General features: G+C 68.1%; 54 protein-coding genes (2 of these 54 cut by a window edge). 26 read left to right on the top strand and 28 right to left on the bottom strand.

Going from position 1 to position 56,191, the window contains the following annotated elements; all coding sequences use genetic code 11:
* A protein-coding gene (locus FB464_RS08310) for a DEAD/DEAH box helicase (RefSeq protein ID WP_116414282.1) crosses the window boundary here: on the bottom strand, positions 1-328 show its start. The gene continues 2,372 nt to the left of window position 1, outside the view; 328 of the gene's 2,700 nt are visible here — the first part of the coding sequence; the start codon lies at positions 326-328; the stop codon falls past the left edge of the window.
* 127 nt (positions 329-455) lie between these two features.
* Here FB464_RS08310 and FB464_RS08315 point away from each other — a divergent pair, with 127 nt between their 5' ends.
* A complete protein-coding gene (locus FB464_RS08315) occupies positions 456-1,637 on the top strand; it encodes an LLM class flavin-dependent oxidoreductase (RefSeq protein ID WP_116414281.1) in 1,182 nt (393 codons plus the stop codon).
* A gap of 131 nt (positions 1,638-1,768) precedes the next feature.
* Here the strand turns inward: FB464_RS08315 and FB464_RS08320 are convergent, their stop codons facing one another.
* The gene (locus FB464_RS08320; RefSeq protein WP_281279748.1) at positions 1,769-3,211 is read right to left on the bottom strand and encodes an MFS transporter; all 1,443 of its coding nucleotides are present in this window, start codon (positions 3,209-3,211) and stop codon (positions 1,769-1,771) included.
* A gap of 110 nt (positions 3,212-3,321) precedes the next feature.
* On the opposite strand from FB464_RS08320, the gene FB464_RS08325 reads away from it, so the two are divergent.
* A complete protein-coding gene (locus FB464_RS08325) occupies positions 3,322-4,326 on the top strand; it encodes a LysR family transcriptional regulator (RefSeq protein WP_116414280.1) in 1,005 nt (334 codons plus the stop codon).
* On the opposite strand, the gene FB464_RS08330 is transcribed toward FB464_RS08325, so the two are convergent.
* The gene (locus tag FB464_RS08330; RefSeq protein WP_116414279.1) at positions 4,323-5,123 is read right to left on the bottom strand and encodes a 3-hydroxybutyrate dehydrogenase; all 801 of its coding nucleotides are present in this window, start codon (positions 5,121-5,123) and stop codon (positions 4,323-4,325) included. The two genes, FB464_RS08325 and FB464_RS08330, sit on opposite strands and share 4 nt — an antisense overlap.
* A gap of 153 nt (positions 5,124-5,276) precedes the next feature.
* Between FB464_RS08330 and FB464_RS08335 the strand changes: the two genes are divergently transcribed.
* A complete protein-coding gene (locus FB464_RS08335) occupies positions 5,277-6,929 on the top strand; it encodes an SDR family NAD(P)-dependent oxidoreductase (RefSeq protein ID WP_116414278.1) in 1,653 nt (550 codons plus the stop codon).
* A 474-nt stretch (positions 6,930-7,403) separates the two neighbouring features.
* On the opposite strand, the gene budA is transcribed toward FB464_RS08335, so the two are convergent.
* From budA to FB464_RS08350, 3 genes are all read right to left on the bottom strand, one after another.
* Positions 7,404-8,123 (bottom strand): acetolactate decarboxylase, encoded by a 720-nt coding sequence (gene budA, locus FB464_RS08340; protein WP_116414277.1) that lies wholly within the window; start codon positions 8,121-8,123, stop codon positions 7,404-7,406.
* On the bottom strand, positions 8,120-8,614 hold the full coding sequence (locus tag FB464_RS08345; protein ID WP_116414276.1) for a DUF3054 domain-containing protein: 495 nt from the start codon (positions 8,612-8,614) through the stop codon (positions 8,120-8,122). Before FB464_RS08345 ends, budA begins: the two co-directional genes overlap by 4 nt.
* A gap of 98 nt (positions 8,615-8,712) precedes the next feature.
* Positions 8,713-10,161: a phytoene desaturase family protein gene (locus FB464_RS08350; RefSeq protein ID WP_116414275.1), complete on the bottom strand. Its 1,449-nt coding sequence runs from the start codon at positions 10,159-10,161 to the stop codon at positions 8,713-8,715.
* A gap of 134 nt (positions 10,162-10,295) precedes the next feature.
* On the opposite strand from FB464_RS08350, the gene FB464_RS08355 reads away from it, so the two are divergent.
* Positions 10,296-10,559 carry a hypothetical protein gene (locus FB464_RS08355; RefSeq protein ID WP_116414274.1) on the top strand — a complete coding sequence of 88 codons (264 nt, stop codon included), beginning with the start codon at positions 10,296-10,298 and terminating at the stop codon, positions 10,557-10,559.
* Positions 10,556-11,245, top strand: coding sequence for an HAD family hydrolase (locus FB464_RS08360; RefSeq protein WP_116414273.1), 690 nt, complete (start codon positions 10,556-10,558; stop codon positions 11,243-11,245). Before FB464_RS08355 ends, FB464_RS08360 begins: the two co-directional genes overlap by 4 nt.
* A 26-nt stretch (positions 11,246-11,271) precedes the next feature.
* Here FB464_RS08360 and FB464_RS08365 read toward each other — a convergent pair whose 3' ends face one another.
* Complete coding sequence (locus FB464_RS08365) at positions 11,272-12,069, bottom strand: 4'-phosphopantetheinyl transferase family protein (RefSeq protein ID WP_116414272.1); 798 nt, start codon at positions 12,067-12,069, stop codon at positions 11,272-11,274.
* A 51-nt stretch (positions 12,070-12,120) separates the two neighbouring features.
* Between FB464_RS08365 and FB464_RS08370 the strand changes: the two genes are divergently transcribed.
* From FB464_RS08370 to FB464_RS08380, 3 genes are read left to right on the top strand one after another with little or no spacing between them, the layout of a single operon-like run.
* Positions 12,121-13,083, top strand: a complete 963-nt coding sequence (locus FB464_RS08370; RefSeq protein WP_116414271.1) for a Dyp-type peroxidase — start codon at positions 12,121-12,123, stop codon at positions 13,081-13,083.
* A 51-nt stretch (positions 13,084-13,134) separates the two neighbouring features.
* Complete coding sequence (locus FB464_RS08375; RefSeq protein ID WP_116414270.1) at positions 13,135-14,490, top strand: ATP-binding protein; 1,356 nt, start codon at positions 13,135-13,137, stop codon at positions 14,488-14,490.
* Positions 14,487-15,557 carry a tetratricopeptide repeat protein gene (locus FB464_RS08380; RefSeq protein WP_116414269.1) on the top strand — a complete coding sequence of 357 codons (1,071 nt, stop codon included), beginning with the start codon at positions 14,487-14,489 and terminating at the stop codon, positions 15,555-15,557. Before FB464_RS08375 ends, FB464_RS08380 begins: the two co-directional genes overlap by 4 nt.
* A gap of 64 nt (positions 15,558-15,621) precedes the next feature.
* Here FB464_RS08380 and FB464_RS08385 read toward each other — a convergent pair whose 3' ends face one another.
* Positions 15,622-15,840 (bottom strand): hypothetical protein, encoded by a 219-nt coding sequence (locus FB464_RS08385; RefSeq protein WP_116414268.1) that lies wholly within the window; start codon positions 15,838-15,840, stop codon positions 15,622-15,624.
* 187 nt (positions 15,841-16,027) lie between these two features.
* On the opposite strand from FB464_RS08385, the gene FB464_RS08390 reads away from it, so the two are divergent.
* Positions 16,028-16,942 (top strand): DsbA family protein, encoded by a 915-nt coding sequence (locus tag FB464_RS08390; RefSeq protein WP_116414267.1) that lies wholly within the window; start codon positions 16,028-16,030, stop codon positions 16,940-16,942.
* Between the two features lie 55 nt (positions 16,943-16,997).
* Here FB464_RS08390 and FB464_RS08395 read toward each other — a convergent pair whose 3' ends face one another.
* Complete coding sequence (locus FB464_RS08395; protein WP_211327341.1) at positions 16,998-18,305, bottom strand: serine hydrolase domain-containing protein; 1,308 nt, start codon at positions 18,303-18,305, stop codon at positions 16,998-17,000.
* A 209-nt stretch (positions 18,306-18,514) separates the two neighbouring features.
* Between FB464_RS08395 and FB464_RS08400 the strand changes: the two genes are divergently transcribed.
* Entirely contained in the window at positions 18,515-20,299 is a 1,785-nt protein-coding gene (locus FB464_RS08400; protein WP_170151884.1) for a sensor histidine kinase, read from the top strand.
* Entirely contained in the window at positions 20,287-20,958 is a 672-nt protein-coding gene (locus FB464_RS08405) for a response regulator transcription factor (protein WP_116414264.1), read from the top strand. Before FB464_RS08400 ends, FB464_RS08405 begins: the two co-directional genes overlap by 13 nt.
* Here FB464_RS08405 and dacB read toward each other — a convergent pair.
* The 3 genes from dacB to FB464_RS08420 are packed head-to-tail and all read right to left on the bottom strand — an operon-like array spanning position 20,939 to position 25,072.
* Positions 20,939-22,546 (bottom strand): D-alanyl-D-alanine carboxypeptidase/D-alanyl-D-alanine endopeptidase, encoded by a 1,608-nt coding sequence (gene dacB / locus FB464_RS08410; RefSeq protein ID WP_211327340.1) that lies wholly within the window; start codon positions 22,544-22,546, stop codon positions 20,939-20,941. The genes FB464_RS08405 and dacB overlap by 20 nt on opposite strands.
* 2 nt (positions 22,547-22,548) lie before the next feature.
* Complete coding sequence (locus tag FB464_RS08415) at positions 22,549-23,772, bottom strand: serine hydrolase domain-containing protein (RefSeq protein WP_116414262.1); 1,224 nt, start codon at positions 23,770-23,772, stop codon at positions 22,549-22,551.
* 49 nt (positions 23,773-23,821) lie between these two features.
* Positions 23,822-25,072: a serine hydrolase domain-containing protein gene (locus FB464_RS08420; RefSeq protein ID WP_246092980.1), complete on the bottom strand. Its 1,251-nt coding sequence runs from the start codon at positions 25,070-25,072 to the stop codon at positions 23,822-23,824.
* A 218-nt stretch (positions 25,073-25,290) separates the two neighbouring features.
* On the opposite strand from FB464_RS08420, the gene FB464_RS08425 reads away from it, so the two are divergent.
* Positions 25,291-26,187: an alpha/beta fold hydrolase gene (locus FB464_RS08425; RefSeq protein WP_116414261.1), complete on the top strand. Its 897-nt coding sequence runs from the start codon at positions 25,291-25,293 to the stop codon at positions 26,185-26,187.
* Positions 26,188-26,190: 3 nt separating this feature from the next.
* On the top strand, positions 26,191-27,285 hold the full coding sequence (locus tag FB464_RS08430) for an amidohydrolase family protein (RefSeq protein WP_116414260.1): 1,095 nt from the start codon (positions 26,191-26,193) through the stop codon (positions 27,283-27,285).
* Here the strand turns inward: FB464_RS08430 and FB464_RS08435 are convergent.
* The 7 genes from FB464_RS08435 to FB464_RS08465 all read right to left on the bottom strand — a co-directional run bounded on the left by FB464_RS08435 (position 27,239) and on the right by FB464_RS08465 (position 35,296).
* A complete protein-coding gene (locus tag FB464_RS08435) occupies positions 27,239-28,009 on the bottom strand; it encodes an SDR family oxidoreductase (protein ID WP_116414259.1) in 771 nt (256 codons plus the stop codon). The two genes, FB464_RS08430 and FB464_RS08435, sit on opposite strands and share 47 nt — an antisense overlap.
* A gap of 6 nt (positions 28,010-28,015) precedes the next feature.
* Positions 28,016-28,996, bottom strand: a complete 981-nt coding sequence (locus FB464_RS08440; RefSeq protein ID WP_116414258.1) for an alpha/beta fold hydrolase — start codon at positions 28,994-28,996, stop codon at positions 28,016-28,018.
* Positions 28,997-29,030: 34 nt separating this feature from the next.
* On the bottom strand, positions 29,031-29,789 hold the full coding sequence (locus tag FB464_RS08445; RefSeq protein WP_116414257.1) for an SDR family NAD(P)-dependent oxidoreductase: 759 nt from the start codon (positions 29,787-29,789) through the stop codon (positions 29,031-29,033).
* On the bottom strand, positions 29,790-31,127 hold the full coding sequence (locus FB464_RS08450) for an MFS transporter (RefSeq protein WP_116414256.1): 1,338 nt from the start codon (positions 31,125-31,127) through the stop codon (positions 29,790-29,792).
* Positions 31,128-31,245: 118 nt separating this feature from the next.
* Positions 31,246-32,742 (bottom strand): aldehyde dehydrogenase family protein, encoded by a 1,497-nt coding sequence (locus FB464_RS08455; RefSeq protein ID WP_116414255.1) that lies wholly within the window; start codon positions 32,740-32,742, stop codon positions 31,246-31,248.
* An 8-nt stretch (positions 32,743-32,750) separates the two neighbouring features.
* The gene (locus FB464_RS08460; RefSeq protein ID WP_116414254.1) at positions 32,751-33,704 is read right to left on the bottom strand and encodes an amidohydrolase family protein; all 954 of its coding nucleotides are present in this window, start codon (positions 33,702-33,704) and stop codon (positions 32,751-32,753) included.
* Positions 33,701-35,296, bottom strand: a complete 1,596-nt coding sequence (locus tag FB464_RS08465) for an FAD-dependent monooxygenase (protein WP_116414253.1) — start codon at positions 35,294-35,296, stop codon at positions 33,701-33,703. The genes FB464_RS08460 and FB464_RS08465 overlap by 4 nt, the downstream gene beginning before the upstream one ends.
* Positions 35,297-35,399: 103 nt before the next feature.
* Here FB464_RS08465 and FB464_RS08470 point away from each other — a divergent pair, with 103 nt between their 5' ends.
* The 4 genes from FB464_RS08470 to FB464_RS08485 all read left to right on the top strand — a co-directional run bounded on the left by FB464_RS08470 (position 35,400) and on the right by FB464_RS08485 (position 38,984).
* Entirely contained in the window at positions 35,400-36,179 is a 780-nt protein-coding gene (locus FB464_RS08470) for an IclR family transcriptional regulator (protein ID WP_116414252.1), read from the top strand.
* Positions 36,180-36,289: 110 nt separating this feature from the next.
* Positions 36,290-36,898, top strand: coding sequence for a VOC family protein (locus FB464_RS08475; protein ID WP_116414251.1), 609 nt, complete (start codon positions 36,290-36,292; stop codon positions 36,896-36,898).
* Between the two features lie 61 nt (positions 36,899-36,959).
* Entirely contained in the window at positions 36,960-37,826 is an 867-nt protein-coding gene (locus FB464_RS08480) for a fumarylacetoacetate hydrolase family protein (RefSeq protein WP_116414250.1), read from the top strand.
* A 162-nt stretch (positions 37,827-37,988) separates the two neighbouring features.
* Positions 37,989-38,984, top strand: coding sequence for an amidohydrolase family protein (locus tag FB464_RS08485; protein ID WP_116414249.1), 996 nt, complete (start codon positions 37,989-37,991; stop codon positions 38,982-38,984).
* Between the two features lie 30 nt (positions 38,985-39,014).
* Here FB464_RS08485 and FB464_RS08490 read toward each other — a convergent pair whose 3' ends face one another.
* Positions 39,015-40,091: an amidohydrolase family protein gene (locus FB464_RS08490; RefSeq protein ID WP_116414248.1), complete on the bottom strand. Its 1,077-nt coding sequence runs from the start codon at positions 40,089-40,091 to the stop codon at positions 39,015-39,017.
* Complete coding sequence (locus FB464_RS08495; RefSeq protein WP_211327338.1) at positions 40,088-40,777, bottom strand: nuclear transport factor 2 family protein; 690 nt, start codon at positions 40,775-40,777, stop codon at positions 40,088-40,090. The genes FB464_RS08490 and FB464_RS08495 overlap by 4 nt, the downstream gene beginning before the upstream one ends.
* Here FB464_RS08495 and FB464_RS08500 point away from each other — a divergent pair.
* The gene (locus tag FB464_RS08500; RefSeq protein ID WP_170151883.1) at positions 40,763-41,629 is read left to right on the top strand and encodes a LysR substrate-binding domain-containing protein; all 867 of its coding nucleotides are present in this window, start codon (positions 40,763-40,765) and stop codon (positions 41,627-41,629) included. The genes FB464_RS08495 and FB464_RS08500 overlap by 15 nt on opposite strands.
* Positions 41,630-41,649: 20 nt before the next feature.
* Here FB464_RS08500 and FB464_RS08505 read toward each other — a convergent pair whose 3' ends face one another.
* Positions 41,650-44,085, bottom strand: a complete 2,436-nt coding sequence (locus tag FB464_RS08505) for a transketolase-like TK C-terminal-containing protein (RefSeq protein WP_116414245.1) — start codon at positions 44,083-44,085, stop codon at positions 41,650-41,652.
* Between the two features lie 140 nt (positions 44,086-44,225).
* On the opposite strand from FB464_RS08505, the gene FB464_RS08510 reads away from it, so the two are divergent.
* Positions 44,226-44,714 (top strand): Lrp/AsnC family transcriptional regulator, encoded by a 489-nt coding sequence (locus FB464_RS08510; protein ID WP_116414244.1) that lies wholly within the window; start codon positions 44,226-44,228, stop codon positions 44,712-44,714.
* Between the two features lie 39 nt (positions 44,715-44,753).
* Here the strand turns inward: FB464_RS08510 and FB464_RS08515 are convergent, their stop codons facing one another.
* The 3 genes from FB464_RS08515 to FB464_RS08525 form a co-directional block, all read right to left on the bottom strand.
* Positions 44,754-45,236: an HIT family protein gene (locus tag FB464_RS08515; protein WP_211327336.1), complete on the bottom strand. Its 483-nt coding sequence runs from the start codon at positions 45,234-45,236 to the stop codon at positions 44,754-44,756.
* A complete protein-coding gene (locus FB464_RS08520; RefSeq protein WP_116414243.1) occupies positions 45,233-46,081 on the bottom strand; it encodes a fumarylacetoacetate hydrolase family protein in 849 nt (282 codons plus the stop codon). The genes FB464_RS08515 and FB464_RS08520 overlap by 4 nt, the downstream gene beginning before the upstream one ends.
* A gap of 92 nt (positions 46,082-46,173) precedes the next feature.
* Positions 46,174-46,881, bottom strand: a complete 708-nt coding sequence (locus tag FB464_RS08525) for a GntR family transcriptional regulator (RefSeq protein ID WP_116414242.1) — start codon at positions 46,879-46,881, stop codon at positions 46,174-46,176.
* Positions 46,882-46,969: 88 nt separating this feature from the next.
* Here FB464_RS08525 and FB464_RS08530 point away from each other — a divergent pair, with 88 nt between their 5' ends.
* Positions 46,970-48,286 (top strand): PucR family transcriptional regulator, encoded by a 1,317-nt coding sequence (locus tag FB464_RS08530; protein ID WP_116414241.1) that lies wholly within the window; start codon positions 46,970-46,972, stop codon positions 48,284-48,286.
* A gap of 49 nt (positions 48,287-48,335) precedes the next feature.
* On the opposite strand, the gene FB464_RS08535 is transcribed toward FB464_RS08530, so the two are convergent.
* On the bottom strand, positions 48,336-49,556 hold the full coding sequence (locus FB464_RS08535) for an acyl-CoA dehydrogenase family protein (RefSeq protein ID WP_116414240.1): 1,221 nt from the start codon (positions 49,554-49,556) through the stop codon (positions 48,336-48,338).
* A 211-nt stretch (positions 49,557-49,767) separates the two neighbouring features.
* On the opposite strand from FB464_RS08535, the gene FB464_RS08540 reads away from it, so the two are divergent.
* The 4 genes from FB464_RS08540 to FB464_RS08555 all read left to right on the top strand — a co-directional run bounded on the left by FB464_RS08540 (position 49,768) and on the right by FB464_RS08555 (position 51,969).
* Positions 49,768-50,277: a flavin reductase family protein gene (locus tag FB464_RS08540; RefSeq protein WP_116414239.1), complete on the top strand. Its 510-nt coding sequence runs from the start codon at positions 49,768-49,770 to the stop codon at positions 50,275-50,277.
* A gap of 72 nt (positions 50,278-50,349) precedes the next feature.
* Positions 50,350-50,961, top strand: coding sequence for a VOC family protein (locus FB464_RS08545; protein WP_116416506.1), 612 nt, complete (start codon positions 50,350-50,352; stop codon positions 50,959-50,961).
* A gap of 2 nt (positions 50,962-50,963) precedes the next feature.
* Positions 50,964-51,377, top strand: a complete 414-nt coding sequence (locus FB464_RS08550; protein WP_211327334.1) for a DoxX family protein — start codon at positions 50,964-50,966, stop codon at positions 51,375-51,377.
* 124 nt (positions 51,378-51,501) lie between these two features.
* Positions 51,502-51,969: a VanZ family protein gene (locus tag FB464_RS08555; RefSeq protein ID WP_116414238.1), complete on the top strand. Its 468-nt coding sequence runs from the start codon at positions 51,502-51,504 to the stop codon at positions 51,967-51,969.
* A 55-nt stretch (positions 51,970-52,024) separates the two neighbouring features.
* On the opposite strand, the gene FB464_RS08560 is transcribed toward FB464_RS08555, so the two are convergent.
* Both FB464_RS08560 and FB464_RS08565 read right to left on the bottom strand, forming a co-directional pair.
* On the bottom strand, positions 52,025-53,332 hold the full coding sequence (locus tag FB464_RS08560; protein ID WP_116414237.1) for an SGNH/GDSL hydrolase family protein: 1,308 nt from the start codon (positions 53,330-53,332) through the stop codon (positions 52,025-52,027).
* 177 nt (positions 53,333-53,509) lie between these two features.
* Positions 53,510-54,904 carry an NtaA/DmoA family FMN-dependent monooxygenase gene (locus tag FB464_RS08565; protein WP_116414236.1) on the bottom strand — a complete coding sequence of 465 codons (1,395 nt, stop codon included), beginning with the start codon at positions 54,902-54,904 and terminating at the stop codon, positions 53,510-53,512.
* Between the two features lie 21 nt (positions 54,905-54,925).
* Between FB464_RS08565 and FB464_RS08570 the strand changes: the two genes are divergently transcribed.
* The gene (locus tag FB464_RS08570; RefSeq protein WP_116414235.1) at positions 54,926-55,588 is read left to right on the top strand and encodes a helix-turn-helix domain-containing protein; all 663 of its coding nucleotides are present in this window, start codon (positions 54,926-54,928) and stop codon (positions 55,586-55,588) included.
* Positions 55,589-55,675: 87 nt separating this feature from the next.
* Positions 55,676-56,191: the 5' portion of an ABC transporter ATP-binding protein gene (locus tag FB464_RS08575; protein WP_211327332.1), read on the top strand. Its footprint extends 3,441 nt past the window's final position; only the first 516 of its 3,957 coding nucleotides appear in the window; its start codon is at positions 55,676-55,678; its stop codon lies off the right edge, out of view.

The following is a 56,191-nucleotide window of genomic DNA, read 5'->3' on the forward strand; positions in this document are numbered from 1 at the left end:
AGAACTTCTCGCTGACGAGCGCCTTGATGGGTGCGGTGTAGAAGGTGCGGCGGCCGTCGGCGAGCGCCGCGAAGTGCGCGGCGACCGCGACCAGGGACTTTCCGGTGCCGGTCGGCGTGCTGAGGATGAGGTTGTTGCCGGAGACGATCTCGATGATCGCCTCCTCCTGGGCCGGATACAGGGTGAGGCCTCGGGATGCCGTGTACTCCGTGAAGCGCTCGAACAGCTCGTCGGGGTCGGCCGTCTCGCCCGTCGCGGGGAGGTCGGGCAGGTAGTTGACCAGCGAGAGGGTGTCGGATGCGCGGGGGGTGGTGGGGGCATCCGTCATGCTTCGATCATGCCCTACTCCTCGCGGGGCCTGCCGTCCACCCTCGCCGCGCACGTCTCGGCTTCGACCCGGATCGCCATAAGATGTAGCTACAACTATTTCTGCGACAACTTTCGGGGCCACTCTCATGCAGCTCAGCTTTCTCTCGTTCATTCCGAACCATGCCGGCCCGGCCGGTGCCGCAGCGGCGCTCGAGAACGGGCTGCAGCTTTTCCGGTTCGCTGAAGAACTCGGCTACGACACGGGGTGGGTGCGCGTGCGGCACTTCGAGCCGTACCTCTCGAGCCCGATGACCTTCCTGGCGGCGGTGTCGCAGCGCACCTCGCGCATGCACTTCGGCACGGGCGTGCTGCCGATGCGTTACGAAGACCCGATCCGGGTCGCTGAGGACGCGTCGACGCTCGACCTGTTGAGTGGCGGTCGGCTGGAGCTCGGGCTCTCGAGCGGGATCCCCACCCCGGGCATCCTCGACCCCGTGTTTGGATCGTCGCCGCTCGGCTTCTCGGCCGAAGCCCAGAAGCGGGTGCTGCGGCTTCGCGCGGCCCTGGAGGGTGCGGCGCTGGTGAACAGCGGCAGCGGCTTCATGAGCATCCCCGCCGACACCGACCTGCGCGTGTCGCCCTCGGCGCCCGGGCTGCCCGAGCGGCTCTGGTACGGGGCCGGCACGGTGTCGAGTGCGGCGCGCACGGGCGCGCAGGGCTTCGACCTGCAGGTGTCGACGTTGAACAGCGAGGAGACCGGGGTGTCGTTCGAAGAGGGGCAGCTGGCGCAGATCCGGGCCTACCGCGAGGCGTACGCCGCGCGGGGCGGGCGGCCGGCTCCGAATGTCGCGGCCGGGGTCGCCCGGAACGGTGCCGCCGGGCATCCGGTCGCCGCGGCCGTCAGGCATCTGACCGCCGGGGCCGTCACCCGCGACCCGCGCATCACCGCCGGACGCATCATCGTGCCGCTCGAGACCGACGCGGACCGGGCCGAGCACCGTGCCTTCATCGAGGGCTATCGCTCGGGGATGTACGCCGACGGGCGTCACCACGACCCGAACGTTCCGCTGCGTTTCAGCCGCATCTTCGACGGTTCGCCCGAGCGGATCACGGATGACCTGCTGGCCGACCGCGCGCTGGCCGAGTCGACGCAGCTGATGGTGACGCTGCCGGCGGAGGGGTCGCTCGCGGCGCACAAGCGCATCCTCCGCACGGTCGCGGAGCGGATCGCGCCGCACCTCGGCTGGGCCGGCGATGCCCGGCCCGCGGCGACCGCCGCAGCGGCGACGGCGGCGGCGGCGGCACCGGGCTACGGCACCGCGGCCTGAGCTCGGCGCATCTGAGCGCACCCTCCGAACCCCGTCCGGGAGGAGCCCAGCCGATCCGGCGCCAAGAGCGACCCGGCTCGGCCCAGCTCCTCCCGAACGGAGGTGACGCGGCGCGTCAGCGGCGGGGCGCGTCAGCGGCGGGCGGTCGCGGTAGTGGTGCCGGCGGCGGAACCCACGCCGGCCGCGGCCGGCACCGTGCCGGGCACGGCCAGCCCGAACCGCTCCGCGTCGTCGGCGTCGATCCGGCGGAGCGACGCGCCCTTCGTCTCCTTCAGCGTCAGCACCGTGATCGCGGTGATGATGCAGGCCGCCAGAATGTAGAGCGCCACGGGGATCCACGATCCGTAGGCCTGCAGCAGCGCCACGGCGATGATCGGCGCGAGCGACCCGGCGAGGATGGACGTCACCTGGTAGCCGAGCGAGACACCCGAGTAGCGCATCCGGGTCGGGAACATCTCGGCCATGATCGCGGGCTGTCCGGCGTACATGAAGGCGTGGAAGCAGAGCCCGATCGTCACCGCGAACACGATCACGGCCGGGTTCAGCGTGTCGAAGAGCGGGAAGGCGAAGAACGCCCAGCTCGCCCCGAGAACGGCGCCGATGAAGTACACGGGCTTCCGGCCGATGCGGTCGGCGAGTCGGCCGACCTGCGGGATGACCGCGAAGTGCACGGCGTGCGCGATGAGCAGCGCCAGCAACAACTGCTTCGTGTCGTACTTGTGCACCGTCGACAGGTAGACGATCGTGAAGCTGACGATGATGTAGTAGAGGATGTTCTCCGCGAACCGGAGGCCCATCGCCTGCAGTACGCCCTTGGGGTAGCGGCGGATGACCTCGCGCACTCCGTAGCTCTTCGCCTTCTCGGCTTCGACGGCCGCTCGCGCTTCGAGGAAGATCGGCGCCTCGGTGACGTGGGTGCGGATGTAGTAGCCGACCACCACGATCACAGCCGACAGCCAGAACGCGATGCGCCAGCCCCAGCTCAGGAACTGGTCGTTCGGCAGCACGGCCGCCGTCACCAGCAGCACCAGCGTGGCGAGGAGGTTGCCGACCGGCACGGCCGCCTGGGGCCAGCTCGCCCAGAACGCCCGCGACTTGTCGGGGCTCTGCTCGGCGACCAGCAGAACGGCGCCGCCCCACTCGCCGCCGACGGCGAAGCCCTGCACGAACCGCAGCACCACGAGCAGTGCGGGAGCGAGGTAGCCGACCGTGTTGAAGCCGGGCAGGCAGCCCATCAGGAAGGTCGAAACGCCGACCAGGATGATCGTGACCTGCAGGGTGTGCTTGCGGCCGAGCTTGTCGCCGATGTGGCCGAACACGATCCCGCCGAGCGGACGGGCCACAAAGCCCACCGCGTAGGTGATGAAGGCGGCGATGATGCCGTCGAGCGCCGTGTTGGCGTTCGGGAAGAAGAACTTGCCGAAGACGAGGCTGGCCGCGGTGGCGTAGAGGAAGAACTCGTACCACTCGACGACCGTGCCGACCATCGACGCGGCGACGATCTTCTTGAGTCCGGATGATCGGGGCGGGTCGGCCTTCGAGGTGCGGCCTGTGGGGCCGGTGGATGCGCTCACGCGGGGTCTCCTTCTGTCGTCGTTGACGTGGTGGGCTGCACTGAGTATTCCTGCAGCAAAACCGGGCGGCAATAGCCGGTTGCGCAGAGGGCGTGTGCATACTTGCAGATATGGATGATGCAGCCCGACCGAGTGGGCGAGGCGGGCCGGAGCGGCTGCCCGGTGCACTGAACCCCAACCCCGACGACCTGCTGGTGCTTCTCGCCGTCTCGCGGAGCGGCCGGTTCACCACAGCGGCAGAGTCCCTCGGGCTGAACCACACCACGGTGTCACGCCGCATTGCCGCGCTCGAGGCGGCCCTGGGGGGCCGCGTGCTCGCCCGCACGCCCGGCGGGTGGCAGCTCACCGAGCGGGGCGGCGACGCCGTGCGGGCCGCCGAGGAGGTCGAGAGCGCGCTCCGGGCGCTCAGCCACGACCCCTCCGGGCCGACCCGGCTGAGCGGGGTGGTGCGACTCTCGGCCACTGACGGTTTCAGCGCCTACATCGCCGCCCCGGCGATCGCAGGCCTCCAGCAGAGACATCCACAGCTCAGCGCCGAGATCGTGACGGTCACTCGCCGCGCCCAGCAGCACCGCTCGGGGCTCGACATCGAGGTCGTGGTCGGCGAGCCGCAGGTGCACCGGGCCGAGTCGCACCTGCTCGGCGAGTACGCGCTCGGCATGTACGCCTCGCGCTCCTACCTCGATGCGCACGGCGCACCCGCGACGGCCGAGGAACTCGTCGCGCGGCCCCTCGTCTACTTCATCGATTCGATCCTGCAGGTCGATGACCTCGATGCACCCCGGCGGCTGGTGCCCGGGATGCGCGACGGGATCAGTTCGACGAACGTGTTCGTGCACGTCGAGGCGACCCGGGCGGGGGCCGGTATCGGTTTTCTGCCGTGCTACATGGCCGACCGGCATCCCGATCTGGTGCGCCTGCTGCCGGCGCAGTACGACGAACGACTCCCCTACTGGATGGTCGTGCGCTCGGAATCGCTGCGGCAACCCGCTGTGGCCGCCGTCGCCGACGCGCTGCGGGAGCGCACCAGAGCGATGGCGCCGGCGCTCGCGGGCGGCGGGGCGGACGGGGGTTCGGGCGCCGGTCCGGGCGGCGGTTCGGGCGCCGGTTCCTAGCGCGCCGACCAGCCGCCGTCCATCGTGTAGCTCGCCCCGGTCACCATCGCCGCCTCGTCGGCGGCCAGCCAGGCGACCAGCGCCGCCACCTCGCGCGGTTCGACGAGGCGCTTGATCGCGCTCTCGGTGAGCATGATCGAACTGAGCACCTCGGACTCCGGGATGCCGTGCAGTGCCGCCTGGTCGGCGAGCTGCTTCTCGACCAGCGGTGTGCGCACGTACCCCGGGTTCACGCAGTTGCTCGTGACACCCCGCTCGCCGCCCTCCAGCGCTGTGGTCTTCGACAGGCCCTCGAGCCCGTGTTTCGCCGAGACGTACGCGCTCTTGAACGGCGAGGCGCGGAGCCCGTGCACCGACGAGACGTTGATGATCCGCCCGAAGCCGCGCTCGTACATGCCGGGCAGCGCGGCCCTGATCAGGAGGAACGGCGCCTCGAGCATCAGGCGCAGGATGCCGCGGAACTCCTCCACCTCGAAGGTCTCGATCGGGCTCACCCTCTGGATGCCCGCGTTGTTCACCAGGATGTCGATGTTCCCGAGCTCCGGAGCGAGCGCGGCATCGGTCAGCGCAGAGGTCTCCTGCAGATCGACCACCCAGCTGCTGCCGCCGATGGCCGAGGCCACGCGGTCGGCCTGCCGGGCTTCCCGGTCAGCGATGACGACCTCCGCACCACGGGCAGCGAGCGCCCGCGCCGTGGCCTCGCCGATGCCGGAACCACCGCCTGTCACGAGCGCCCGTCTGCCGGCCAGTGCGGCGGTGACGGTGGCAGTGGCGGTGTCGATCGGATGCTCGGTCATCAGTGTCTCCTGGCGTTCGCCACGATCCCATCCATTGGGCTCGGTGAACTCCCCGAGTCTCGCCCGTGCGTTCCGGAGCGTCAACGGACGAATCTGCAGAGCCCGTGTGTGTTTTTGCAGACTTACCGGCCGCGGGTAGAGTTCTTCGAGCCCATGACTACTCCCGTGCCAGAACTGCCCGAATCGTCTCCCGAGGCGACATCCACCGCACAGGGCATCGACCAGCACGAGCTGGAGGTCGCCCTCCGCGTTCTGGCGAGCCTGCACGAGCTCGACGACGAGCATCCGGATTTCATCGCCGTGCGCCGCGCCACCGCCAAGATGTTCAAATCGGTCAAGAAGAACCGTCGCGACGAGAAGCGCGACGCCATCGCGAACGCCGACCGCAGCGTGATCGCCAACACCGCCACGGGCGCCCCCGACCGCATCGACGACGAGACGCGTGGAGTGCAGCTCGCCGCCATCACGACCGCGCCCACCGCCGGCACGCTCATCAAGTCGCGCCCCTGCTACATCTGCAAGCAGCACTACACCCAGGTCGACGCGTTCTACCACCAGCTCTGCCCTTCGTGCGCAGCGAAGAGCCACGCAAAGCGGGATGCCCGCACCGACCTCACCGGGAAGCGCGCGCTGCTCACCGGCGGCCGCGCCAAGATCGGCATGTACATCGCGCTCCGCCTGCTGCGGGATGGCGCGCACACCACCATCACGACCCGGTTCCCGCGCGACGCCGTACGCCGGTTCTCGAGCCTCCCCGACTCGGGCGACTGGCTGCACCGGCTGAAGATCGTCGGGATCGACCTCCGCGACCCGGCGCAGGTCATCGGGCTCGCCGAGACCGTCGCCGCGGCCGGGCCGCTCGACATCCTGATCAACAACGCCGCCCAGACGGTGAAACGCTCCCCCGGGTCGTACGCGCCGCTGGCCGAAGCGGAACTCGAGCCGCTTCCCGACGGGCCCGTGCCGGAGATGATCACGTTCGGGCACACGAACGACGCTCACCCGCAGGCGCTCGCGGCCTCGGTGGCCGCGCATCCGCTGCTGCAGCGGGCTGCCGCGGTCGCCCCGGCGGCTGCCGCGCTGGGGCTCGCCCCGCTCGGGCGCACCGGCGGCGTGTCCGACGCGGACGCTAACGCCGAACTGGTCGGATCCGAGTTGCTCGGGGCCGCCCTGGCGGGCGCCGGACTCACGCCGGGCGAACTGAGCGCCGACGAACTCTCCGGGCTGGCGCTGGCCGCCGGATCCTCTTCACTGTCGCGCCTCGCCGCGGGAACGGCCATCGATGCCGGCGGGCTCGTGCCGGACACACACCACGAGAACAGCTGGACGCAAGCCGTCCAGGACGTCGACCCGCTCGAGATGCTCGAGGTGCAGCTCTGCAACACGACGGCGCCGTTCCTGCTCGTGTCGCGGCTGCGACCGTCGCTCGCCGCCGGGGCATCGGCTGCGGCATCCGGTCGCGCGTACATCGTGAATGTGTCGGCGATGGAGGGCGTGTTCGCTCGCGGATACAAGGGCCCCGGGCATCCGCACACCAATATGGCCAAGGCCGCGCTCAACATGCTCACCCGCACGAGCGGCAAGGAGATGCTGACCGACGGCATCCTGATGACGAGCGTCGACACCGGCTGGATCACGGACGAACGCCCGCACCCGACCAAGGTGCGGCTCGCGGAGGAAGGCTTCCACGCGCCCCTCGACCTCGTCGACGGCGCCGCCCGCGTCTACGACCCCGTCGTGCGCGGCGAGGCCGGCGAGGACCTCTCCGGCGTGTTCCTCAAGGACTACGCCCCCTCTCCCTGGTGATCTTGCGGCGCGTTGCGCTTCGCGCACCGCGCACGCGCTTGTCTTGACGGGGCGGCGACCTCGGAACAATGCCGTATTGGCGCGGAGGGCGCGGACGCGCTGCGCGCGCTGCCCCCCTGATTTTTGTCGAGTGGGCGATTTGGGCCCCAAAACGCGGTTTTTGGGGCCCGAACTGCCCTCTCGATCGGCAACCGGACGAGTGGGTGGGACGAGTGCGCGCGGCGACCGGTCGAGTGGGCGATTTGGGCCCTAAAACGCGGCTCTTGGGGCCCAAACTGCCCACTCAAGTGATGGTGGGTGCGGGGGCGAGGCGAGGGCGGGCATGGGGCGAGGCGGGGCGGGACGCGGCGAGGCGAGGGCGGGGCGGGGGCGGGCGAGCTGGCCATCGAGTGGGCGATTTGGGCCCTAAGACGCGGTTTTTGGGGCCCAAACTGCCCACTCGAGGGAGGGGGGGGACGGGAGAGGGAGGGGGGGTCAGCGGGCGGAGGCGGAGGTGGACTCTACGCGGCGGATGTCGGCGTCGGCGCTCGGCGAGAGCAGGTCGGCCGCCGCGAACTCGGGAGTACCGGGCAGGTGCACCTCGATGTCCGCGACCGGCTGCACGTGCAGGGTGCCCGCCGTCACCGTGTAGTTCAGGGTGTGCCCGCCGTGGGTGCGCGAATCGTTCAGGTAGTGCAGGTGGTACCCCGCGACACTCACGCCCTGGAAGATGTGCGGCGCCCAGAATCCGACGAGCGTGCCGGTGGTCGACGGCAGCGTCATCTCGCGCTGCGTGGTCATCACCTCGGGCAGCGGACGGTACGGATGATGCTGCCGCACGGGCTCCCGCACCAGCATGTCCGAGAACTCACCGTCGAGCCGGATGGCGTAGAACTGGTTCGGGTTGCCGACCAGCCCGGTGATCAGCGCCTCGAGGCCGGTGCGGTCGACGGATCCGGCCAGCTCGTGGTGGAGGGTCGGCGCGAACGGGACGACCTCGGCGAAGGGCAGCAGCTCATCCGGATCCCCCGGGCTGACCGCACCGTCGTCGGTGCACCGGAAGACCTGCCCGTCGACGATCACGAGCTCACCGTTCAGCGCGTTGCCGCAGCCGAGCCCGAAGTCGCCGGCGGCCAGCACCTCACGGGTGGGGAACGCCCCGTCGTAGAGCCCGGCCATCAGCGCCTGAATGACCGAGAACTGGTGGATGCTCACCGGGAGTCCGGGCGCGCCTGGCCTGCCGCGCCTGCCGAGCCCGCCGCACCCCCCGAGCCCGCCTGGCGAGTGGCCAGCACCCGCCCGCGGGCCCGCCGCCGCAGGATCGCCCCGGCGATCAGCCTCCAGCCGAGCAGGAACACGCCCAGCACGATGATCGCGACGATCACGAAGCTGACGGCGACACCCTGCCCGCTCAACAGCCGGAAGAGCATCCCCACGGCCACCGTGAACAGCCAGATCGGGATGCCCGGCAGGACGGGCACGAACGGGTACCGCCACGCGCGGGTCGCCAGCCAGCCGACCGCGAGACCGAGCAGGAACGGCCACCAGGTGGTGAGGATGCCCGGAACGCTGAACGCCTCGGCGTGGTTGCCGCGCCCGATGAGCACGAAGGCCAGAACGAGCACGACGTCGAACACGAGCGCGAGCACCACGTGCCGGGTCGGAACGGGCGGGCGGACCTTCTGGGGCGGGGCGGTCTGGGTCATGACGCCAGTCTACGAAGAACGGCCGACGGTGAACGGCCGACGGTGCGCAGCGGGCGAGCCGGGCATCCGGAGCCCCCGGCCGCACCGCGCCGACGTCGCTACAGCCCGAGGTACGGCGCGCGCCGGATGCCGAACGTCACGGCGAGCGCGCGCCGCGCGGCGTGCCAGCCCGCCGACCCGTTGACCCCGGGCCCGGGCGGTGTCGACTGCGAGCACAGGTAGACGCCCTCCATCGGCGTCTGCCAGGGGTGCAGCGACAGGGTCGGCCGCCGCACCAGCTGCCCGAGCGTCGCCGCCCCCGACGAGATGTCCCCACCGATGTAGTTCGGGTTCTGCGCCTCCTCACCGACGGCCGTGCGTCCGGCGTGGGTGATGATCGTGTCCCGGAACCCCGGCGCGAACCGCTCGATCTGGTCGATGATCGTCTCGGTCTGGTCGACGTCAGAGCCGCGCGGAACATGCGTGTACGCCCAGAGCACGTGCCTGCCGGCAGGCGCCCGCGAGTCGTCGACCACGCCGGGCTGCGACACCAGCACGTAGGGCTTCGACGAGTGCTTGCCGGAGGCCACGATCGCCTCGGCCCGGGCGATCTGCGCGTGGGTTCCACCGACGTGAACGGTGCCGGCCTTTCGCAACTCGGGGTTCGTCCACGGCACGGGGTCGCTCAGGGCGAGGTCGAGTTTCGCGACCGCATTGCCGTAGCGGAACCGCGAGAGCGCACGGCCGTACCGCGCCGGAACCCGGGATCCGGCGATCGCCAGCAGCGCCCGCGGCGAGACGTCGAGCAGCACCGCCTTCGACGGCGGCAGCTCGTCGAGGCTGGCCACCTCCGTCGACGTCTCGATGCTCCCGCCGTGCCGGGCGAGGTCGTCGGCGAGCGCCTGCACGATCGACTGGCTGCCACCCACGGGTATGGGCCAGCCGACCCCGTGCGCGAGGGTGGCGAGGATCAGTCCGGCCGCGGCGGGCGCGAGCCCCGGCAGGGGCAGGATCGAATGCGCCGAGACACCGCTCATCATCGCCGGCGCGACGGTGCTCTCGAAACGCTGGTTCCAGAGCGGGCTGCCCTGCTCGAGCATCCTCAGCCCGAAGGCCGCGAGCGCGGTCGGGCTCTTCGGGACACGCAGCAGCGAGCCGCCGGTGTAGGAGGTCAGGCCCTCCCAGCGGGAGACGAGGGGGTGCAGCATCCGGTGCCAGGCGGGACCATCGACGCCGAGGCTGCGGGCGGTCTCGTCGAGGCTGCGGTAGGCGAGGCCGGCCCGGCCGTCGTCGAGTGGATGCCCGTAGGCGACCTCGGGCTGCCGGAGTTCGATGCGCGACGAGAGCTCGAACGCGCGGAAGAACTCCGAAGCGAGGGCCATCGGATGCACGGCGGAGCAGATGTCGTGCAGGAACCCGGGCAGCGTGAGTTCCGCGGTTCTCGCACCCCCGCCGATCGTGGCTTCGCGCTCGTACACCCGCACCGAGACCCCGGCACGGGCGAGGGTCACGGCTGCGGCGAGGCCGTTCGGCCCCGAGCCCACGACGATGGCGTCAACGGTGTCCATGCCCACCAGTATCCCCTGATCCCCGCCGCATCCTCTGGGTTCTCGATGCTCATTCCCAGCCGGGTGTCAATCCCTGCCGCCAAGGTGGTCCCAGTGGTTGCATGAGGGCAAGCACCTGACCAAAGGAGGTTGATGTGACCGACCAGCTCAGCGCACCGCCACTCGCCGCAGACATCCGTATCTCGATCCTCTCCGATCACGAATGGCGCATCTGCGACCGTCGCATCCCTGACACCAATGCCGAGTCTGTGCTCGGCTACATCGAGAAGACGGGATCGTTCTACGAAGTGATGAAGCTCTCGACCCCGCGGAACCTGTTCTACTTCACCGACCTCGAGCACGCTGTCGAGAGCTTCTCGTCGGCGATCGCGTCCGAGACGCTGCGCCGACAGCTGTGAGCGAGCCTGCGGCTCCCTCCGGCGACCCGGCGGCTGTGCTCTTCGACATCGACGGAACGCTCATCGACTCGAACTACCTGCACGTGTTCGCCTGGAGCCTGGCCCTCAATGACGTGGGCCACCGGGTGGACGACTGGCGGATACATGCCTCCATCGGCATGGACTCTTCGAAGCTCAAGGACGAACTTCTGGGAGCGGACGCCGAGCGTCTCGGCGAGGCGGCAACGGATGCGCACAGTGCACGGTACGCAGATTTGACGGGCGAGTTGCGGCCGTTCGCCGGGGCCCGTGACCTGCTTGCCGCGTGCGCCGCACGGGGCTTGCGGGTCGTGCTCGCCACGAGTGCGCCGGAGGACGAGTTGAAGAAGCTCCGCGAGGCGCTCGATGCCGAGGACTCGCTGCATGCGGTCACCTCCGCCGACGACGTCGAGACGGCGAAGCCCGAGCCCGACGTGGTGAGGGTCGCGCTGGAGAGAGCCGGCGTCGACGCCTCCCGCGCGGTGATGGTCGGCGACACGGTGTGGGATGTCGAGGCGGCAGCCCGGGCCGGCGTCAGCTGCATCGGGGTGCTGAGCGGCGGGATCGGCGCTGCCGCGCTCCGCGAGGCGGGAGCCGTCGCGGTCTATGACGACGTTGCGGCGCTGCTCGCCGGGTTTGACGAGAGCCCACTCGCCGCGCTGCTCTGACCCCCCGCCCGCGTGCGGCACCAAGGCTATGCCGGCAGGGAGCGGAACTCCACCACGACGGCTTCGGGCCGTGCGTCGGCGACGGCCACGGCCGCCGCGAACCCCGGCTCGGGCGACTCCACATCGAGCCAGGCGAACGGCTGGCCGTGGACGACCGTGCGTCCGGATGCTCTCCCCACGACCTCGATCTCGCGGGGATCGCGGCGGAGGCCCGAGCCGAACGCCTTGGCGACCGCCTCCTTGCGTACCCAGAGGGCGGCGCGTGCGGCCGTCGCGGACGGGTCGGCCGTTGCGGACGGATCGGCCGCCGCGGACGGGTCGGCCGCCGCAGCGGGCAGCGAGCGGCGCTCCGCCGCGCTCAGCGCGACTCCGTCGAAGCCCGCGAAGACGACGGCGTCGAAGTGCTCCAGATCGACCCCGAGCGAGGGCACACGTTCCCCCGGCTGCGCGACCAGAACCGCGATGAGCGCCGCGCCGGACGAGCGCGACAGCGAGACGGAGACCGACGGCCATACGGCGCCCCCGGCATCCGCACCGCCCGCACCACCCGAGCCGCCCGCACCGCCCGCGCCACCCACTACCCGGGGGCGGCCGTGCTGCTCGCCGCACCGCTCGCAGGTGAAGTCGAACAGGACGGAGCCCGGCGGCACACCGAGGCTTTCGCCCACCGCCAGCCTCAGGAGGGTGTGCGACACCACGAAACGGTGCCGGTCGACGGCGTGCACCAGCCGCTCAGCGCGGAGCACTTCGCCCGAAGTCAGCCAGCGGGGGTCGGCGGGGCGGGCATCCAGAACCGGCTCGGAGTAGAGCGCCACTCGCCACATGCCCCCCAGACTGCCACACCGGGACGGGCCGCCGACCGGTAGCCTCGCATCATGGATGACCAGACCTGGGCCCGCGCCCCGATCGAACCGCAGAGCGTGAACGCGCCGCTCTCGACGTCGGCGATCTTCCTCGTCGTGACCGTCACAGCAGACGATGAGGCAGCCGTCGCCACCGCGCGCGACGTGGTCAGCGACATCGGCGGGCTCGTGCGCGCCGTCGGCTTCCGCGACCTGGGCGGGCGGCTCTCCTGCAACGTCGGCATCGGATCCGACCTCTGGGCACGCTTCGACCAGCCGTCGAAACCGAGCCAGCTCGACCGGTTCCACACCATCCCGGGTTCCGGCGGGCACACGGCCGTGTCGACACCCGGCGACCTGCTGTTCCACATCCGCGGCGAGCGTCTCGACCAGTGCTTCGAGCTGGAGCGACTGATCCTGGCCAGGCTCGGCGATACCGTCGAGGTCGTCGACGAGACGCAGGGGTTCCGCTACTTCGACTCCCGCGACCTGCTCGGCTTCGTCGACGGCACCGAGAACCCGACCGGCCAGTCGATGGCGGAGGCCGCCCTGATCGGCGACGAAGACCCCGACTTCGCGGGCGGCAGCTACGTGGTCGTGCAGAAGTACCTGCACGACCTCACCGCGTGGGGCGCCCTCAGCACCGAACAGCAGGAGCAGATCATCGGCCGCACGAAGGCCGACAACGTCGAGCTGGACGACAGCGACGGCTCACGGATGTCGCACAAGAGCCTCAACACGATCGTCGACGAGAACGGGGTGGAACACGACATCCTGCGCGACAACATGCCTTTCGGCCGGCCGGGTGCGAAGGAGTTCGGCACCTACTTCATCGGCTACTCCCGCGACCTCTGGGTGATCGACCACATGCTGCGGCGCATGTTCATCGGCAACCCGGTCGGCGAGTACGACCGCATCCTCGACTTCTCGACGGCGGTCACCGGCACGACCTTCTTCGTGCCCTCGAACGACGTGCTCGAAGGCCTCGCGACCTGAGCCCGGAGAACCCCCGGCCAGCGGTCAGGATGCGCGGTCTAAACTCACTCCATGGAAGAGCCACTCATCAGCTCGTTGCGCCGCGCTATCGCCTCTTCCCCCGATGACATCCCCCTCCGGCTGCTGCTCGGCCAGCTGCTGGTGAAGGCCGGTTCCGCGGCCGAGGCGGTCTCGCTGGCCGCGGGCGTGCTGCAGGATGCGCCCGACAATGTGGATGCCCGGCAGCTGATGAGCGAGGCGCTGGCGCCCGCGCCTAGGCCCACGCCCGCGCCGTCCGCCGCCACCAGCCCCGCCGACTCCGCCGCACCTCCTGCCGCGCCCGCGCCCGCGGTGCCCCCTACGCCCCCGACCGCGTCCGCCGAAGCACCCACAGCCACCGCACCCGTGACTCCGCCCGCCGCAACGCCGCCCGCCGCCCCGCCTCCGCCGCCGCCCGCCGACTTCGACTGGACCGCCGCCGAGAACGACGTGCACGAACTCGCGCAGCCGATGTTCACCGACGCCCAGCCCTCGGTGGCGCCGGGATCCGGTTTCGACATCGAACGCTCGGTGATCACCCTCGCCGACGTGGGCGGCATGACCTCGATCAAGAAGCGCCTGAACGCCGCCTTCCTCGCACCGCTGCAGAACCCCGAACTCCGGAAGCTCTACTCGAAGAGCCTCCGCGGCGGGCTGCTGATGTACGGACCTCCCGGTTGCGGCAAGACCTTCATCGCCCGCGCGATCGCCGGGGAGCTCGGCGCCCGCTTCCTGAGCGTGGGGCTCAGCGACATCCTCGACCCGCTGCTCGGCAACAGCGAGCAGAACGTGCACGAAGCGTTCGAGCTGGCCCGCCGCGAGGCACCCTGCGTGATCTTCTTCGACGAGATCGACGCGCTCGGGCAGCGCCGCAGCCAGACCCGCAACAGTGCACTCCGCGGAACCGTCAACCAGCTGCTCACCGAACTCGACGGCGTCGCCGACCAGAACGAGGGCGTCTTCGTGCTCGCCGCGACCAACCAGCCGTGGGATGTCGACCCCGCCCTCCGCCGCCCCGGGCGCTTCGACCGCACCGTGCTCGTGCTGCCGCCCGACGATGAGGCGCGCGAGTCCATCTTCCGCTACCACCTGCAGCACCGGCCCGTCGAGGGGATCGAGCTGAAGGCGCTGGCCCGGGCATCCGCCGGCCTCTCCGGCGCCGACATCGCCTACGTGTGCGAGGTCGCGGCCGAACGGGCCCTGATCGACAGCGCTGAGACGGGCGAGCTGCGGCTGATCACCATGAACGACGTGACAGAGGCTCTGCGCGAGGTGACCCCCTCGACGACGAGCTGGCTCGACAGTGCCCGCAACGTGGTGCTCTTCGGCGACGACGACGGCACCTACACCGAGCTGAAGTCCTACCTCAAGAAGGCCAGGCGCCTGTGAACCAGGAGGATGCCGCGCTGGTTCACGCCCGCACCTACCTGTCGCTCGGCAAACCGGCAGACGCCCTGCGGGCCCTCGCTCCGCACCTCGCCGCGCATCCGGACGACGACCGCGGACTCTGCCTCGCGAGCCAGGCCCACCTCGTGGCCGGCCAGGCCGCGCGGGCGCTCGAGGCGGCGCAGCAGGCTCTCGTGCGCACGCCCGACAACGAGTGGGCCTGGCGGCTCGTGGCGCTGTCGTACTCGAAGCTCGGGAACATCTCCGAGGCCAAGGCCGCGGCGCGTACCGCCCAGAGCCTCGCCCCCGAGCTGTGGGTCACGCACGCCCAAGTGGCGCAGGTCGACATCGCGGCCAAGCGCATCACCGCCGACGCCGAGCATGCGGCCCGCGAAGCTGTGCGGCTCGCGCCCCTGGAACCGGATGCCCACCTCACCGCCGGCAACGTGGCCCTCGCCCAGCAGAACTGGCCCGTCGCCGAGGCGGCGTTCCGTTCGGCGCTGAAACTGCAGCCCGACCACCCGGCGGCCCGCAACAATCTGTCGCTCGTGATGCTGCGGCAGGGGCGGGCGGGGAGTGCGGCGGCGGGTTTCATCGACATCCTGCAGGCGGATCCCGGCTCTGCCGTCGCCGTGCGGAACCTCCGGGCCGTCGCGGCCGTCGCACTCCGGCGGATCCACTTCATCCTCTGGATCGCCTTCGCGGTCGTGACCGTCGCCTTCAGCGGCGCCAGCCAGCCCACCGACTCACCGCTCTACGGCACCGTCTGGCAGGACTTCCTCGCCACGGTCGCCGTGGGCTCCGGCATCTTCATCGTGGTCTACCTCGTGCAGCTCCGGCGCGCGGCCGGCCGCCGGTTCGCGCGGTTCGTGCAAAGCATTCCCCGCATCGACGGGCTGCTCGTGGTCTGGGCGGCGCTTCTCGTGGCGTGCTGGGCGCTGATGGCGGGCGCGACCTTCGCCGAGGTGCGCCTCGCGCAGCTGCTGTACCTGCTGGCCGGCGCGCTGCTGGTGGCGGGATCGGTCGTGGTGATCGTGCGGCGGCGGCGCTCGGTCGACCGCCCGGACTGAGCCGCGACGCGAGGCCTCAGCGGTCTGCGCGGGGAGGCCCCAGCGCCGTCTGCGCGGGGAGGCCTCAGCGGTCTGCGCGGCCGCGCCCCGACCGGCGGAGCCCCAGCACGATCAGAACGACGCCGACGGCCGCAAGGACCAACCCGATGTACAGCCACATGCGGTCACCCGTCATGGAACTGCCGGGGATGAGGTTCGCGCCCTGCCCGGCGAAGACTCCTCCCACGATGAGGGCGATCACGCCGACGATCACCAGGCCTGTTCTCGTACCGCGGTTGCTCATGACCTCAACCTACCCTTGGCTCACTGCCAGGGACAGTCGTCTCACCGGCGAACCCGCCGCGCCGCCCGGCGCTGAGAGTTCTCGAAGCTCGTACAGCGCGTCGATAGCTGGCTCATAGGCGGCTCTCCTACAGTCGGTTGCTGCACGCGCCTGTTCTGCGGCGCGCGGGAACGGATGAGGAGCACCGGTGCCGGCGAAGAGTTTCGAGACGGAACTGAAGGGTCTGCCGAAGAAGGAACGGCAGGCTCTCCAGCGTGAGATGGCCAAGCTCCAGCGCGAGGAGGACCGGAGACGCAAGGCGCGCAACCGCGTCATCCGGCGCACCAGCCTCATCACGGTCGGTGTCGCCGTGCTCGCGATCGCCGGCCTCGTGATCTTCAGCACCGTGCGCGCGGGCCTGATCGGGCCGGCGAACATGGCCACCGACGGCATCCTGTTCACGGGAGACGGTACGACGACCACACCGTCGACGACAGCCGCCATCGATGTTGGGGCGAGTCCGGCGGCGGCCAGCTTCGACCCGTCGAACGGGGTTCTGGCGGTCGACCTCTACATCGACTACGCCAGCCCGGATGCGACCACCTTCGAGACCACCAACGCCAGCACGGTGCAGGGCTGGGTGACTCAGGGCTACGCAACGCTCTCGATCCATCCGGTCGCACTTGCCAGCTTCGACGCGAACAGCCAGTCGATGCGCACCGCGAACACCATCGCCTGCGTCGCGAACAGCGAACCGTCCAGCGTTCTGGCTGTGCACAACGCCCTCATCGCCGACGCGGCCACGATCGCCGGCGCCGGGCTCAACACGAGCGACCTCGTCGCCCTCGTGACCAAGGCCGGCGTGACCTCGACCGAGGTGTCGGGCTGCATCACGTCCGGCGGGTTCGACAACTGGGTGGTGGATGCATCCAACCGGGCGAAGGCGAACGTGCCGAACTCCGACGTGGCGACCTTGACCGCCACTCCCCTCGTCGTGGTCGACGGCACCGCCTACACCGGCTCGGTCTCGGATTCGGCCGCCTTCCAGACGTTCGTCGCGACGACCTACCAGGCGGCGGTGCCGGAGAGCACCGCGACGCCGACCCCGACACCCACCCCGTAGTCGTCAGGCGGATGCGCGAGCCGGTCGAAGCGCAATACACGGATGGTGAGCCGACTCACTGGCGGGTCGGCGGCACCGCGTCGGGCGCGACGATGGCGGTGAGGTCGCGGAAGAGATCCGTGGCGCGGTTGCGCACGCTCCCGTCTGCACCGAATGCGCCGGGCTCGAAGGTGACGACGACCGCGATCGTGGCTCTCTCGGAGGGCAGGTAGGCGTCGACGGCAGCGGTGCCACTGAACATCGGGTTCTGCAGGATCCAGTCACCCATCATCACGACGCCGAGACCGTAGGTGTACACCTCCGACTGCGGGAAACACGTCGAACACCCGGGCACCTGCGTCGTCTTGCCGCGGAGGCCGGTGTCGATCTGGGCGGCGTGGGACTCCTCGCTCAGCAGCTCGCCTGTTCCGACGGCCTCTGCGGTACGGGCGAGATCGCGGATCGTGGTCGTCTGCACCGCACCGTGCGTGATCGTCCACGAGGGGTTCCAGTAGGTCGAATCCTCGACGAACTCGGTCTCGGTCGGGAGGCCGAGATAGCCTCGGCGCTCGGAGGTGTAGGCGTGCAGTGCCGGCTCGGGCACCGCCGGGGTGTCCGAATCCCGGGTTCCGGTCAGCCCGAGCGGGCCCAGAACCTTCGCCTGCAGCAGTTCGCTCATCGGAGTGCCGGTGATCTTCTCCAGCGCGAGGCCGAGAAGGATGTAGTTCGTGTGCGAATAGTTCCAGTTGGTGCCCGGTGGATAGACCAGAGGCTTCGAGGTCGCGATCGAGTACAGCTCCTCGGGGGTCCACCTTCTGAACGGGTTCGCATCGAGCGCGTGGAGGAAGTCGGAGTCAGCCACGTAGTCCGGGTAGCCGGAGGTCATCCGGGCGAGTTCGCCGAGCGTCACCTGGTCGCTGTGCGGCACCTCGGGCATCCAGGTCGAGAGCCTGTCGTCGAGCGTGACCTTTCCCTCGTCGACCAGAACGAGAAGCGCGGTCGCGACGTACGAGATCGCGACAGCACCATTGCGGAAATGCATCTCGGTGCTCGCCGGCACTCCGGGCAGGGACTCACCGAACGCCTCTGTCACGACGTCTTCGCCGCCTTTCCGGATGCTCACGATCACCGATCGCAGATCGTAGTCGTCCATCTTCTGCGCAACCAGGTCGGTGACCCGAGCGCTCACCACCGGATCGGCGGAGGCAGGCGTGGCAGCGGGTGATGTCGAAGTCACGGAACCGGAACCGGTGCATCCCGACAGTGCAACCGTGACGGCGACGATGGCGCTGCCGATCGCCCACGGCATCGCTCGGAGCCGTCGGCGCCTGCCGGGGGCACGGCCGGAGCTCCGCATCACGAGCGTCCTCTCCTCGACATCCACCCCAGCCACGCTCGCAGGCCGGTCCGGGCGAAGCAATAGACCCAGGTCCCGCTTCCGACCCCGACATCCAGGCCCACCGCCGGCCGGCTGCGCACAGTCGGGACATACACAGAGGACGCAGGTCTATGGCGTTCCGGCTCGACGCCCGCAAGACTGTTCGGGTGGGCTGGGGCGCAGGGCGACCCTCGGGAGGGCGGGAGGCTCTGACGATGACGAGCGGAGAACCTCCTGCCACCGGGGCGCCACTCCGACTCGGCGAAGGTCCCGCGGGCGGGGCGCTGCGGCTCCGCAGTGGCCGTCCGAGCTCTCTGAACCTCGCGATGCTCATCATTCTGGTCAACGCAGGCGTCATCGGTCTGTTCCAGATCGCGGTGGGGCTGGAAGACTCGGTGAACTTCGCCGGCGTCGTGCTCTTCACCGGGGTCTTCTGGATCTGGATCGTCGCCGGACTGGTGGCCTGGTGGCGTCGCCCCGGTAACGCAACGGGCTCGCTCATCGTCATCGGCGGCCTGGCGGTCTTCATCGCCGGAGCGCAGAACCTCGACATCCCGGTTCTCGTGATGGTCAGTGTCGCCTTCGCGACAAGCATCTTCGCTGTGACGATCCACCTCCTGCTCGCCTTTCCGCTCGGTCGACTGCGGGGGCGCCTTCCTGTGGCGATCGTGGTGATCAGTTACGTCAACGCGGTCGGCCTGCAGGTGGCGCTGTATGTCTTCCGCACGGCCGGCCCCCTCGACCTGTTCGATCCGACGTTGACCGTGCAGAGGATCGTCGGTCTCGCCGCTGTCGGATCCACAGCCGTGCTGCTTGCGCGACGCCTGCGGCAGGCAGATGCAGCGCACCGCCGCATCCTGCTTCCCCTCTACATCTACGGGATCGTCGCCGTGTTGGTCTTCGGTTCCGCACGTCTGGTTCTTCCTCTCTTCGGGCTCGACGGCGTGTCAGTGGGAGTGATCCAGGTGCTCTTCCTGGCCGGCGTTCCCCTGGCCTTTCTCGCGGGTGTGCTCGGTGGTCGGTTCGCTCGCACGGGCGAACTCGATGCTCTCAGCACCTGGCTCGGCGCGACCGGGGCCGACCGCCAATCGGCGGAGGCCGCCCTGGCCAGCACGCTCGGCGATCGTTCGCTGCAGGTCGTCTACTGGGCCGCCGAACGGTCGCGCTATGTCGATGCCTCCGGAGCGGACTTCGAACTACCCGGCCCCGGCGAGGGGCGAACCGCCCTCGAAGTGCGGGTCGACTCACGTCTGATCGGCGCCATCGTCTACGACAACGGTCTGATCGGCGACCCCGACGCCGTGCGGCGGGTCGGACAGGTGCTGGCGATCGTCATCGATCGTGAGCGGCTGCTGGCCGAACTCGTCGCGAGCCGCGATGCGCTGCTCGGCTCACGGCTGCGTCTCGTGCAGGCCGCAGACAGCGAACGCACCCGTATCGCGCAAGACCTGCACGACGGCCTGCAGGTGCAGCTCGTTCTGCTTGCTCTCGAGGCTCAGCAGATCGCGAATGCACCGGATGCTGCACCCGGCACTCGCACGAACTCGACCGAATTGCGGCGGCGCATCGATGATGCCGCCGCAGACCTCCGACGTCTCGTGCACAACGTGCTGCCGGCGGCTCTCGTCGAACGCGGGCTGTCTGCTGCGACCGAAGACCTCGTCGACCGACTCGAGCTGCCCGTGACGCTGGACCTCGATGTCGACGACGATTCCCTGGCGCCGGCGATTACCTACACCGCGTTTGTGGTCGTGGCCGAAGGCCTGACCAACGCGATCAAGTATTCACAGGCGACGCTGCTGTGGGTGCGCGTGTACGAGTCGTCAGACACCGTCTCGATCGAGATCGGCGACAACGGTGTCGGCGGTGCCAGCGTGGAGGCCGGCACCGGGCTGAAGAGTCTGATCGACAGGGTCGACGTTCTGGGCGGCTCCTTCCGGTTGGAATCGGCGCCCGACAGGGGAACCATCATGAAAGTGGAGCTGCCATGCGCGTTGTGATCGGTGACGACGAGGTGCTGCTGCGGGCGGGCCTCCGGCATGTGCTGGAGGATGATGGATTCGAGGTCGTCGCCGCGGTCGGTATGGCCGACGAGCTCGAGCGGGAGGTCGTACGCCTCCACCCCGACCTGGTGATCACCGACATCCGGATGCCTCCGACACACACCGACGAGGGACTGCTCGCCGCGCTCCGCATCAGGCGGTCGTTGCCCGATGTGGCCGTCGTGGTGCTCTCGCAGTACGTGCAGCGGCGCTACGCCACCGAACTCCTCGACCGGCGTACCGGACGAGTCGGGTATCTGCTCAAGCAGCGGATAGCGGATGTCTCGACCTTCACCGCCGATCTCCGCCGTGTCGCGGCAGGAGGTACCGCCCTCGACCCCGAGGTCGTTCACGTGCTGGTCACGCGTGCCAGCCTGACGAACGCCGCCGTGCACGACCTGACACCCCGCCAGCGCGAGGTGCTCAGTCTGATGGCCGAGGGCCGCAGCAACGCTCGCATCGCCGCCGCTCTGAACCTCACCGAGAAAGCCATCGTGCAGCACACGTCACGCATCTACGATGCCTTCGGTCTGCCGGTTGACGCCGACGATCACCGCAGGGTGCTGGCGGTCATCCGCTATCTCTCAGAGCCTTCCGTCAGTAGGCCTGCTGGATGAGGGCAGCGACATTACCGACGTCGTCGTTCGCCTGGAAGACACCCGCCGCATCGGTGTAGAAGCCCTGGTTGACCATGATGGTGAAGGCGAGGTGTCGGCCCTTTTCCGTGTCCATGACTCCGCCGAGGGTTTTCGTCACGAGTCGGTAGCGGTTGTTGAACGCGTCGCCGCCGAGCAGCGTTCCGGTCTTCGCGAACACCTTCCCAGCGGCAGGGCTGGTCTTCTGAACGTCGGCGAGAGATCCGTCGACCCCGAGAATCGGCAGTGTGTCGCGCCAGGCGGCCGCGTCGGGGCGCTTGGCGAAGATCGTCTGGATGTCGACCGCGTTCTTCGGGGTGATGAAGTTGCCGTCGAGGCCCGATCCGTCGATGAGCGAAGCGCCGGTGGTGTCGAGCCCGGCCTCGCTCCAGATCTTCTGCGCCTCGACCAGGCCCTCGTCGCAGTCCGTCTCCCCTGCGGCGACGGCGAGCCGGCAGAGGAGGGTCTGCGCCCCGCGGTTGTAGCTGATCTTCATCACGTAGGTGACCTCCTGCCCGAGCGGGAGCGAGGTCAGCTGCGCGACGGTCGGCAGAGCGGCGACAGCAGACGACTCCGGGAGTGAGCCTTCGGGATTCGCCGCGGTCGGGTTCGATGTGACGGTGACCCCCGCGCGCTGCAGGGCCTCGATGAACGCCGTGCGAGCGAACGTCGCCGGGTCTTCGAGAACATGGACCTTGAGGGCCGGAGCGCTGTCGGCGGCGATCTGGCCGGTGATGACGATCGTGTTCGGGTCGTCGGCCGCGACGCTCGGCGTCGGGATCGACGTCGTGGCTCCCGCGGCGACGGTCTGCACGCGGTTGTCGAGCTTCCACGGTGCGACAGCGGGTGTGAGTGCAGCGCTCGCAGGCGACCCCGCAGCGCCCGGCGTCACGAGGATGTCGAGAACATTCTGGTTGATGATGATCGGCGTGATCGGCTCCTCGACAAGCTCCCCCTCGAACAGACGGTCGTCGACGATCACGTCGCCCGCGACGGCCGAGATCCCGGACGCCTTCACCCCGGCTGCGAGCTGATCGAGGCCCGCGAGGGGGTTCTCGGTGGTGAGGGTCGCACCGGGCAGGGCGTTGGCGTCGTTGTGGTCGAAGTTCGTGAAGTCGACCGAGCCGTCGGCTTTGGTACGGCCGCCCATCGTCAGGTCGCCCTGGCCGACCAGCACCAGGTCTCCCGTGAGGGTGCCGTTCGAGGTGCTGCCCAGCTGCTTCACGGGGGTGCTGATTGTGTGGTCGGGGCCCCATTTCACCCACGCGGCGCCGGCGCTGTACGTCTTCACGAACGATCCAGGCTCGGCCATCTTGTGGGCATCGAGGTCGACCACGGTCTCTCCCGAGTCGATGTCCTCGACCGAGATCAGCCACCGGCCATCGGAGAACTGGGGCTGGTTCATGACTTCGAGTGCGGCATCCGGAAGCCCGGCGACGCTCTGCAGCGCTCCGCCTGTGCCGACCGGGCTCGAGGCGGCCTCCCCACCGAACGTGCAGCCGCTTGTGGCCGCGACCGCGGTGACCAGCGCACAGATCGTCATCAGTCGCAGGGTTCGCTTGTGCCTCATGATCATGCCCCCTCTGCAAGTACGGTGGCCAGGGCGCGGAAAGTCGCGTCTGCCGGATGCACGTCGGGCACTCCCGACTCGTTCATGAAGACTGCGATGCTGGCACCGGTGGAGTCGTTGTGGAAGACCGCGGCGGTGAAGCCGATTCCCTCGCCATTGTGTCCCCACCAGCCGCTCGTCTCGCCTATTCCCAGGGCGTAGCTGTCGTAGGGCGGGCCGGAGTCGAGCGGCGCTCCCACTTCCCGTTCCTTCTGCGTCTCGGGGCTCAGGAGCGCGCCGGACCCGAGCGTGTCGGCCCAGACGCGCGCGTCGTCGAGAGTCGTGAACATCGATCCGGCGGCCGCGAAGATCGACGGGTTCTCGGTCTGCGCCTCGGTCACACCGTCTTCGACCTGGTACCCGGTCGCGTGTGGCGCGGTCCAGTCGGCGATGTCGGTGAGGTAGTCCGTGCCAGCCTGCTGCAGCGGGTCGAGGATCCGCTGCCTGAGAACAGTGGCGAAGGGCTGGCCGGTCACCTTCTCGATCACCGCCCCCAGGAGGTTCGTGTCGGCGTTCGTGTACACCCGCTTCGCCCCCGGAGCGAACTGGGCGGGCCGTCCCAGAACGAACCCGTTGAGGTCGTCCAACGTGAAGATGCGGTCAGGGTTCGCCACAAAGGCCGACGCGAAGTCGTCGTTCGTGTAGTCGGCGTTGCCGCTGGACATGTCCGCGAGTTGCCGCAACGTGATTGTGTCGCCGTCGGTGACGCCGTCGACATACGTGGCGAGCGTGTCGTCGAGGCTCACCAGGCCCTCATCGACGAGCTGTAGCAGCAGGGTGACCGTGTAGGACTTCGTGACGCTGCGGAGAGGCCACTGCATGTCAGTGCTGACCGGCTGGTTCGTGGCGATGTCGGCGACGCCGCTGGCCGACGTCCACGACCCCTCGCCGGGGATCCAGACTCCGACCGCAGCACCCGGTACCGCGTTGTCGGCCATGATCCGGTCGACGGCGGATTGCAGCCGGCTCTGCAGCTCCGCCGGCAGTTCCCCCGCTGGCGCCGTGGGACGGGCGGCTGACGGGATGACAGATGCCGGGGCGCCGGATGCAGCCGACGTCACAGACGAAGCCGTCGGGGCCGGCGTGCCGGTCGAGGTGCAGCCGGCGAGAAGGATGCTGCCGACCACCACCCCCGTGCCGAACACGAGTGCGCACCGACGCCGTGCGCCGCGGGTGGTCTTCGTCATCGTCGTTCCTCCAGAACACTCGGGCACGGTCTCCGGCTGGAGCGCCGGGCTATTCGTCTTTCTCGAGGTCGTCGGGCGGCACCACCGACGAGCCGTAGAGCTCTGCGATGACCGACTTCGCCACGACGACGGCCGCGTTCTCGCCGGTGACCGGCGACGCCGACAGGTTGCATCCGATGATGATCGTGTCGCCCGTGGTGACGTCGTAGGCCATGAAGCTCGAGAAACCGGGCAGCTGGCCGTCATGCCCGTAGATTCCGGGGGCGAACTGCGCGATGCCGATCCCGTAACCGACGTTCGGGTTTGCGGGGTCGATCGGTTGCACGCTGTCGAATCGCGCCTTCTGCTCCGCGTCGTCGAGCAGCCCGCCACCCACCATCGCCTTCACATACACGGCAAGGTCGTTCGGCGTCGAGATCGCCCCACCCGCCGTCCAGGCCCACGACGGGTTCGCTTTCGTCTGGTCGACCGGCTTCACCGTGCCATCCAGTGCGCCGGCCTGCTCCGCCTCGGGAACGGCGTAGCTGTCGATCGTGCTCACGTTGGTGCCGAACTGGTAGCCGTGCGCGTGAGGGTCGGGAATGGATGAATCGGCGGCAGCAGGCAGCGACGTGTTCTTCAGCCCGAGGGGCGTGAAGATGCGCTCGTCGAAGGCCTCCGACGCCGACATGCCGGTCACCTTCTCGATGACGGTTCCGAGAAGCACGGTGTTCGTGTTGCTGTACTCGAACTCGGTGCCCGGGGCGGCGTTCACCGGGTGGCTGAACGCGATCGCGAGCAGTTCGTCGGGCGTCCACGCCTTCTGGGGGTCGGAGTCGAGAGTGGCGTTGAAGCCAGCGTCGGACGTGTAGCTGTAGAGGCCGCTCCGCATCTCCGCCAGTTCGGCAAGAGTGATGTTCTCCCCGCCGGGCACGTCGGGACGGAACTTCGAGATGGGGTCGCTGAGGCTCAGCTTGCCCTCCTGCTCCAGCTGGAGGATCACGGTGCCGGTCATCGTCTTCGTATTGCTTCCGACCCGCACGTGGTCATCGATCGACATCGCGACATCCGACCCGAGCTCGGCGGTACCGAATTCGGCGGTGAAGTCGCCCTTCGAGGGGGACGTGATGAGCACGACGACCCCGGGGATCGCGTTGTCCTTCATCACATCGGGCACGTCGCTGTTCAACGCTGACGCGTATGCGGGCCCGGCGGTGGCAGGCGAACTCGCCGGAGCCCCGGATCCCGCAGGGCTGCACGCACTGACGAGCGCCAGGATGCCCCCCACGGCAACGATCGTGACAGCCCGTTTCATCTTCATGTCGCCATCGTGCCCTCCCCCGGCCCCTCAGCAGAAGAGACCTAGGTCTATGGCGATCAACAGGGCCGGGACCGTTCGCAGTGATCGGCTGAACCGGCCGAGAAGACGCCGGGGAGGTCCTCTTCCACCGGTCCCGTTGCTGATATATCGTAGCGAGTAGCGGAACCTGCCTCAGGGTTCCCTGTCACGTTCTCGATGCAGAGACAGGAAGGACAACGATGTCCACCTCGTTCACCCACACCACGACAGACGGCCGCACATACACCGGCCGCAGCAACGGCGTCGAGCCGGTCGCCGGAACGCCGCTCGTCGTTGCGATCCACGGAGGAACCTACTCGTCGGAGTACTTCGACATCCCGGGATACTCGCTGCTCGACCGCGGCGAGGCGGCCGGCGTTCCGGTGATCGCGCTCGACCGCCCGAACTACGTCGGTTCGAGCCCCCTGGAGAGCGACGATTCGATCATCCTCGCCAACGCCGCGGTTCTCGACAACGCGATCGGCGAGATCTGGGACCAGCACGGCGGCGAGGCATCGGGTGTCGTGCTGGTCGGCCACTCGATCGGAGGGGCGATCGCGACCGCGATCGCCGCATCCCGCCCTGCTTGGCCCCTCGCAGGTCTCGCGACCTCGGGCTGCCTCGTGCGCGTTCCCGCTGAGTCGGCGGGGGCGTGGGCAGCTCTGCCGCCGATTCCGATGATCGATCTGCCCGTGGCCATGAAGGACCAACTGATGTTCGGCCCTGCCGACACACTCAATGACGACATGCCTGCCGCGAGCTATCCGTCGAACACCCTCGTTCCGAAGGCCGAACTGCTCGACATCACCGGTGGGTGGATCGCCAGGCGCGCCGAGATCTGCGGCCGGGTGACCGTGCCGGTGTTCCATCGTCAGGGCGAGTTCGACCATCTCTGGGTCACCAGCCCGCAGGAGGTCGACGAGTACCGTGACGGGTTCACTTCCGCAGCATCCACGGACATCGCTCTTCTGCCCGGCAGCGGGCACTGCATCGACTTCCACCGGGTCAGCGCCGAGTTCGAAGACGCGGAGCTCAGCTTCGCGAAGTCGACCGCGTCGACCGTCTCCGCCTCGAACGCCTCCACCCCGGTCGCCTGACCCGTGGCGACGATTCTGCGGGGCGCACGCGTCTTCGAGGGAACCGGATTCAGCGAGCCGAAGGATGTCGCGTTCGACGACGGCGTCCTGGTCAGCGGCGTCCCGCAGGATGCCGAGGTCATTGACGCCGCCGGGGGCTACCTGATCCCCGGCCTCATCGACTGCCACATCCACCTGTACGGCCCGCACAATCAGGAACGCCTCGCCGCAGCCGGGGTCACCACCGCTCTCGACATGAGTTCGCCCGCTCCCCTCGTGAACGCCCTGCGTGGTCGGCCAGGGGTCACCGACCTCCGCAGCGCGATGATGGCGACGACTTCGCCGACCAGCGCGCACGCCGAACGGTTGAAGAACGTTCCCGCCGCGCAGGAGGCACTCGTCGCGAGCGCAGCCGACGCGGAGGCCGCGGTCGCACTGCGGGTCCAGCAGGGGGCCGACTACATCAAGATCGTCGTCGATCTTCCCGGCTTCGATGAAGAGACGGTCACGGCACTGGTGAGGGCAGCCCACGAGCACGGGCTGCAGACCGTCGCCCACGCGTCGCGGTCGGATGCCGTCGACCTGGCCGAAGCAGCGGGCGTGGATGTCTTCACCCACGTGCCCCTCGACCGTGCCGTCGAGGCGGCCCAGGCGGCGCGCCTCGCTTCAGCCGGAAAGGTGGTCGCGCCGACCCTCGTCATGATGAAGGGCATCGTCGAACGGTTGGCCGCCGCCGGCATCCCCGGCCCGTCGTATGACGCCGCGCGCGATTCGGTTCGTGCCCTGCACGCGGCCGGCGTGCCGATTCTCGCCGGCACCGATGCCAACGAGACACCGGCCGTGCCCGCATCACCCCTGTTCGGAACGAGCCTGCACGACGAGCTCGAGCTGCTCGTCGACGCCGGCCTCACACCGGTCGAGGCCCTGCGCGCGGCGACGTCGCTGCCCGCCGAGCACTTCGGCCTCACGGACCGGGGCGCGATCTCCCCCGGCCTCCGCGCCGACCTCGTGCTGCTCGACGCCGATCCGACCCTCGACATCAGCGCAACGCGGGCGATCCGCCAGGTCTGGATCACCGGCCGGGCGGTCTCTCCCTCACCGGAGCCATCGAGTCGTTGAAATGCCTCGTGATTCCGATGTCGTCGGTGCGCTGGGCGTCTCGCCGTTCGCGGGCGCGAGCGACGTAGGCTTCCGGCTCGCCCCTCTCGAGAGCCTCCAGCGTCTCCGTCAGGAACTCGTCAAGCGGCATCGCGTTGGGGTCGGTGAGGTTCACCGGCTGCAGCGCGGTGCGCGTGAGCGGCGGCGCGATCTCGACCACCTCGACGCCGCTGCCCTGCAGCCGGTAGCGCAGCGACAGCGTGTACGAGTGCATCGCGGCCTTCGTCGCCGAGTACAGCGACGATCGCGCGAGCGGGGCGTAACCGAGCATCGAGGTGACGTTGACGATCGCCCCGCCGGGCACCGAACGAAGCTGGTCGACGAAGGCGGAGATCATCCGGATCGGGCCGAGCAGGTTGGTGCCCATCACGAGCTGCAGCTCCTCCTCGTCGACGGCGGCGGTGGGGTCATCGTCGATCATCACGCCGGCGCAGTTGACCAGGATGTTCAGGCCGGGGTGCTGCGCTGTCAGCTCGCTCGCCGCCGAGATGATGGCCGTCGCATCCGACACATCGAGCAGGCGGGTCAGGATGCCCGGGTTCGCGGCTCTGACGTCGGCCAGGAGGTCTTCGCGGTGACCGGCGACGATCACGGTGTTGCCGCGCGCGTTCAGCGCTTCGGCGAGCCCGCGGCCGATGCCGGAGCCTCCGCCCGTGATGAGAATGGTGTTACCGGTGAGCTTCATCGTGGCTCACACCTCTTCCAGCAGCGCCGCTTGAGTCGCCCACTCGACCACGGTGTCGGCGAAGAGCTGCGGGTCCGACCGGTGCATCGCGTGCCCCATCTCGGGAAACGAGAGGTACGTGACGGGCTGGCCGGCGGCGCGAACGAGCTCCTGCACCCGCTGGGCCTGGAAGTCGGTCATACCTCCGGTCAGGCGGCCGGTGTGTTCATCCACCTGCCGGAAGTGGTGGGTGACCAGCACCGGAACCTTGACGTTCGAAAGCATGTTCTGATGGTCGCAGGATGCCGTCGCCGACCCTGAGACGAACGCCCGGCCCCACTCGGGGTCGTACTCCTTCATGTTCTGCGGCGGCCCGGCCGGGCGCTCTCCGGGAGGCATGGGGAACATCCGCCCGAGGCCTTGCAGCGTGGATCGCGGCATCACCCGCGGAATGGCGCGCTGGAGGCCCGCCCAGTCGCCGATCGACCATTGGTCGCCGAGATAGGTGTTCCAGAGCCCGAAGGTGAGGCCCATCCCCTGGTTCACCGACGGCCCACAGGCGGGATTCGTCTCGGAGGCGAAGAAGGGTGAATCCTCCCAGACGCCGCCCCTGATCTGGCCCGGCTTGGCGAACGCGCAGAGCCAGGCCGCGATGGTGCCACCCGACGACAGGCCGCTCACCACGGTCGGCCGCCCGATGACGAGGTCGATGAAGTGAACGAGATCGGCGCCGAACGTGTCGAGGGTGTACCGACCCGGAGTCCAGGTGGACCGGCCCTGCCCACGGAGATCGACGGCGAAGACCTGGAAGTGCTCGGCCAGGAGCGGCATCGCCTGTTCGTAGCCCCACCACGACTCGCTCTGCGAGGGGATGAGCAGCAGCGCGGGAGCCGCCGGGTCGCCGGCCACCGCGTAGTTCATTCTGATCTCACCCAGGTCGACGGTGCGCTCTTCGAGGGTGTGTGGAACGAAGATGTCGGCGTGGTCGTGGGCTTCGAGAGAGGTCATTGTCTGGCTTCCTGTGGTAGTGGTGATGATTCGGTCACTGTGCGGTCCATCCTGCATCGAGCATGAGAGACGAGCCTGTCACCAGGCTCGAGGCGTCGGAGGCGAGAAAGAGAACCGCCCCCATGACTTCTTCTGTCGTGCCGACACGGCCGAGGGCGTTGCGTGCGGTCACCCAGTCGAGAAACTCGGGGTTGTCGAACATCGGCCTCGTCAGTTCTGTGTCGATGAAGGTCGGGCAGATGGTGTTTACCCGCACGTTCCCAGAACCGACCTCCCAGGCGAGCGACTTCGCCAACCCTTCGAGGGCGTGCTTCGTGGCGGAGTACACGGTTCGACGCGGGCTTCCGACGTGCCCCATCTGTGAGGAGACGAGGATGATCGACCCCCTGCCGAGGCCGGTCATGCTCCGCGCAGCCGCCCGCGCGACGACGAAGGCCGACCGCACGTTCACCGCGATCATGTCGTCGAGATCGCCATCGAGCAGATCGACCAGCTCGACGGGCCGGTTGATCCCGACGCTGTGCACGACGATCTCGACCGGTCCGAACTCCTCGAAGGCAGCATCGACCGCCCGCGCATCTGAGACATCGAGAACGACGGCCGTGGCCACGCGCCCCTCCGCCCGAAGCTCCGCACAGAGCGATTCGAGGTGCGTCTCCGATCGCGCAGCGACGAACACCTCCGCTCCTGCTTCGGCGAGCGCGGCGGCGGCGGCCAGACCGATGCCTCTGCTCGCGCCGACGATGAGTGCTCGTCGGCCGTCGAGACGGAAGGAGGGCGTGACGGGCAGCATCTACGCGCCGGCACTCACTGGAGCGAGTAGGCCGCTCTTGCGGGCTTCGCGGCCGGATCGACCGAGCGCCACGACAGCAAGGCCGCCGAGAACCAGCGGCAGGGCGAAGAGCAGGTAGAGCGACGGAGCGCTCCACCCGCCGTCGATCAGCACGCCGGCCAGGATGGGCGAGATGATCGCACCGATGCGACCCAGCATGACGGCGAACCCGACTCCTGTGGTGCGCACAGACGTCGGGAACAGCTCGGGCGAGATGGTGAACAGACCGGTTGCACACGCCTGGATGAGCGCTCCGACGGCGAGTGCGAGAAACAGCGTCCAGCCGAGGCTGCCGAAGGAGAGCCCCATCGACAGGAAGGCGATGGCTGCGCCCGCGAAGGCGATGATGGTCAGAGTCCTGTTCCTGAAGACGATGGCGAGCAGGGCGAAGACGATTGCGGCCAGGGCCCCTCCGACATTCAGCAGCACGCCGGCACCGATGCCCTGCTGGGCGGTCATCCCGGCCTGCTGGAGCAGCCGCGGAGTCCAGCCGTTGGCGAAGTAGAACGCCGCCATCATGACGAAAAACGCGAATCCGATCAGCGCGGTCTTGCGACCGTTCTTCCCCGAGAAGAGCTCGGTCACGACCACGTTCTTCGGCCTCGGCTCGTGGTCGGGCAGCGCATCGATCGCGGCCAGCTTCATTTTCACCAAGGTGCGGTTGACGGTCTCCAGTGCATTCCTCGGGCGCTTGAAAAGCAGGAAGTCGATCGACTCCGGCAGGGCGAAGAACACGACGACGAAAACGATGAGCGTGAACACCGCACCGACGACGAAGCTCGCCCGCCAACCGTAGGTACCCAGCACGATGGCCGCGACGAAGCCGCCGACGACTCCACCGATCGGCAGACCGGCGGTGCCGAGCGCGACCATCGTCGCGCGCCGACGTTGCGGGGAGAACTCCGAGATCACAACGGGCAGGCCGGCCACCAGGCCGCCCACACCGACGCCGGTGATCACTCGCGTGATGCCGAGCTCGGTCATGTTCGTCGTGAGCGCTGAGCCAGCCATCGACACGATCACGATGCCGAGGCAGAGCAGCGTCATCCGGCGACGGCCGATACGGTCGGCCAGGGGTGCGATCAGGGCTGAACCGAACACCAGACCGATGCCCACGGAGCTGAGCAGCACACCGATCTGGGTGGCGTTCAGCTTCCATTCCGCGGCGACGGCCGAGGCGGAGAATGCCATCAGCAGAAGGTCGTACCCCTCGATCAGAACGATGACAAGGCAAATGGTGATGACCAGGATCTGATATCGGCTCAGTGGAGCGCGATCGATGGACTCGCGAATGGACATGGAGACACCTTTCTCTGTGGCGCGACGAAGGAGCGGCTCCGATGCCGCCTCGCGCAGTATGTGTGTGCTGTGACCGAGCGTCTTCTTCGACGTCGGCGAATACCCCCGGTGGATCCTGTTAGAAGGGGTACCTCCCGGGTTCGCGGCTCACAGTGGTGAGTCGAACCTCGGTGAAGTCTTCGATGGCGTAGTAGCCCGAACGGCCCCAGCCACTGTCTTTGACGCCTCCCACGGGAAGCGACGCCTCGCTCGCCATCGTCGGCGCGTTGATGTGGATGATGCCAGTGTCGAAACGCGCGGCCAGGTCGAGACCTCGGGCACGATTGCGCGTCATGATCGACGCGCTGAGCCCGAAGGGAGTGTTCTGGGAGGCGCGGAACGCTTCCTCGGCGTCGTCGAAGGCTTCGATCACCAGCAGCGGCCCGAACGTCTCGTCGGCTCCGGTCGAGCAGATCGCATCCGCCGGCACGTGGCTGAGGATCGTGGGCGGGTAGAGTCTGCCGTCGGCCGTGCCACCGGTCACCAGCGCCGCACCCCGGTCGAGCGCATCCTGGACCCGCGCCGCGATCTGCTCAACAGCACCGTCGTTGATGAGCGGCCCGATGATGACCGCGGGGTCGCGGGGGTCGCCGATCTTCAACGTCTCGACGCGGGCTTTCAGGCCCGCCACGAACTCGTCGTGAAGGGAGCTGTGAACATAGACCTTCCGCGAGTTCATGCAGACTTGGCCCTGGTGGAGGAACGCGCCGAAGGTCACGGCCCTGATGGATTCCTCGACGTCGGCGTCATCGAGGATGAGCACGGGGTTGAAGCCGCCGAGCTCCAGCACCATGCGCTTCAGCGCCCGGCCGGCCTGTGCGCCGAGGATGCGCGCGGTCCTGTCCGACCCGGTGAAGTTGATGCAGCGCACCGCCGGGCTCTCGAAGAAGACATCGGAGATCGCCGGCGCCTCGCCGGGCGCGTGCGTGACCACGTTGAAGGTCCCGGCGGGGAAGCCGGCCTCCTCGAGGATCTCGGCGTGCACGAGGCCCGCCGACCGGGGCGCGAGCTCGGAGGGCTTGATGACCGTCGTGTTGCCGAAGGCCATCGGCAGCAGGAAGGTGCGCCAGGCGAGATAGAAGGCTCCGTTCCAGGGAGTGAACCCGGCGACCACGCCGAGCGGCTTGCGGGTGACCGTCGCGGTTCGCCCAGGCACGTCGCTCCGCAGCACGTCGCCCGCAGGCAGGTAGCCCCAGCCGGCGGCCTGGCGCAGCATCGCCGCAGACAACCGGATCTGGAACGACGAGAAGGCGCGGCTCGCTCCACCCTCGACCGCCATGAGTTCGACCAGCTCTTCGGTGCGGCGCTCCACGATGTCGGCCGCCTTCAGGAACAGCAGCTGCCGGGCCCCGGGTGCCAGGTTCGCCCACGCCGGGAACGCGGCGGCCGCTGCCTCGACGGCAGCCCGCGCCTCGGCCGAGCCGCCGGCCGCAGCCTCGCCGACGAGCTCGCCGTTCAGGGGGTTGTGGACGGGGAAGGTCGGGCCGCCGGCATCCGTCCATTCGCCATTGATGAAGTGGGAACTGACAACAGAAGACGCGTTGGTCGACGCTGCTGTTTCAAGGGAGATGGTCATGACGTTCCTTAGATGTTGAGAAGCTTCTCGACGTTGCCGTGGGCGATCTTCTCGCGGTCGGCAGTCTCGAGGGGTGCGGAGGCGAGGTAGGTCGTCGCCTTCTCGCTGGGGGCGAAGGGATGATCGACCGAGAACATGATGCGGTCGACTCCGAACGCGTTGATCGCGCAGAGCAGGGGGATGTCGGAGTTGTAGCCCGACGTGGTGAGATACAGGTTGCGGCGGAGCGTTTCGGCGACGCTCAGCGAATGGCCGGTGACAACCGGGCTCAGCATGTCCTCGATGCGGTCGATGTGGAACGGCAGCCCTTCGCCCATGTGCCCGACGATGATCTTCAGCTCGGGCAGCTCTTCGAATACTCCCTGGGCTACCATCCGGAGCACGTGCATCGCCGTCTCCGAGTGCCAGCCCCAGCCCGAGGTCGACAGGCAGGCGCCCACCTCGGGAGTCAGACCCGAGTAGTAGGTGCTGACGATGTCGGCGGGCGGCGGGGCCGGGTGCAGGTACAGGGGAACATCCAAACGCGCTGCAGCCTCGAGCACAGGGCGAACCGAGGGGTCGTCGAGGAAGACCCCGTTCGTCTGGCCGTGGATCATGGCCCCGAGGAAGCCCAGTTCTTCGACACACCTCGTCAGTTCATCGGCGGCCCCCGACGGGTCGCTCATGGGCAGTGCGGCGAAGGCCTTGAACCGGTCTGGCGTCGTCGCCACGATCTCGGCCAGACGGTCGTTGATCCTGTGGTTGACGTCGACCGCGCGGCTGGGCTCGAGACCCTGGACGAAGTAGCTGAGGGCCGACAGCACCTGCACGTCGATGCCGGCGTCATCCATGACCCGCAGTCGCGCCTCGCCCACCTCGTCGAGTTCGGCGGCGCGCTTGCCGGCGCGGAGCCCCAGGTCGACGCCGGCCGCCTCGATGATGTCGCGCGGCAGCATGTGCTCTTCGAGAGCGATGATCTTCATACGAGCGCCCCTTCGGCGTGGCTTTCGGTTGCTTCTGCGGGACTGCCGGAGAAACCACGCAGGGCAGACTGCAGTACCCCGCTCCAATCGGGAGCGTCATCGCCGACCCACGCTATGTGCTGGTCGGGTCTCACCAGCACGACACCCGGATCGTCCGACTCGAGGTGGTGCATCGGAATGGCGTGCTGCAGAGCTTCGGCCAGGAGCGGTGCGACCGCATCGGCGGTACCGATGACCGTGAACCACTCACCGAGCAGATCGTAGATCGGGCGACCGCCGATGAACCGGTGCGGCAGCCTGTTCCCCGCCTCGGTCTTCGGCACGTAGAGGGCCGGCGTGGGCGCCTGATCCTTCGAGGTGGGGCCGTAGCCGTAGCCGAGCACCAGCCCGGAACTCAGGAACTCCGGTGACTTCAGCGCTTGGATGACCGGTCCGAACTCGTCTCGCGCGCTCTCGAAGGCCGTTCCTGACGCCATCAGGAGGGGGTTGCTGAGGTCGATCGACAGCGAAGCCATGTTCGATGCCGCCAACTCGATCGTCTGGGTCTCGATGGGTCGGCGCTCCAGGCCGTAGCTGTCGAGCAGTTCGTCGGGTGCCCACCCGCCGATCACGGCGGCGAGCTTCCAGCCGAGATTCACCGCATCCCCCACACCCGTGTTGAATCCATGCCCGCCCCAGGGCGGGTTCTGATGGGCCGCGTCGCCGACGATGAAGAGCCGGCCCGTGCGGTACGTGTCTGCAAGCAGCATCCGTGCCTGCCAGGGATCGGTGGCGAGCACTTCGACATCCACCTCGGCACCGATGAGGGAACGCACGATCCGCACTGCATGCGCAGCGTCGTCGACGTGGGTCGTTCCCGTCGAGATCGCCCAATACGTGCCCGAGTGATCGAGCGGCCCCACGACCCCGGGCGAATCGGGGTTCAGAACCCAGTAGTGAATCGACGGTTCATGCGGGATGAGGCCGGCCAGCTCTCTCGAGCGGAACGTGATGTTGACGTTGGGTCGCCCCGCCACCGAACCCTCGTAGCGGGCCCGCATTGCCGCACGCACAGGACTGCGGGGCCCATCCGCACCGACGACCCAGAGAGCGGAGAGGATGCGGCGCTCACCGCTCTCGTTCTCGATGACGACCCGAGCGTGTTGCGGCCCGTCGGTCACCTCGACCGCGCGCCAGCCGAGAAGGAGCTCGGCCCCCCGCTTTTCGGTGAGATCGGCACGTAGCACCTCCTCGACGAGCGGCTGGGTCACCTGCTGGGCCGGCTCAGGCGAGAGCTCCGGGCCGGCATCGAGGCCCAGGCATCCATCGACATGGGTTATCTCGCGCCCCGTGACGGTCTGCACGAAGGTGACACGCTGCGACCACTCCCTGGTCAATGGTGCGACCTCGCGGAGGCGGTCGGCGATGCCCCATCGGCGGAAGTGCTCCATGGTCCGTACAGACGTGGTCTTGGCCCGGGGGCGAGAGTGGTCGACGACGGCACGGGGTTCGACCACGGTCGCCGCCACACCGTGGAAGCTCAGCTCTTCGGCCAGCGCCAACCCGACGGGGCCGCCGCCGATGATCAGAACGGGCGCGACATCTTCGGTCATGGTGAAACTCCTGAGCTGAGGCGGTCTTCTTCGACAGAACCGATAGTGCCCCACCGCCCAGCAGAACGTTGCCGAGACTTTCAATGGATGGCATTATCACGACATGACCACAGCTCCCCGACGCGGCGGGCGCCCCGCTTCAGGCGAACCACTCCTCGACCGCGCCTTTCGTCTGCTGGATGCCTTCACGGACGAAGAGACGACACTCACTCTCACGAAACTGAGTGAGCGAGCCGGCATCCCCCTCAGCTCCACCCTGCGACTCGCCCAACACCTCGCCCGGCTCGGAGCACTCGAACGCCAGGCCGACGGCACGTTCACCATCGGTCTGCGCCTGCTCGAGTACGCGGCCCTGGCCCCGCGCGGGCACGGCCTGCGCGCCATTGCCCTGCCCTACATGGAAGATCTTCATCGCGCGACCCGGCAGCATGTGCAGCTCGCCGTTCGTGAGAACGATGAGGCCGTCATCGTCGAGCGGCTCTCCGCTCCCGGTGCCGGCAAGGTGCTCTACCACGTCGGCGGCCGCGTGCCGCTGCACGGCACCGGTCTCGGCCACATCCTGCTCGCCCACAGTCGCCCCGAGTTCCAGGAGTCGTATCTGAGACGCGAACTCTTCCTCGAACCGGAACACACCCGCATGACCGCCGCGACGCTGCAGACACAACTCGACTCTGTTCGAACAACGGGCGTCGCCTACATGTCACGGCTGCTGCCCGAACCGGCAGCGTCTGTCGCTGCACCCATCTTCGATCGTGCGGGCGCCTGCGCTGCAGCGATCTCGGTGCTCGGCGCAGACGGCTCCCTCGACACCCGGATGCTCGAACCTGCCGTCGTCGCCATCGCTCGCGCGATCTCACGCGACCTGAAGCGCAGCGGGCGGTAGCCCGACGACTTCCAACCATTGGGATGTTTTTGCGGGCAGCCGGATGCGCTCCGGTACACATGACGCAGTCAGACGCGGCACTTCCGTCTGATTCTCAAGGAGGAGAACCCATGACTGCGAACCGCAACCGTCGACGCCCGATCATCCGGCCCGTGTTCCACCACACGACCTTCGCAACACTGAAGCTCGACGAGATGGTCGACTTCTATGAAGCCATCGCCGGACTCGAGCCGGTCTACCACGGCTCGGAGGGCGCCTGGCTCACCAACGACGAGGCCAACCACCGGATCGCCCTGCTCGCGCTTCCCGACCTCAAGGAAGCCATCGACAAGGGACACACCGTCGGCCTCCACCACACCGCCTTCGAGTACGGCGACTTCCACGTCTGGCTCGACAACTACGAGCGGCTTGCGGAACGTGACATCCGGCCCTTCGTCTGCCTCGACCACGGTATGACGATGTCGATGTACTACCAGGACCCCGAAGGCAACGGGGTGGAGATCCAGTTCGACACCTTCGGCAGCTGGAACAAATCGAAAGAGTGGATGTGGGAGTCGGAGGAGTTCAGCCTGAACCCCGTGGGAAGGTTCTTCGATCCCGACCAGATCGTGGCTGCGCGCAGAGAGGGTCTCGAGGGTGAGGAGATCCATCGCCGCGCACGAAACGACGAGTACGTTCCCGCCGTGATCCCGGAGGTTCACCTTCCCGACCTCTGGTAGCCGAAACCCTCCGGTCGCCGAACCCAGCCCAGCAGACCAACCGATCCAGAAAGCAGCAATCGTGCGCATCGCAAATCTCTCCGGCCGCCTCGTCATCGTCGAGGGCGACCACGCCCTCGACGTCGAGCGAGCAAGTTCCGGAGCATTCTCCTCCGACCCGCAGGGCGTCTACGCCCGCTGGGAGGAGTTCGTCGGCTGGGCGACGTCGCAGGATGCCTCGTCGGGCGAGCCTTTCGAGGCCTCGGCACTCGGCGCGGCCATTCCGCGGCCGGCCCAGGTGTTCGCCATCGGCCTCAACTACGCCTCCCACGCCGACGAATCGGGCTTCGAGGCACCGAAAGACCCGGTTGTCTTCACGAAGTTCGTCTCGAGCTTCGCCGGCCCCGACATCGACGTCGAGCTGCCCGGCGACACGGTCGACTGGGAGGCCGAACTCGTCGCGGTCATCGGAACGGGCGGAACCGACATCTCCGAAGACGACGCGTGGAGTCACATCGCCGGCTTGTCGGTCGGACAGGACCTGAGCGATCGCACGGTGCAGTTCTGGGGCCACCCGCCGCAGTTCAGCCTCGGAAAATCCCGAACGGGTTTCTCGCCAGTCGGGCCCAGCGTCGTCACACTCGACGAGATCGACACGCTCGCCGACCGAAGCGACCTGTCGGTTCGGTGCACCCTGACCCGCGCCGACGGCTCGACCGAGGTTCTGCAGAACGGCAGAACCCGCGACATGATCTTCTCGATTCCGACGCTGGTCGCCCGGCTCTCAGCGGTGCTCGAGCTGCTGCCGGGAGACGTGATCTTCACCGGCACCCCGGCCGGAGTCGGTCACGGGCGGACGCCGCGCCTGTACCTCCGGGCCGGCGACGTGCTGACCACGGAGATCGAGGCCGTCGGCACGATCGTCCAACGCTTCGCTGGCCGCCCCTGACCGACTGGCAGGCACCCTCGTCTTGTGCCAGGTCGCCAATCGTGCGGTCGCACCTTGGATCCAGCGCCCTAGCGCGAAACCTGCCGCACCGCGGAGAGTCGGTAACGCCGCCTCATCGAACTGTGTCGAGGCGGAGATCCTGTCATCGAAACGAGGCCGCGTGTGAAGATCATCACTCTCGAAGAACACTTTCTGAATCTCGACATCGCTCGGGCGAGTGCGGCCAACTCGGCAGAGCTGACGCCATGGTTCACCGAAGCGTTCGATTCGGCTCTCGGCGCACCACACTCGCCGAGTGCCGAGGTGCTGCTCGACGTGGATGCCGCGCGCATCGCCGACATGGATGCCAACGGCATCACGACCCAGGTGCTCTCTGTTCTCACAGCCCAGCTCCTGCCCGCCGACGTGGCCGTCGACCTGGTGAAGGGGTCGAATGACTGGCTGGCTGGCACAGTGAACCGGCATCCGGGCCGCTATGCCGGTTTCGCCGCACTGCCCACCATTGTTCCCGAAGCCGCGGCCGACGAGCTCGAGCGCGCGGTCACCGAGCTCGGGTTCGTGGGCACCATGATCAACGGTCGCACCGAGGACCTCTTTCTCGACGATCCGCGATTCGACCCGATCCTCGAGCGGGCGGCGCAACTCGGGACGCCGATCTACCTGCACCCCGCCGCGCCGCCGCTTGCGACCACGGAGTCGAACTACGCGGGTCTCGGAAACCTGGTCACGACACGGTTCCAGACCGTCGCCTGGGGTTGGCACCAGGAAACCGCCGTGCACTTCCTGCATCTTGTTCTGTCGGGAACTTTCGACCGGTGCCCGAAGCTGCAGTTCATTCTCGGGCACTGGGGGGAGATGATTCCGTTCTTCCTCGAACGTCTCGACGAAGCAATGCCGAAGAAGACCACAGGGCTCGACCGGACGATGAGCGAGTACGTGCGCGAGAACATGCACATCACGCCGAGCGGCATGTTCTCTCAGGCGCAGCTCCGATTCTGCATCGACCTCGTCGGGGTGGATCGGATCATGTATGCCGTCGACTACCCGTTCGTCTCGCAACGCGGTGCCGCCGATTTCCTCGAGCAGGCCGACCTCTCGGTCGACGACAGGGAGAAGATCGCGCACCGAAATGCCGAGACACTGCTGGGCCTGACCTGACTCCCCCTTATCAGCCGGGCAGCCCGCCGATCACGGGACGCGCTTCCCGGCGAGCCAGACACCGCTGATGTCTCCGATGTCAGCGATGTTCGTGGTGGGGTCGCCGTGCACGAGCAGGAGGTCAGCGACGCTGCCCGGGCGAATCACGCCGCGACCCTCGAAACCGAACAGTTCTGCGCTACGCGAAGTGGCTGCGCGCAGAGCTTCGGTGGGGCTGAGGCCGGCATTGACCAGAAGAGCGAGTTCGTCGCGGGCGCCTGAGCTGTGGGCGACGGCTGCCGGAGCTCCCGGCGCGCTGTTCGCGTCGCTTCCGACGACGATGGTCGCGCCTGCTTCGTGAATCGCCGTGACGAAGGCCTTCGCGTTGCCATAGGCCGGCGGAACGGCCCGTCGCTCTGCGGTGGTCCGCATCATGATGAGGGTCGGCACCACAACGATCCCGTCGCGCACGATCCGCGCAATCGTTTCACCACCCACGGCCCCGTCGAGCGGTGCGTGGGTGAGAATGTCGACGCCGATCTCGACCGCCAGGTCGATTGCACCGACAGAACTCGCGTGGGCGATCGCGCGAAGGCCGGCCGCGTGGGCGGCCTCCACCGCCGCGCGCGCAGCGTCGGGCTCCGGGCCTCCGCGTCCCTCTGCCTCGAGCACGAGTTTGATGTAGTCCACTCCCTGTGCGACACGAGCCGCAACCACTCGTCGCGCGGCCTCGGGTGAGTCGATGACGGCTTCGCCGAGACCGGGCATGTGCGAGTGTGGCCCCGCCGGCCCGATCAGGGGTGCCCCGGGCGTGGTGAACTGCAGGCCACCGCTCACGGAACGGAGTTGTTCGACGTGCTCGGGCGGCCAGCTGGCCATGTCTGCCGCACTGGTGACTCCCCCAGCGAGCAGCGCGGGAAAGTCGGCCGGCTGCAGAAAGTGCACGTGACCGTCGATCAGTCCGGGTGCCAGTGTTCGGCCCGTGGCTTCGACGACGTCGCCGAGGGGAGCGACCGAACCCGCCGCATCCACAGAAACGACGGCAGCGTCTTCGATGCGAACGTCGTAGCGTCCCGGCAACAGCTCGAGACCGTCGAACAGAGCGGCGTCGGTGATCGTGAAGCTCATGCGTGTTCCTCCGTCAGCCACGCGGTGGCGGCGACTTTCATCTCGCGCTCGGCAGCGCTGCCCTGTGTCGCAAATGTACCTGTCACGGGAAATCCGCCGTGGTGGAGGATGTATGCGAGCGCGGCGTATTCGATCGGATGCGCCGCGACCAGCTCCGCGTCGATGCGCACCGGTCCGGCGGGAAACGTGAACGATGCAAAATCGTAGATGCTCCGACGGTCGGCGATGCGCCACTGGCCGTTCTCCTTCTCGAGCCGGTCGACGAACCGCGAATGGGTCTGCGAGCCGAGCGTGAGCGACGCGCTCTCGGCGACGATGATCGCGTTGGTCTCGCTGAGCGCCCGTCGGCCGTCTTCGGAGAAGCGGATGACCGGCGAAGCGATCAGGTGTTTGGTTCTGATGTCGGATGAACCCATGCGCTCGGACGCGTCGACGAAGTCTGACGCCGATCCGCGGAACCAGGTGATCTCGATCCGGGCCGCCGGGGTGAAGAGGTCTCGAAGCTGGTTCCACTCGCCGAGATCACGGCGGATCCAGCCTGACATGAGATCAGCGATCGCTTGTCTGTCATTCGTGCTTTCGTTCATGACTCCAGCATGCTCGGCCATCGCATATCGGTCCAGTCGATTGATACGATGAATACATCGGCCAGAACGATGGGAGACCAGCACATGGAGCTGCGACACTTGCGCTACTTCATTGCAGTGGCCGAGGAGCAGAACTTCGGGCGCGCGGCTTCCCGGCTCTTCATCAGCCAGTCCACCCTGAGCGAGCAGATCCGGTCGCTCGAGAACGAGGTCGGAGGCCCGCTGCTGCTTCGCACCAGTCGGCGAGTGGAGTTGACCGAGGTCGGCGATCTGCTGCTGCCGGAGGCCCGTCGGGCGCTTGCACAGACCGATCACGCCCTGCAGACCGTGCGCGCATCGCTGGCCGGCGATCTCGGATCGATCAGAGTCGGATTCTCGGGCGTCGCCGCCCTCGGGGGGCTTCTTGGCGGCGATCTCCGCACCTTCCGGATGGCACACCCGCTGGTGGAGATCTCACTGCTCGAGGCCGCGCCCGCTGTTCTCTCCGACCACCTCGTCGCGGGTGTGATCGACGTCGCCTATTCCCCGGATCTGGGCGACGTCGAGGGTATCGTCGCCCGGAGCGCAACGAGGATCAGCCCGATCGTCGCCGTGCCCCACGATCATCCCTTCGCCGGCGCAGAGTCGGTGAGTCTCGCCGACCTCGTCGACCAACCCCTGATCGCGTTCGCCTCGGAGCATGACGCGTGGGCGGTCGACCTGCTGGCCGAGGTGTCGCCCGAGCGCCTCCGCTCAGCGTCGAGCACTCTCGGCGTGCTCGCGCTCGTCTCGGCCGGTTCCGGCGTAGCGGTGGTCCCGAGCGTGCTCGAGTGCGTGGCGATGCCGGGTGTCGCCTACGCGCCGCTCACGGGTGCGGCCCTGATCGCCCTCGTGATTGCGAGTCGAAGCGGGGAGACGGCCGGAACGGTGCGTGAACTGCTGCGAATCAGCGCAGAACGATCAGCAGGCTGAGTCGACCGGAGTGGCGCCGTTCACGCGATCACATCGAGCGTTGCGCGGATGATGCTGTCGACGTCGATGCCGTGGTACCTGTAGACGTCGGTCACGTCACCCGCCTGCCCGAAGTGGCTCACGCCGAGGTTGCGCATGGGCACCCTGTTGATGCCGCCGAGAAAAGCGAGGGTGTGCGGATGCCCGTCGAGCACCGTCACCATCGGGGCGGCCTTCTCGCGAGGGAACAGCACGTCGAGGATCCATGTCTCGGCATGCTGCTCCTGCCCCTTTCTGCCCTGCAGCGCCTCGTAGAGCAGGCCGGGGCTGGTGAGGCAGACCACCTCGGCCCGGATGCCCTGCGCGAGCAGGCGGTCAGCGGCGGCCAGGGCATCCGGAACCATCGCCCCCATCGTGACGATGGTGGCATCCGGATGCTCGGCGGAACGCAGCACATACCCGCCGGCCACGACCTGCCGACGCCGACGTTCGCGAGCCGCCGGGTCTTCGGGCACTCCAGCCAGCTGCTGGTCGACCGGCTTGGTCGAGAGTCTCAGATAGGCGGAGGTACCGTCCGGCCGGCCGAGGCGGCCGAGGCTCGCCAGCAACGTCCATTCGGCGTCGATGGCGAAAGCAGGTTCGTAGCTGATGCAGCCCGGCTGCTCGATGCCGATCGACGGGGTCTTGATCGACTGGTGTGCCCCGCCCTCCGGGGCGAGGGTCACCCCCGAGGGTGTGCCGACCAGAATCGACTGGCCACCGGCGTAGATACCGTACGACCACGGTTCGAGAGCACGCTCGACGAACGGGTCGTAGAGCACGCCGATGGGGAACAGCGGCTGGCTCCAGCGACTCCAGGTGGCGCCCAGCTCGCCGAGCAGGCTCACCAGGTTCACCTCGGCGATACCCAGCTCGATGTGCTGGCCCGTCGGCTTCTCGCGCCAGTGCATGATCGTCTCATCGTCGTCGCTGAACCAGTCCTGGCGCTCGTTCACGCTCCACACGCCGACCTTGTTCAGCCAGCCCGCGAGGTTCGTACTCGACGAGACGTCGGGGCTGACGGTGACGACGGCGGCTGCAGCGGCCGGCGCCGCGCGCGTCAGGTCGAGCAGCGCGCGCCCGAGGGCGGCCTGCGTCGTCGCAGTGCCCGACGGGGTGCGGCCGAAATCGGTCGGCACGGCCGGCGGCTCCACGATCGGGTAGGGCTCGCGCTCGAGGCGGGCAGCGGTCTGCGCGCAGAGGCGACCCGCGGCAGAGACCGGATCGAACCGGGCGAAGGGCGAATCCGGATTCTCGCCGAGTTCAGCGCCGAGCGTGTTGAACTGGTCGACTGTCAGCAGCGAGGAGTGGTTCTGCGGGTGGCCTTCGGTGGGCAGACGGTTGCCCTTGATCGTGTACGCGATGATCACGGTCGGGCGGGTGTCGTCGATCTGCCCGTAGGCCGCGCGCAGCGACTCGAGGTCGTGGCCCCCGAGGTTGCGGATGGCGCGCAGGAGGGTGTCGTCGTCGAGCGTGCCGATCAGCGCGGCGATGGTGCCCCCGTCGTCGCCCGCGCCGGGCAGTCGGTCGCGCACCTGCTCGGCCGTGCACCGCAGCAAGCGCTGGTATTCAGGGTTCGACATGTCGACGATGCGGCGGCGCAGCGCGTCTCCCCCGGGCCTGGCCATGATGCTCTCGAGCAGGTGACCGAATCGCACCGTGATCACCTGCCAGCCGGCCGCGTCGAACATCCGCTCGATCTTGCCGGCAGCGATGTTCGGCACCACCCGGTCGAGAGACTGCCGGTTGAGGTCGACGATCCACACGATCTCGCCCAGTTCGGCGGTTCCCGAATCGAGTACCGCCTCCCACACGGCGCCTTCGTCGAGCTCAGCATCGCCGACCAGCGAATACTGCCTGCCCATGCTCGGCGTGCCGCTGACCTTGCCCGCGTAGCGCCGCGACACCGCACCCCAGATCGGGGCCGTGGCACCGATGCCGACAGAGCCCGTCGAGTAGTCGACGGGGTCGGGGTCCTTCGCGCGGCTCGGATAGCTCTGCAGGCCGCCGAACTCGCGGAGCGTGGTCAGGTACTTCTCGTCGAGACTGCCGAGCAGGTAGTTGATGCCGTGCAGGATCGGAGACGCATGCGGCTTGACCGAGACGCGGTCTTCGGCTCGCAGCTGCCCGAACCACAGTGAGGTCATGATGGTGGCCATCGACGCGCTCGAGGCCTGGTGCCCGCCGACCTTGATTCCGGATGCGTTCACGCGCACCCTGTTGGCGTGATGGATGATCGCGGTCGACAACCACAGCACCCGCTGCTCCACCTCGGCCAGGATGGCAAGGCCTTCGTCGGAGTACCGCGGGGCGAAGGCCGCCGCCGGGTCCTGCCCGAACGCGTCGACCGTGCGCACCGGCCCAGTGCCGGGCTGATCGTCGGCCGAGACCGGCTGATCGCTGATGCCGTGCTGCTCGGCGAGGGGGATCTGATTCATCGGTGAACATCCTTGTTGTGGTTCGCGTGCGCAAATCGTCGTCCAAGTCGACCACCAGAGCTTTGCCTGCGCAAGAGGCGTGTGCAATGATGCGCATAATGCTCAAATCGAATGCTCTGCACAGCCGCACAGGAGGCACAATGAACAAGCGCCCCACCGCCGACCCGGTCGACGCAGCACTCCTCCTCGCCCTCACGACGGCTCCGGATGCCACAACCGTCGCCCTCTCCGAGCAGACCGGCCTCGCGCGGAACACCGTGCGTGCGCGCCAGACCCGTTACGAACAAGACCAGACGCTGCGATCGTTCGAACGGCGGATCGATCCAGCGTTCCTCGGGTACCCGCTCAGCGCCTTCGTCGTCACGACCGTGAAACAGCGCAGGCTCGCCGAAGTCGGTGAAGCTCTCCGCGCGATTCCCGAAGTCCTCGAAGTCCAGGGGCTGTCGGGCGTCGCCGACCTGCTCATCCAGGTGGTGGCACGCGACGCAGACGATCTCTACCGCATTGCCGGCGCCATCCTGAACATCGACGGCGTCAAGCGCACCACGACCGGGCTGGTCATGCGCGATCTGGTGCCGTACCGCGTCGCACCCCTCGTGGAGCGTGTCGCGGCGAGCGCCCGGCGCTAGCCGGTCGGACTCGACACGACACGACACGACAACGGTTCGCTACCTCGTCGAAACGACCGCCTCGTAGGCGGCCCGCACCTTCGGAACGAGCTCCAGCGCGGCACTGCGGTCGAGGCGCTCACCTCGCAGGTTCACGATGTTGCCGCCCCGGCGTTCCGGCGGCACATCCTCGCCCCGGGCAGCGACGAGCACGTGGAAGTGCGCGTACGACTCACCGAAGTTCATGGCGTAGGTCGCACGAGCTCCCGTAGCGTCCGCCACGGCGCCGGTGAGGTCTTTGAGGTGCTGGCCGAGCGAGTCGAGTTCGGCCTGCGTGAGTTCGTGCCAGCCGAGAGCGTGCCGGCGAACACGCAGAAAGAACCAGCCGGGTACTTCGTAGCCGGTGGGCAGTTCGCATGACCAGAGGTCGTCGCGGAACACGACCGAATTCTCATCGACCCTCTCGAGCGAGCAGATCAGGCAGTGCTCGATGTCGACGACGGTGTGATCGGGAAAGCGGTGAACCGACGTGGTGTCGCTCATCGCGCTGCCACGACCGTACGCAGCGTGCCGATTCCCTGGATGGTCGTCTCGAGCAGATCGCCCGGCGCGAGATACTCCTTGGGAGTACGGCCCCAGCCGACCCCTGACGGAGTGCCGGTGAAGATGATGTCGCCGGCCTTCAGCAGCACGCGCGCGGAGAGGTACGAGATCAGCGTCGGCACATCGAAGATGAGGTGTCTCGTGTTCGACGACTGTTTGGTCTCGCCGTTGAGCGTGAACGAGATGTCGAGTTCGAGCGCGTCGGTGTCGAACTCGTCGACGGACACCAGCCACGGCCCGATCGGACCGAACCCCGGTGCCGATTTGCCGAGCCCGAACTGCGGATTCGCGCCGCCCTCGAACTGCACGACGCGGTCGCTGATGTCCTGCCCCACGGTGAGCCCTGCCACCACCGACCATGCGTCTTCTCTCGCCACATCGAAGCAGTCGACGCCGATGACGACGACGAGCTCCGCCTCCCAGTCGACCGTCTCAGACGCGATCCCGAGAACCGCCCCAGCACCGACGATCGAGCTTCCGAACTTCGGGAACACCAGCGGAGTGGCCGGCAGTTCCATCCCCGACTCCGCAGAGTGATCGGCGTAGTTCAGCCCGATGCCGAAGGCCTGTCCGGGAGCGGGCTGAGGCAGCTCGAACAACGACGGATCAACCTCAGGATGCCCGGCCGGATCGATGCCGCGGGCGGCGAGTTCTGTCAGCCCACTCCACTGGGAGAAGATCTCCGACGGGGCTTCCGAGAGCGAGCCACCGCTGGCCTCTGCAACATCGACGACGTGACCGTCGATGATCAGGCTCGTGCGGGAGTTGACGACGGCAACCTTCATGATGCTCCAATGTCTCGCTATTCGCTATGCTATAGCGCCATGCTCGCACAGTTCGGGAGGGCCGACAACCGCCGTCGCCACGATCTGGGGATCTAACTCGTCGAGCGCTGGTCCTTCATCCGTTCGAGGTACTCGATGCGTTCGCTGATCTTGGCCCGGTTCGTCGTGAGGTGGTCGTGCAGCTCGCGGTGCAGGCCGGGGCCGTCGCCTTCGAGCACCCGCTGGAGCAGCACATCGTGCCGATGGTACCGACGCTGCCGCTCCTCGGAACTGATACGAGTCGGGTCGAAGACGAGGTGCGAATACCGGTCGGTCGCCACCCACAGTGTGCCGAGCATCCGCAGATCCCACTCCGTTGCCGTCGGCGCGACCAGTGCCGCATGAAAGCCGTGGTGGGCCTCCCAGGCGGTCTCGGGGTCTTCGGCCCGACTGAGTTCCAGCAGCTCCCGCAGTCGGGCCAGCTGCTCGGGGGTGTGGTGCGGTACGGATTCCGCGGCGATCTGGGGCTCGATCCTCAGCCGCAGAGCGTAGATCGACTCCATGTCGTGCGTCGAGAGTGACGCCACGGCCGCGCTCCTCGCCTGCTTCAGGACGACCAGCCCCTGGTTCTCGAGCCGTCGCAGGGCCTCCCGGATCGGGATGTGACTCACGCCCAGCTGGCGTGCCAGATCACGGATCGAGAACTGCTCCCCCGCAGGCAGCGCTCCCGTGAGGATGGAACGCCGGATCTCCGCCGTCACAAGATCGACGGCGGAGCTGTTCTGGGGAGCCACCGATCTGACTGCCGGCTCAAAGGTCATGACGAAACGCTCCTACCATTCGTGATCGTTAGATATAGCGTATAGAGTCGGTGCCGAAAGCATAACTTGCGGTGTACGGAAGTCAACGATGACAAGCACGAACGAATTTCATCCGCTTCACTCGCTCGGCGCCGATCTGCCCTGGTTGGCCAGGCTCGCGCCCGAACACCCCAGCTCTGCGGTGGTCTCGGCGAGCAGTCGCGCACACTTCACCAGGGCGGTGCGCCTCGTCGGCCGTGGTCCGGTCGACTGGGCGGTCGAGGTCGGCTATCACGTGACCCAGCGCATCAGCAGGGACATTCCCGCGTTCGACGAGGGCGACGATTCGTTCGAAGTCCTGCGCATGGCGACCGAATCCACGACCATCCAGCTGCTGCTCGCACTGAGCGGGGCCGATGTCGGCGAGGCGAGCACCACCGAAGCGGTCGACTGCGTGACCGACTTCGTCCGACGCGGCATCAGCCTCGACGAGACCCTGCGTGGCATCCATGTCGACCATTCAGTGATGGCGGGCGCCTTCCTGGCCGCCTGCGAGAAACTCGGCGACCCCGCGGATCGCCTCGCGCAGATCCAAGTGGTCTCCGAGCGCATGTTCTCCTTCTTCGACGTCTTCGCGGCGCAGATGGCCGAGGTCTACCTCAGCGAGACGGCGCGGCACTCGACGAGCGACGTCGCAGCGACCATCCAGCTCGTCAGTGAACTCCTCCGCAGTGACGGCCCGGACGATGGACACATCGCGAAACGCCTCGGATACAAGCTGGGCACTCAACACGTCGCGCTGATCGTCTGGTCGTCATCGCTCGCACGGGATGCCGACCAGCTCGAGTTGGGGCACACCGCCACCCAGCTGCTTCGAACACTCCACCCGACGCAGAAGCTGGTGCTGCCGGTGGGCGTCGGCCGGGTCTGGGGCTGGGCGAGTCCCTCAGGAAGCGCCGATGAACGGATTGCGGAGATGATGGGCGTGCGGCTCCCCGACGGCGTCCGCGCGGTCGTCGGTCACGCTGCATCCGGAATCGACGGCTTCAGACGCTCGCACCGCGAAGCCGAAGCGGCCTTCTCCCTGCTTCAGACGATGGAAGCCCCCTCCCACCTGGTGCGGTATTCAGACGTCGATCTGCTCTCGCTGATCATGGCCGACCGCGAACGAGCACTCGAATTCTCCCGGCGGGAGCTCGGTGAGCTCGGCGCTCGGAATCAGTACGCGAGCGAACTACGCGCAACCGTGGCGGCGTTCATCGAGACACAGGGCAGCCCGCATGCTGCCGCGGTGCAACTGAATGTGTCGCGCAACACCGTCTCGTACCGTATCCGGCGGGCCGAGGAGCTCCTGGGTCGAGACATCGCCGAGCGCCGCGCGCAACTGCACGCGGCGCTCATGGTGATGTCGGTACTGACCGACTGACTGTCGATCGCCGGCTGACTGTCGATCGCCGGCCGAGGCTGGCGACTCCCTAGATGAGAGGAGTGATCTGCTCCTTCACGCCCAGCAGCACGCGGCCGTAGGTCTCGCTGGAGATGCCGGGACTGACGACGGCATGACGCGACGCCGTGTTCAGATCACGCCAATAGCGCTGAAGCGGGCTCACCTCGGCGAATCCCCCCGCACCCTGCACCGACATCAACAGGTCGACGGCTTCACGAGTCCTGCGGGCGATGTATCCCGTGTCCATCCGGGCCCGACCGCGCTCGAGCAACGTCAGGTAGACGCCGTCGCGGGCGGCCTGGTCGATGTTGTCGGCGCACCGTGCCATGTGCAACATCGCCGTGTCGACCAGCTCGGCGGCCTCGGCCATGGAGATCTGCGTCGAACCGGCATTGATCGAGTTGTCGTAGAACGTGTAGGCGATGCCCTTGCCCTTCGCCAGCGAGCCGAGCACGTAGTCGAGCGCTCCACGTGCCATTCCCGTCATGGCGCCGGCCAGCACGATCGACAGCGTCGACACGAACGCCGAGCGATACAGCACCTCCTCGGTGTGCTCCGTTCCGTAGTCCCCTTCGATCGCCTTGCTGATCGAGATGATGCGGTGATCGGGAACGAAGACATCCGTGGCCACGAGAGTATTGCTCCCGGTGCCGCGCATTCCTGCGACATACCAGGTGTCATCGATGGTCAGGTCGGTCATGGGCACCAGGGCGAGGCCCTGATCGATCTGTGCACCCTGGTCGTCGACGATCGGCAGTCCGACCAGCGCCCACTGCGAGTGGAGGCTACCGGAGGCGAACCCCCACGATCCCGTGATCCGCAGGCCGCCGTCCTCGAAGGAGGCGGTCGCCGTGGGCGTCAGAACGCCGCAGACCCGAGCGTCGGGATTGTCTCCCCAGACGTCGTTCTGGGCACGCTCGGGAAAGGTACCGGTCATCCAGGCGCACACATTGATCAGCGTCGTGACCCAGCCAGTGGCGCCGTCAGCCCGGGCGATCAAGGAGTTGATCTCGACGAAGTCGCGCACCGACACCTCGTTGCCGCCGAGCCGTTTCGGTTGCGCGAGCCTGAACAGCCCGGCCTCGGTCAGCGCCTCGATCACCGGTTCCGCAACGCGGCGGTTCTGCTCTGTCTCGTTCGCATGAGCCGTGATCAGGTCGGCAAGGCCGACAGCGCGTTCCTTGAGCGTTCTGGCATCAGCCGCCGTCTCAGCAAGACCGGTTTCCGGATTCGCATCGAGAATCGTCATTGACGTACTCCTTCATCTCTTCATTGAGTGGATCGGGTTCTTCGCGCCAGTTGTCGGGCGTGTGACTCAGTCTCGCCGCGCTCCCAGCCGAGGTCTTGTGCCAGCTCGCCAATCTTCGGGGTGCGACTTGGTCCCGGCGCCCTAGCGCACACCATGCCCTAAGGCGCAGAGTCGGTGACGCCCCTTGCAACGACGCACGAAAGGACATTCCATGACGATTGCGAATCGCACAGACATCACGCCGCGCGAGCTGCGTGACACGCTCGGACACTACGCCTCGGGCGTGACGATCATCACCGGGCACGACTCCGACGGGCCCATTGGATTCACCTGCCAGTCGTTCTACAGTGTTTCGATGGAGCCCCCGCTGGTCTCGTTCAGTGTGATGACGACCTCGACGACATACCCGCGCATACGGCGGACGGGCACGTTCGGGGTCAACGTGCTCGCCCACTCCCAGCACGAGCTCTCCAATCAGTTCGCGCGCAAGGGCACGGACAAGTGGAGTGGAGTGCAGTATTCGCCGAGCCCCTCAGGCAACCCTCTCATCGAAGGCACACAGATGTGGGTCGACTGCGAACTCCGCGAAGAGTATGTCGCTGGCGACCACGTCATCGTGGTGGGCGAGGTTGTCGCCCTCAGCCCAGCGGACTGGCACCTGGGCGAGCCATTGCTCTTCTTCAGGGGAACCTATCGGCGCCTGAACGATCACATCGGTTAAACGGCGCGCTTGTACAATCGGGCGCGCAACGATATAGCATAGCGAATAGCTCAACCACAGAAGGAGACAATGATGTCAGGCAACAAGGCCACCGGGCGACCCATCAACCCGCCGAAACTGCACCACACCACGTTCACCACGATGCAACTCGACAACATGGTGGCATGGTACGAGCTCGCCGTCGGCCTCATCCCCGCCTTCCACAACGATGAAGCCGCGTGGCTCACCAACGACGAGGCCAACCACCGCATCGCGTTCCTGTCGCCTCCCGGGCTGAAGAAGCCCGTCGACAAAAGCCACGAGACGGGCATCCACCACACCGCATTCGAGTACGCGACCTTCGACGAGTGGCTCGACAACTACATCCGGCTCCGCAACCACGGCATCCTGCCGTTCCTGACGCTCGACCACGGCATCACCATGTCGATCTACTACCAGGACCCCGACGGCAACGGCGTCGAGATCCAGGTCGATGCGTTCGGTGACTGGGCCGCATCGAAGCAGTGGATCTCCTCGGCGCTGGAGTTCGCCGCGAACCCGATCGGCACGTACTTCGATCCGGAGAAGCTGGTCGCCGCACGGGAGGCCGGACTCACTTTCGAACAGATCCACGCCAACGCCCGGGCGGGCGAATACGTGCCCGACACGATTCCGGCCGACATCTTCCTGCCGGAACTGTACTGACCGTGCATCCGGCCACCGCAACAGGGCTGCGCATCGGCGCTAGGATCCTCACCGGTTCGACGTACGCGATTCTCGGGGCTGACGCCTTCCGCACGCCGGGTGGCCGGGTGGCGCAGGCCGGCTCGACCATTGCCGCCCTGCGCCGGGTGGTGCCGATGCCGGCCGACGACGAAGTTGTCGTCAAGGCGAACGCGGCCGTGCAGACCCTCGCGGGAGCGGCCCTCGCCTTCGGCGTCGTGCCGCGCGTCGCGGCCATCGCACTGGTGGCGTCGCTCGTGCCCACGACGATTGCCGGGCACGGCTTCTGGGCGATCGAAGATCCTGCGGCGCGCAAGCTGCAGCGCGTGCAGTTCCACAAGAACCTCGCGATGATCGGCGGGCTCCTTTTCGCCGTGCTCGACGGAGGCCGACGCTAGAGGCGTCAACGTGGGACTCGTCCGCGGGAGGGCCGAAATGCGTTCGCGTGATCCCCCACCAGAGCGACGGCGGTTCACAGCGGGCATCCACCGTTCACCCGGGAATGTCGGGCAGAGTGAGGGGATGTTCCGACGCCACCCCGTACTCACCGCCTTCACTCTGGCGTACCTCGGGCTGGTCGCGTGGATCACGCTCGGGCCGCAGCCTCTGGATGATCGGGCGGAGGGTCTGCTCTATCGGGTGCTCCGCGTGTTCGGCCGTCACGCCTCGACCGACTGGATCACCTACGACCGGGTCGAGTTCGCTGCGAACATCGCGATGTTCGTGCCCGTCGGGCTGTTCCTGCTGCTTCTTTTCGGGCGCCGACAGTGGTGGCTCGCCATCGTTCTCGGGTTCCTGATGACAGTCGCGATCGAGCTGGCGCAGACGGGGATCCCGGGTCGGGTGAGCGACATCCGCGACGTGGTGTCGAACACGTCGGGTGCCACCCTCGGGGTGCTGGTGGGGCTCGTACTCACGGCCGGCGCTGCGCGGCGGATCCGCCGGGCGAGGGCACGGAGCAGCGCGCGGGCCCAGACGATCACGGGCTGAGCGGTCAGCCGCGCAGGATCCTCAGCCGAGCAGGATCCTCAGCCGCGCAGGATCCTCAGCCGCGCAGGATCCTGCGGCGGGCGAACACCATGCCGACACCCGCGAGCACGGCCAGCAGGGCGAACACACCGACCGCGATCAGCATCGGCGCGAAGACACCGGTCGCTGCGAGTGCTCCCGATCCCGCTCCGGGCTTGGGTGCGGCATCGTGAGCGGCGACGGTGGCGGTCGGATCGGGTGTCACGGGCGAGACCGTCGGCGCTGCCGTGGGTGCGGCGGTCGGCGTGGGTGTCGGCGTCGGCGGGGGTGTCGAGGTCACGGGGAAGGCGTCCGCGACGGCCGTCTCGGCCAGCCGGGCCATGAAGTCGACCCCGTTGGCATTCGGATGCAGCGACTTCTCCTCGACGACCGGGGCTGTGGGCACAGTGAAGTCCACGAAGACGCCGTTGACGTACGAGGTGGCGGCGGGGGCGCAGGCGCTGTGGGCAAGCGACTCCCCGAACGTCGGAACATAGGTGAAGCCAGCCGCCACAGCCTGATCCTGCACCGTGTCGTCGAGCGCCTCCTCGATCGTGTGGAGGAACGGGGTGTCCGCGTCGGTGAAGGGGAACCCGCCGGGCAGGGTGACCGGCGAGAAGCAGCTGCCGCTCGCGGGCAGGTTCGCCGCGTCAGGGGCGATGCTCGGGTAGCCCAGCACGAAGACCTTCGCATTGGGGGCCGCGGCGCGCACCGCCGCGTAGGTGGCTCCGATGACCTGCCCGAGCAGCGGGATGCGCGCCGGGAGGGCTGCGATGGCGGGGATCTGCTGGCAGCTGGTCAGCGCGCTGAGGCCCGGCCCGACCAGGGGGCCGTTCGGAGTCGCGGCGGCACAGGCCGCGGCGACCGTGGTGAACTTCAGTCCGTTGCCGCCCACGCTGATCGTCACGACGTCGGTCGATGCATCCAGAGCCGCTGTCTGCACCGGAACGGTGGTGCCGTTCACGGGTTGCGGCACGGTGGTCAGGTTCTCGGCCTGGGCCCCGCTGCAGGTGACATCGGTCAGGTCGAGACCGAGGGTGGCGGCGAGCTGGTGGGGGAAGTTCTGGAGCGACTGGCCGCAGTCGGACGGCACGTCGGGGTTGATCTCCCCCACGCCGAGGCCCGAAGAGTAGGAGTCGCCGATGGCGACGTACTTCAGGCCGTCGGTCGGGAGAGCGGCCTCGGTGCTGGCACTGGCACTGCTGGCACTGGCGCTGCTGGCACTGGCACTGCTGGCACTGGCGCTGCTGGCACTGGCACTGCTCGCCAGCGCGACGGGAGCGACTCCGGCCAGGGCGACAACGGCCGCGAGCCCGACCCATCGGGCCAGGCGCCCACGCCTCACGGGCCGGCTTTCCCGGCGCGTCTGTGTTGACGGCATGCTTCCCCTCGTCTGTGCGGATGTTCCGCACGGATGCTCTGCTGCAGAGGTCAGACGCCTGCGGCAGAGTTCAACGGCGATGGCCAAACCATAGCAGCGAACGGCTCCCGTCCGTGTTACGCGCGGGTGACAGTTCCCGGCTCATCCGGCCGAGTCGCCGCCGGTTGTCCCGGCCCAGGCGAAGTCGTGCCCTCGGTGCGACTCGGGGAGCCTCGACCGGCCTTCACCGAACAGCTGCTCACGGAGCGTCGAGCCCCGGTACTCCCCCGGGGCGAGCCCGCGTTCGCGAAGCACCGGCAGCACCAGCTCGATGAAGTCGTCGTAGGTGCCCGGGGTCAGGTGCGGCTGTACGAGGAAGCCGTCGACATCCGTCGCTCTGACGAATTCCTCGAGCGCATCGACGACCTCCTCCGGCGTGCCGACGAAGACGCTCCCGTTGATCCCTGTCGTTCGGAAGTTCTCGAGGATGTCGCGCACCAGCGGTGCCGGCGTGCCGTCCTTCGCGAGATAGCGTTCGACATTGCTCTGGCCCATCTCCGTGCTCGTCTGCGCCAGGGGGAGGTCGGGATCGAGCGCCAGCAGGTCGATGCCCGTGTTGCCGGCGTAGATCGCCGCCGCGCCCTCGTTGGTCGACATCGCGAGCATCTCCGTGTGTTTCGCCACGGCCTCCTCGTGCGTCGGCGCCGTGATGAACAGCGCCCCGACCAGGAGTTTCACGGAGTCGGCCGCCCGCCCCGCCGCAACGGCGCTCGCCCGCACCCCGGCGACATTCGCGGCCACCACCGACGGAACTCCTCCGGCGACGAAGACCGCCTCGGCGTTCCGTCCGGCGAAGTCCCGCCCCCGCCCCGAGGCTCCGGCCTGCACGAGCAGCGGGGTGCGCTGCGGCGAGGGCGGCAGGTTCAGGATGCCGTGGGCACGGTAGTACGGACCGTCGTGGTCGATCATCCGCACCCCGGCGGGATCCGCGTAGACTCCGGCAGCCTTGTCGACGACGAGCGCATCGTCGGACCAGGACCCCTCCCAGAGCTTCAGGCAGACGTCGACATAGTCGTCGGCCATGTCGTAGCGCACGTCGTGAGCGATGAGGTCCTTTCCCATCAGCGCCGCCGCGGTCGCGCCGGAGGAACCCGTGACGATGTTCCAGCCGATGCGGCCGGCGGTGAAGTGGTCGAGCGTCGCGAACCGGCGGGCGTTCGCGGCGGGAGCCTCGACGGTGGTCGAGGTGGTGAGGATGAAGCCGAGCTTCTCGGTGACGGCAGCCATCGCGGTGACGATCGGCATCGGATCCCCCTGGGGGATGCCTCGGCCCTCGCGCACAGCCGCCTCGAGCAGTTCCCCGTCGAGCGCCGGGAAGCCGTAGCTGTCGGCGAGGAACAGGAAGTCGAGCCCGGCCGACTCGAACTTCTGGGCCAGTTTCGTCCAGTGCGCGATGGTGAGGTACTCGTGCGAGGTGTCGCTGGGGTGCTGCCAGGCCGATCCGACGGTGCCGTTCGGGGCGATGTACTGGAAGATTCCGAAAACGAGAGGCTTCATGGGTATATTTATGTCATAAATATGTTGACTTCACGAATTCCCGCCAGTTCGCCCTCCACGGCACCGCTCGACGAGGAAGCGGTCACGATGGGTGCCCGCATCCGCGAGCTGCGACGGGCGCGCGGGCAGACTCTGGTGCAGCTCGCCTCGGCGACCGGGATGTCGCAGCCCTTCCTGAGCCTCGTCGAGAGGGGCCACGCACGCCTGAGTCTCGCCTCGATGGGCCGGATCGCGACGGAATTCGGGGTGCAGCCCGGAGACCTTCTCGCCCACCGCCCGCCCCGGCGGAGCACGACCGAGACGGTCGACGTGGTCTACTCCGCGCATCGGGACCGCCCCGCCGGCGGTGACCGGTCGGTCTGGCAGCTGGCCGAACAGCCCGGCGGCCTCCGCGGCGTCGAGATGTTCAGCGCAGAGACGGTCTTCACCGAGTTCGGTGTGCATGATGAGGACGAGTTCGTCTACGTGCTCGCGGGCATCCTCGAGGTCGGGCTCGAAGACCGTCCGGGCGGCAGCATCGACGACGCGGTCGTCGAAAGCCTCGCGGCCGGCGGCTCCGTCACGTTCCAGGCGGGCACCCGGCACGCCTGGCGGGCCGCGGGCCCTGCCGGCTTCCGCGTCCTCGTCGTGACCGCCCCGGCGGCCCCGCTCCCGGGCCCCTCGAAAGGACGCCAACTGCTCTGAAGCCGCCGAATCCGAGCAGTTCGGGCCCCATCGAATCGATTCGATGCGAGGGGCAGGGGTCGGGGTGGGCGCACGTAGACTCAGGAGGTGACGAAAGCCCCCACCGAATCCGCGCCCCCGGGCTGGGTGCGGCGGCTCTGGGGCTACATGCTCCGCCACCGCAGGAGCCTGGTGCTCTCCCTCGGCGCGGCACTCCTCGGCAGCGCCTGCCAGGTGGTCGTGCCGCTCGTCGCGCGGCAGATCGTCGACAACGTCATCCTCGTGGCGGATGCCCCGCTGCTGCCCTGGCTCGCCCTGCTGGTCGGGCTTGCCCTTGTCACCTTCGGCTTCACCTACCTCCGTCGTTACCACGGCGGACAGGTCGCCCTCGAGGTGCAGAACGACCTCCGCAATGGCATGCACGACCACCTGCAGACCCTCGACTTCGCGAGCCTCGACCGCATGCCGACCGGCCAGCTCGTGTCTCGGGCGAACTCCGACGCGACCCTGGTGCAGGGCCTGCTGATGATGCTGCCGATCATGAGCGGCAACGTCATCCTGATGCTGCTCTCGCTCGTGGTGATGTTCGTGCTCTCGCCCCTGCTGGCCCTCGTCGCCCTCGTC

This window comes from Subtercola boreus (assembly GCF_006716115.1).
Lineage (GTDB): Bacteria > Actinomycetota > Actinomycetes > Actinomycetales > Microbacteriaceae > Subtercola > Subtercola boreus.

Bases quoted from the DNA above. Each gene is read 5' to 3' on its own strand.
- FB464_RS08525 (WP_116414242.1), bottom strand. From the start codon at position 46,881: ATGACCTTTGAGCCGGCAGTCAGATCGGTGGCTCCCCAGAACAGCTCC.
- FB464_RS08475 (WP_116414251.1), top strand. From the start codon at position 36,290: ATGACTGCGAACCGCAACCGTCGACGCCCGATCATCCGGCCCGTGTTC.
- FB464_RS08505 (WP_116414245.1), bottom strand. From the start codon at position 44,085: ATGAATCAGATCCCCCTCGCCGAGCAGCACGGCATCAGCGATCAGCCG.
- FB464_RS08440 (WP_116414258.1), bottom strand. From the start codon at position 28,996: ATGACCTCTCTCGAAGCCCACGACCACGCCGACATCTTCGTTCCACAC.
- FB464_RS08455 (WP_116414255.1), bottom strand. From the start codon at position 32,742: ATGACCATCTCCCTTGAAACAGCAGCGTCGACCAACGCGTCTTCTGTT.
- FB464_RS08385 (WP_116414268.1), bottom strand. From the start codon at position 15,840: ATGAGCAACCGCGGTACGAGAACAGGCCTGGTGATCGTCGGCGTGATC.
- FB464_RS08535 (WP_116414240.1), bottom strand. From the start codon at position 49,556: ATGACGATTCTCGATGCGAATCCGGAAACCGGTCTTGCTGAGACGGCG.
- FB464_RS08325 (WP_116414280.1), top strand. From the start codon at position 3,322: ATGGATGATGCAGCCCGACCGAGTGGGCGAGGCGGGCCGGAGCGGCTG.
- FB464_RS08365 (WP_116414272.1), bottom strand. From the start codon at position 12,069: ATGTGGCGAGTGGCGCTCTACTCCGAGCCGGTTCTGGATGCCCGCCCC.
- dacB (WP_211327340.1), bottom strand. From the start codon at position 22,546: ATGAGGCACAAGCGAACCCTGCGACTGATGACGATCTGTGCGCTGGTC.
- FB464_RS08330 (WP_116414279.1), bottom strand. From the start codon at position 5,123: ATGACCGAGCATCCGATCGACACCGCCACTGCCACCGTCACCGCCGCA.
- FB464_RS08345 (WP_116414276.1), bottom strand. From the start codon at position 8,614: ATGACCCAGACCGCCCCGCCCCAGAAGGTCCGCCCGCCCGTTCCGACC.
- FB464_RS08375 (WP_116414270.1), top strand. From the start codon at position 13,135: ATGGAAGAGCCACTCATCAGCTCGTTGCGCCGCGCTATCGCCTCTTCC.
- FB464_RS08530 (WP_116414241.1), top strand. From the start codon at position 46,970: ATGACAAGCACGAACGAATTTCATCCGCTTCACTCGCTCGGCGCCGAT.
- FB464_RS08335 (WP_116414278.1), top strand. From the start codon at position 5,277: ATGACTACTCCCGTGCCAGAACTGCCCGAATCGTCTCCCGAGGCGACA.
- FB464_RS08405 (WP_116414264.1), top strand. From the start codon at position 20,287: ATGCGCGTTGTGATCGGTGACGACGAGGTGCTGCTGCGGGCGGGCCTC.
- FB464_RS08510 (WP_116414244.1), top strand. From the start codon at position 44,226: ATGAACAAGCGCCCCACCGCCGACCCGGTCGACGCAGCACTCCTCCTC.
- FB464_RS08490 (WP_116414248.1), bottom strand. From the start codon at position 40,091: ATGAGCTTCACGATCACCGACGCCGCTCTGTTCGACGGTCTCGAGCTG.
- FB464_RS08315 (WP_116414281.1), top strand. From the start codon at position 456: ATGCAGCTCAGCTTTCTCTCGTTCATTCCGAACCATGCCGGCCCGGCC.
- FB464_RS08545 (WP_116416506.1), top strand. From the start codon at position 50,350: ATGTCAGGCAACAAGGCCACCGGGCGACCCATCAACCCGCCGAAACTG.
- FB464_RS08370 (WP_116414271.1), top strand. From the start codon at position 12,121: ATGGATGACCAGACCTGGGCCCGCGCCCCGATCGAACCGCAGAGCGTG.
- FB464_RS08450 (WP_116414256.1), bottom strand. From the start codon at position 31,127: ATGTCCATTCGCGAGTCCATCGATCGCGCTCCACTGAGCCGATATCAG.
- FB464_RS08415 (WP_116414262.1), bottom strand. From the start codon at position 23,772: ATGACGAAGACCACCCGCGGCGCACGGCGTCGGTGCGCACTCGTGTTC.
- FB464_RS08435 (WP_116414259.1), bottom strand. From the start codon at position 28,009: ATGAAGCTCACCGGTAACACCATTCTCATCACGGGCGGAGGCTCCGGC.
- FB464_RS08350 (WP_116414275.1), bottom strand. From the start codon at position 10,161: ATGGACACCGTTGACGCCATCGTCGTGGGCTCGGGGCCGAACGGCCTC.
- FB464_RS08570 (WP_116414235.1), top strand. From the start codon at position 54,926: ATGTTGACTTCACGAATTCCCGCCAGTTCGCCCTCCACGGCACCGCTC.
- FB464_RS08540 (WP_116414239.1), top strand. From the start codon at position 49,768: ATGACGATTGCGAATCGCACAGACATCACGCCGCGCGAGCTGCGTGAC.
- FB464_RS08520 (WP_116414243.1), bottom strand. From the start codon at position 46,081: ATGAAGGTTGCCGTCGTCAACTCCCGCACGAGCCTGATCATCGACGGT.
- FB464_RS08420 (WP_246092980.1), bottom strand. From the start codon at position 25,072: ATGAAGATGAAACGGGCTGTCACGATCGTTGCCGTGGGGGGCATCCTG.
- FB464_RS08470 (WP_116414252.1), top strand. From the start codon at position 35,400: ATGACCACAGCTCCCCGACGCGGCGGGCGCCCCGCTTCAGGCGAACCA.
- FB464_RS08565 (WP_116414236.1), bottom strand. From the start codon at position 54,904: ATGAAGCCTCTCGTTTTCGGAATCTTCCAGTACATCGCCCCGAACGGC.
- FB464_RS08460 (WP_116414254.1), bottom strand. From the start codon at position 33,704: ATGAAGATCATCGCTCTCGAAGAGCACATGCTGCCGCGCGACATCATC.
- FB464_RS08500 (WP_170151883.1), top strand. From the start codon at position 40,763: ATGGAGCTGCGACACTTGCGCTACTTCATTGCAGTGGCCGAGGAGCAG.
- FB464_RS08465 (WP_116414253.1), bottom strand. From the start codon at position 35,296: ATGACCGAAGATGTCGCGCCCGTTCTGATCATCGGCGGCGGCCCCGTC.
- FB464_RS08445 (WP_116414257.1), bottom strand. From the start codon at position 29,789: ATGCTGCCCGTCACGCCCTCCTTCCGTCTCGACGGCCGACGAGCACTC.
- FB464_RS08555 (WP_116414238.1), top strand. From the start codon at position 51,502: ATGTTCCGACGCCACCCCGTACTCACCGCCTTCACTCTGGCGTACCTC.
- FB464_RS08400 (WP_170151884.1), top strand. From the start codon at position 18,515: ATGACGAGCGGAGAACCTCCTGCCACCGGGGCGCCACTCCGACTCGGC.
- FB464_RS08425 (WP_116414261.1), top strand. From the start codon at position 25,291: ATGTCCACCTCGTTCACCCACACCACGACAGACGGCCGCACATACACC.
- FB464_RS08515 (WP_211327336.1), bottom strand. From the start codon at position 45,236: ATGAGCGACACCACGTCGGTTCACCGCTTTCCCGATCACACCGTCGTC.